Annotated in this window: 39 protein-coding genes and 1 pseudogene (2 of these 40 cut by a window edge); 21 read left to right on the top strand and 19 right to left on the bottom strand. The window is 77.1% G+C overall.

From position 1 onward, the window contains the following. Together IPO09_03200 and IPO09_03195 are read right to left on the bottom strand one after the other, a co-directional pair. On the bottom strand, positions 1-1,234 hold the 5' portion of the coding sequence (locus IPO09_03200; GenBank protein ID MBK9516359.1) for a glutamate--cysteine ligase. It extends 131 nt beyond the left edge of the window; the window shows 1,234 of its 1,365 coding nt (coding positions 1-1,234); its start codon is at positions 1,232-1,234; its stop codon lies beyond the left edge, outside the window. A 5-nt stretch (positions 1,235-1,239) separates the two neighbouring features. Further along, positions 1,240-1,809, bottom strand: coding sequence for a LuxR family transcriptional regulator (locus tag IPO09_03195; protein MBK9516358.1), 570 nt, complete (start codon positions 1,807-1,809; stop codon positions 1,240-1,242). A 328-nt stretch (positions 1,810-2,137) separates the two neighbouring features. Between IPO09_03195 and IPO09_03190 the strand changes: the two genes are divergently transcribed. The 6 genes from IPO09_03190 to IPO09_03165 all read left to right on the top strand — a co-directional run bounded on the left by IPO09_03190 (position 2,138) and on the right by IPO09_03165 (position 18,476). Next, a complete protein-coding gene (locus IPO09_03190; GenBank protein MBK9516357.1) occupies positions 2,138-5,425 on the top strand; it encodes a PDZ domain-containing protein in 3,288 nt (1,095 codons plus the stop codon). A gap of 130 nt (positions 5,426-5,555) precedes the next feature. Then, positions 5,556-15,995 carry a hypothetical protein gene (locus IPO09_03185; protein ID MBK9516356.1) on the top strand — a complete coding sequence of 3,480 codons (10,440 nt, stop codon included), beginning with the start codon at positions 5,556-5,558 and terminating at the stop codon, positions 15,993-15,995. Between the two features lie 6 nt (positions 15,996-16,001). Next, positions 16,002-16,601: a hypothetical protein gene (locus tag IPO09_03180; GenBank protein MBK9516355.1), complete on the top strand. Its 600-nt coding sequence runs from the start codon at positions 16,002-16,004 to the stop codon at positions 16,599-16,601. 98 nt (positions 16,602-16,699) lie between these two features. Continuing rightward, positions 16,700-17,389, top strand: coding sequence for a 7-cyano-7-deazaguanine synthase QueC (gene queC, locus IPO09_03175; GenBank protein ID MBK9516354.1), 690 nt, complete (start codon positions 16,700-16,702; stop codon positions 17,387-17,389). Then, a complete protein-coding gene (locus tag IPO09_03170) occupies positions 17,389-17,676 on the top strand; it encodes a polyhydroxyalkanoic acid system family protein (GenBank protein MBK9516353.1) in 288 nt (95 codons plus the stop codon). The genes queC and IPO09_03170 overlap by 1 nt, the downstream gene beginning before the upstream one ends. Positions 17,677-17,732: 56 nt before the next feature. Beyond that, positions 17,733-18,476 (top strand): FKBP-type peptidyl-prolyl cis-trans isomerase, encoded by a 744-nt coding sequence (locus IPO09_03165; protein MBK9516352.1) that lies wholly within the window; start codon positions 17,733-17,735, stop codon positions 18,474-18,476. An 80-nt stretch (positions 18,477-18,556) separates the two neighbouring features. Here IPO09_03165 and IPO09_03160 read toward each other — a convergent pair whose 3' ends face one another. Next, on the bottom strand, positions 18,557-18,856 hold the full coding sequence (locus IPO09_03160; GenBank protein ID MBK9516351.1) for a hypothetical protein: 300 nt from the start codon (positions 18,854-18,856) through the stop codon (positions 18,557-18,559). Between the two features lie 153 nt (positions 18,857-19,009). On the opposite strand from IPO09_03160, the gene IPO09_03155 reads away from it, so the two are divergent. Continuing rightward, positions 19,010-19,648 (top strand): D-alanyl-D-alanine dipeptidase, encoded by a 639-nt coding sequence (locus IPO09_03155; protein ID MBK9516350.1) that lies wholly within the window; start codon positions 19,010-19,012, stop codon positions 19,646-19,648. Between the two features lie 179 nt (positions 19,649-19,827). Next, positions 19,828-21,705 (top strand): annotated as a pseudogene (locus tag IPO09_03150) (type VI secretion system protein). Between the two features lie 87 nt (positions 21,706-21,792). On the opposite strand, the gene IPO09_03145 reads toward IPO09_03150, so the two are convergent. Then, on the bottom strand, positions 21,793-22,320 hold the full coding sequence (locus IPO09_03145; GenBank protein MBK9516349.1) for a transcriptional repressor: 528 nt from the start codon (positions 22,318-22,320) through the stop codon (positions 21,793-21,795). Positions 22,321-22,586: 266 nt separating this feature from the next. Here IPO09_03145 and dacB point away from each other — a divergent pair, with 266 nt between their 5' ends. From dacB to IPO09_03110, 7 genes are all read left to right on the top strand, one after another. Then, positions 22,587-24,815, top strand: a complete 2,229-nt coding sequence (dacB, locus tag IPO09_03140; GenBank protein MBK9516348.1) for a D-alanyl-D-alanine carboxypeptidase/D-alanyl-D-alanine-endopeptidase — start codon at positions 22,587-22,589, stop codon at positions 24,813-24,815. Between the two features lie 40 nt (positions 24,816-24,855). Next, positions 24,856-25,632: a class II glutamine amidotransferase gene (locus tag IPO09_03135; GenBank protein MBK9516347.1), complete on the top strand. Its 777-nt coding sequence runs from the start codon at positions 24,856-24,858 to the stop codon at positions 25,630-25,632. A gap of 82 nt (positions 25,633-25,714) precedes the next feature. Further along, positions 25,715-26,860 carry an exonuclease SbcCD subunit D gene (locus IPO09_03130; GenBank protein MBK9516346.1) on the top strand — a complete coding sequence of 382 codons (1,146 nt, stop codon included), beginning with the start codon at positions 25,715-25,717 and terminating at the stop codon, positions 26,858-26,860. Beyond that, positions 26,857-29,880 (top strand): SMC family ATPase, encoded by a 3,024-nt coding sequence (locus tag IPO09_03125; protein MBK9516345.1) that lies wholly within the window; start codon positions 26,857-26,859, stop codon positions 29,878-29,880. Before IPO09_03130 ends, IPO09_03125 begins: the two co-directional genes overlap by 4 nt. A gap of 144 nt (positions 29,881-30,024) precedes the next feature. Then, positions 30,025-30,540, top strand: a complete 516-nt coding sequence (gene ssb / locus IPO09_03120) for a single-stranded DNA-binding protein (GenBank protein MBK9516344.1) — start codon at positions 30,025-30,027, stop codon at positions 30,538-30,540. Between the two features lie 179 nt (positions 30,541-30,719). Beyond that, positions 30,720-31,187 carry a universal stress protein gene (locus IPO09_03115; GenBank protein ID MBK9516343.1) on the top strand — a complete coding sequence of 156 codons (468 nt, stop codon included), beginning with the start codon at positions 30,720-30,722 and terminating at the stop codon, positions 31,185-31,187. A 126-nt stretch (positions 31,188-31,313) separates the two neighbouring features. Then, the gene (locus IPO09_03110; GenBank protein ID MBK9516342.1) at positions 31,314-32,114 is read left to right on the top strand and encodes an SDR family oxidoreductase; all 801 of its coding nucleotides are present in this window, start codon (positions 31,314-31,316) and stop codon (positions 32,112-32,114) included. Positions 32,115-32,183: 69 nt separating this feature from the next. Here the strand turns inward: IPO09_03110 and IPO09_03105 are convergent, their stop codons facing one another. After that, positions 32,184-34,574 carry a hypothetical protein gene (locus IPO09_03105; protein ID MBK9516341.1) on the bottom strand — a complete coding sequence of 797 codons (2,391 nt, stop codon included), beginning with the start codon at positions 34,572-34,574 and terminating at the stop codon, positions 32,184-32,186. A 225-nt stretch (positions 34,575-34,799) separates the two neighbouring features. On the opposite strand from IPO09_03105, the gene IPO09_03100 reads away from it, so the two are divergent. Continuing rightward, positions 34,800-35,699, top strand: coding sequence for a LysR family transcriptional regulator (locus tag IPO09_03100; protein MBK9516340.1), 900 nt, complete (start codon positions 34,800-34,802; stop codon positions 35,697-35,699). A gap of 116 nt (positions 35,700-35,815) precedes the next feature. Here the strand turns inward: IPO09_03100 and otsB are convergent, their stop codons facing one another. After that, entirely contained in the window at positions 35,816-37,048 is a 1,233-nt protein-coding gene (otsB, locus tag IPO09_03095) for a trehalose-phosphatase (protein ID MBK9516339.1), read from the bottom strand. Beyond that, complete coding sequence (locus IPO09_03090) at positions 37,045-39,261, bottom strand: trehalose-6-phosphate synthase (protein ID MBK9516338.1); 2,217 nt, start codon at positions 39,259-39,261, stop codon at positions 37,045-37,047. Before IPO09_03090 ends, otsB begins: the two co-directional genes overlap by 4 nt. A gap of 67 nt (positions 39,262-39,328) precedes the next feature. Here IPO09_03090 and IPO09_03085 point away from each other — a divergent pair, with 67 nt between their 5' ends. Next, positions 39,329-41,098 (top strand): glycoside hydrolase family 15 protein, encoded by a 1,770-nt coding sequence (locus IPO09_03085; GenBank protein ID MBK9516337.1) that lies wholly within the window; start codon positions 39,329-39,331, stop codon positions 41,096-41,098. A gap of 11 nt (positions 41,099-41,109) precedes the next feature. Here the strand turns inward: IPO09_03085 and IPO09_03080 are convergent, their stop codons facing one another. Further along, on the bottom strand, positions 41,110-43,860 hold the full coding sequence (locus tag IPO09_03080) for an Ig-like domain-containing protein (GenBank protein MBK9516336.1): 2,751 nt from the start codon (positions 43,858-43,860) through the stop codon (positions 41,110-41,112). Between the two features lie 197 nt (positions 43,861-44,057). Here IPO09_03080 and IPO09_03075 point away from each other — a divergent pair, with 197 nt between their 5' ends. Continuing rightward, complete coding sequence (locus IPO09_03075; GenBank protein ID MBK9516335.1) at positions 44,058-44,621, top strand: nuclear transport factor 2 family protein; 564 nt, start codon at positions 44,058-44,060, stop codon at positions 44,619-44,621. 9 nt (positions 44,622-44,630) lie between these two features. On the opposite strand, the gene IPO09_03070 is transcribed toward IPO09_03075, so the two are convergent. Together IPO09_03070 and IPO09_03065 are read right to left on the bottom strand one after the other, a co-directional pair. After that, positions 44,631-46,286, bottom strand: coding sequence for a glycosyltransferase family 39 protein (locus IPO09_03070; GenBank protein ID MBK9516334.1), 1,656 nt, complete (start codon positions 46,284-46,286; stop codon positions 44,631-44,633). Further along, positions 46,283-47,011, bottom strand: coding sequence for a glycosyltransferase (locus IPO09_03065; protein MBK9516333.1), 729 nt, complete (start codon positions 47,009-47,011; stop codon positions 46,283-46,285). Before IPO09_03065 ends, IPO09_03070 begins: the two co-directional genes overlap by 4 nt. A 274-nt stretch (positions 47,012-47,285) precedes the next feature. Between IPO09_03065 and IPO09_03060 the strand changes: the two genes are divergently transcribed. After that, positions 47,286-47,960, top strand: coding sequence for a CPBP family intramembrane metalloprotease (locus tag IPO09_03060; protein MBK9516332.1), 675 nt, complete (start codon positions 47,286-47,288; stop codon positions 47,958-47,960). Between the two features lie 25 nt (positions 47,961-47,985). Here IPO09_03060 and dctP read toward each other — a convergent pair whose 3' ends face one another. Next, positions 47,986-48,414, bottom strand: coding sequence for a TRAP transporter substrate-binding protein DctP (gene dctP, locus IPO09_03055; protein ID MBK9516331.1), 429 nt, complete (start codon positions 48,412-48,414; stop codon positions 47,986-47,988). Positions 48,415-48,722: 308 nt separating this feature from the next. Here dctP and IPO09_03050 point away from each other — a divergent pair, with 308 nt between their 5' ends. Further along, on the top strand, positions 48,723-48,875 hold the full coding sequence (locus tag IPO09_03050) for a hypothetical protein (protein MBK9516330.1): 153 nt from the start codon (positions 48,723-48,725) through the stop codon (positions 48,873-48,875). Between the two features lie 96 nt (positions 48,876-48,971). Here IPO09_03050 and phoU read toward each other — a convergent pair whose 3' ends face one another. The 8 genes from phoU to IPO09_03010 form a co-directional block, all read right to left on the bottom strand. Next, entirely contained in the window at positions 48,972-49,655 is a 684-nt protein-coding gene (phoU, locus tag IPO09_03045; protein ID MBK9516329.1) for a phosphate signaling complex protein PhoU, read from the bottom strand. A gap of 25 nt (positions 49,656-49,680) precedes the next feature. Further along, on the bottom strand, positions 49,681-50,424 hold the full coding sequence (locus IPO09_03040; GenBank protein MBK9516328.1) for a phosphate ABC transporter ATP-binding protein: 744 nt from the start codon (positions 50,422-50,424) through the stop codon (positions 49,681-49,683). Positions 50,425-50,466: 42 nt separating this feature from the next. Beyond that, the gene (gene pstA, locus IPO09_03035; GenBank protein MBK9516327.1) at positions 50,467-51,381 is read right to left on the bottom strand and encodes a phosphate ABC transporter permease PstA; all 915 of its coding nucleotides are present in this window, start codon (positions 51,379-51,381) and stop codon (positions 50,467-50,469) included. Then, complete coding sequence (pstC, locus tag IPO09_03030; GenBank protein ID MBK9516326.1) at positions 51,378-52,361, bottom strand: phosphate ABC transporter permease subunit PstC; 984 nt, start codon at positions 52,359-52,361, stop codon at positions 51,378-51,380. Before pstC ends, pstA begins: the two co-directional genes overlap by 4 nt. 75 nt (positions 52,362-52,436) lie before the next feature. Then, positions 52,437-53,255 carry a phosphate ABC transporter substrate-binding protein gene (locus tag IPO09_03025; protein MBK9516325.1) on the bottom strand — a complete coding sequence of 273 codons (819 nt, stop codon included), beginning with the start codon at positions 53,253-53,255 and terminating at the stop codon, positions 52,437-52,439. 112 nt (positions 53,256-53,367) lie between these two features. Next, a complete protein-coding gene (locus tag IPO09_03020; protein ID MBK9516324.1) occupies positions 53,368-54,570 on the bottom strand; it encodes a porin in 1,203 nt (400 codons plus the stop codon). 222 nt (positions 54,571-54,792) lie between these two features. Continuing rightward, positions 54,793-55,932, bottom strand: coding sequence for a PAS domain-containing protein (locus IPO09_03015; GenBank protein MBK9516323.1), 1,140 nt, complete (start codon positions 55,930-55,932; stop codon positions 54,793-54,795). Positions 55,933-55,941: 9 nt separating this feature from the next. Continuing rightward, entirely contained in the window at positions 55,942-56,643 is a 702-nt protein-coding gene (locus IPO09_03010) for a winged helix-turn-helix domain-containing protein (GenBank protein ID MBK9516322.1), read from the bottom strand. 128 nt (positions 56,644-56,771) lie between these two features. Here IPO09_03010 and IPO09_03005 point away from each other — a divergent pair, with 128 nt between their 5' ends. Then, positions 56,772-57,671, top strand: the 5' portion of a protein-coding gene (locus tag IPO09_03005; protein ID MBK9516321.1) for an OmpA family protein. The gene runs 189 nt beyond the window's last position; the window shows 900 of its 1,089 coding nt (coding positions 1-900); it begins with the start codon at positions 56,772-56,774; the stop codon falls past the right edge of the window.

Raw genomic sequence — 57,671 nt, 5'->3', positions numbered from 1 at the left:
CGCCCCGGTCACCGCAGGCGTTCTGGCGGCACAGGCCGCCCTCGGCGGCGTCGAGCAGGGTGCCGGCCAGGGCGCCGAGCGTGCGGCCGTCCGGCAGGCGCCCGCGCAGCCCCTCGCGACCGGCCGTCACCATCAGGGCCCGCCGCTCCGGCACGCCCAGGCGCTTCACCGCGTCCCAGGCCCAGTCGCGCGCCTGCTGGTCGTAGAGCAGCCCCTTCCACAGGGCCAGCAGCGCGCGGGTCATGGGCGCGTCGCAGGCGTCGGTGGCGCGCACCTCCACCACCCCCTTGACCCGCACCTCCGGGAAGAGCGTGGAGAGGTGGTCCTCCCAGTCGAGCAGGGTGGGCCGCTGGCCGTGCAGCCCCTCGGCCAGGAAGCGCCGGAAGGTGGCGCCGCCGGTCTCGAGGTAGGCGCCGTCGCGCCTGAGGAACACCATGGGCACGTCGAGGGCCCACTCGGCGTAGGCCCGGTAGGCCCGCTCCTCGAAGCCGGGCTCGAAGGCGAAGGCCAGCAGCCCCGAGCGCGCCGGGTCGACCTCCTCCCAGACCGCCACCCGGTAGCACTGCCAGCCCGAGTCGCGCCCGTTCACCACCGGCGAGTTGGCGAAGAGCGCCGTCACCGCCGGCTGCGCCGCCAGCGACACCCGGAGCTTCTCGGCCATGTCGCGCTCGGAGGCGAAGTCGAAGGAGGCCTGGGTGGACCCCGTCATGGCCATCATGTCCTCGGCCAGCCGGCCGCGGGCGCGCAGGAAGGGGCGCATCACCTGGTACCGGTTCTTGGGCATCCACGGCACCGTGGACGGCGTGCCCCAGGGCCGGTACCCGGTGGCCAGCAGCTCCAGGCCGAGCGGCCCGGCCACCTCGCGGCACTTCTCCAGGTGGCGATCGAGCTCGGCCGCCACCGCGTGCACGTCGGCGAAGGGGCGGCCGGAGAGCTCCACCTGCCCGCCCGGCTCCAGCGACACCGTCAGGCCGCTGCGCTGCGAGGCGATGATCCGGCCGTCCTCCAGGAAGGGCTCGTAGCCGAAGCGCGAGAACCCCTCCAGCGCCGCGGCGATGCCGGCCGGGCCGAGGTAGGGCACCGGCTCGAGCGTGCCGGCCCTGAGCGGGATCTTCTCGTGCTCCAGCCCGACCTTCCAGTCCTGGCGCGGCCGCTCCCGCTCGCGGAACCAGGCGACCAGCTCGGCGTCCCCGGCCACCGGCGGGCTCTCGTGGACCTTGGCGTCGAGCGACATGTGGCCTAGCGCCTCCCGGCCGGCGCGGCGGGCGACGGCGACGGGGTGGCGGCGGGCCGCGCGGCCAGGGCGCCCGGGGCGGGCGCGGCCGGCAGCAGCAGGTCCTCGAGGAAGAAGGCGGCCAGCTCGGCGCGGCCGGCCAGGCCCGCCTTGCGGTAGACGGCCAGCGCCTGCTGGCGCACCGTCCGCTCGCTGGTGGAGCGCACCTCGGCCGCCTCCTTGAGCGAGAGCCCCTTGAGCAGCAGCAGCCCCACCTCGCGCTCGGCCGGCGAGAGCGCCCAGCGCTCGAACTGCCGGTCGATGTCCTCGCCCAGGCCGCGCAGGTGCTCCTGCGACTCGGCCCGGTAGCGCTCCACGTCGCCGCTGAGCCGCTCGGCGTCGGCGCGGGCCAGCACCAGGTGGGCGCTCAGCGCCCGGTTGGAGCGGCGCGCCGAGAGGAGCTGCCACCAGAGCGCCAGCGCCCCGCCGCCGGCGATGGCCACGGTGACCAGCTCCAGCCCCACGTGGAAGAGGGTGGCGCCGGTGTCCCGGTCGAGGTGGACGTCCAGGCCGACCAGCAGCGCCACCAGCCCCATGAACAGGGCGGGGGCCACGCCCGGCTCGGGCGCCAGGTCTCCGGACCCCAGGCCCGCCAGGCCTGGCTCGGCGTCGGCCACGACCTCGGGACCCTCGGCCTCCGGCCCCTTTTCCTGCGTGATCGTCACCGCGTCGCCTCCGGGAGGCGGGAACCTACATCCCCCCTTCCCCCGGCGTCCACCACCCCCTGGGGCCTCGCTGGAGATCCGGTCGGCGGGGCGCGGGGCATGAAGCGGCGCCTTCGCTTGTTTTCGATGGGACGCCCTCTTATCCTCGAACTTCACACCTGATTTCCCCCCCCGCAGGCCCGCTCGAGAAGGCTCCCGCATGATCCGCCCATTCCGGCTCGTCGCCACCCTCTCGGTCGCCCTGGCGCTGGTCCTCGGCGTGGCGGTCCGCTTCGTGCGGGCCGACTCCGCCGCCCACGGCGCGGCGCAGGCCGCGGCGCCCGCGCCGCGCCCCGCCCCTGCGGTGCTGGCCTCGGCCGGGCCGGCCGGGCTGCCCGACGGCGCCCTGGCCCTCAAGACCGCCCCGGGCGCCGCCAGGGGCCAGCCGGGCGACGAGGACTACCGCCTCGACCGGCTCCCCATCCTGGGCCGCGTCATCCACCACGTCTACCACTCGTACGTGGACCCCACCCGCATCGACCCCAAGGCCATGGTGGTCTCGGCGCTCGACTCGGTGGAGCGGACGGTGGCCGAGGTGATGGTGCAGGGCGACGACAAGAGCGCCGCCCTCTCGGTGACGGTGGGCGCCGCGCAGAAGGAGTTCCCCCTCAAGGACGTGGACACCATCTGGAAGGCGCGGGTGCTGCTGGGCGAGGTGATGGGCTTCGTGCAGGAGCACCTGGTGGCCCACCAGGACCTGCGCGAGATCGAGTACGCCGCCGCCAACGGCATGCTCAACACCCTGGATCCGCACTCGGTGCTGCTCGAGCCGAAGTACTTCAAGGAGATGAAGCTGCAGACCCGCGGGGAGTTCGGCGGGCTGGGGTTCGTCATCGCCATGCGCGACGGCAACCTCACGGTGGTGAAGATCCTGAAGGGCACCCCCGCCCAGCGGGCCGGCCTCAAGGCCAAGGACGTCATCGCCAAGATCGGCGAGCAGTCCACCGTCAACATGGACCTGCAGGACGCGGTGGACCGGCTGCGCGGCAAGCCGGGCACCAGCGTGGCCATCACGGTGCACCGCGGCGCCTGGCCCGAGCCCAAGCGCATGAGCCTGCAGCGCGAGACCATCAACGTGGAGACCGTGCCCCAGGCCAAGCTGCTCGACGGCGGGGTGGGCTACCTGCGCCTCTCGCAGTTCTCGCGCAACGGCACGCGCGACCTCACCCGGGTCATCAACCAGCAGCGGCTCCAGGCCGGCGGCAGCCTCAAGGGGCTGATCCTGGACCTGCGCGGCAACCCGGGCGGCCTGCTGGAGGAGGCCATCGACCTCTCCGACCTGTTCCTGGCCGAGGGCGTCATCGTCAAGACGGTGGGCGACGGGGCCCAGCGCATCCGCGAGCTCAAGGAGGCCACCACCGACCGCGACGACCTGACCGCCCTGCCGCTGGTGGTGCTGGTCAACAACGGCTCGGCCTCGGCCAGCGAGATCGTGGCCGGCGCCCTCAAGAACAACGGGCGGGCCCTCATCGTGGGCCGCCAGACCTTCGGCAAGGGGTCGGTCCAGTCGCTCTTCGACTTCACCGAGCCGGGCCGCCCCACCGAGGAGGCCGCCCTCAAGCTCACCATCGCCCAGTACCTCACCCCGGGTGACGTCTCCATCCAGGAGGTGGGCATCACGCCCGACGTGGCGCTGCTGCCGGGCCGGGCCCTGAAGGACCAGATCAACGTCTTCGCCCCGCCGCGCTCCATGGGCGAGGCCGACCTGGACCGCCACCTCACCAACCCCGGCGCCAAGGAGAAGGACGCCGCCGCCGCGGCCGCCGCCGCCAAGAAGCAGCGGGCCGAGAAGCCGGCGCTGGAGCTGCGCTACCTGCTCGAGGAGAGCGAGGACGGCGTGGCCAAGGCGCTCAAGCGCGAGGCCGCCCAGGGGCACGCCGACGAGGACGCCATCTCGGCCGAGCAGGCCGAGGACGAGGCCATCGACGCCGACCCGGACCAGGTGAAGGAGGACTACCAGATCCGCTTCTCCCGCGAGCTGCTGCTGCGGGCCCCCTTCAACGACCGGGCCCGGCTGCTCAAGGAGGCCGCGGCGCTCGTGGAGGAGAAGCAGGCCGAGCAGGAGAAGAAGCTGGAGGCCCGCCTGGCCCAGCTCGGGCTCGACTGGTCGGCTGGCCCGGCCAGGCCGACCGGCGCGCCGCGCGGCGTGGTGACCGTGACCCCGGCCGCCGGCCGCCCGGCCCGCGCCGGCGAGACCATGGCCTGGACCGTGACGGTGGAGAACCGCGGCGACGCCCCCTTCCGCCGCCTGCGCGCCTGGTCCACCTCCGACAAGAACGGCCTGCTGGACCGCCGCGAGTTCGTCTTCGGCCAGGTGCGCCCGGGCGAGAAGCGCGCCTGGACCGTGCCGGTCAAGCTGCCGCGCAGCATGGACAGCCGCCGCGACGAGGTGGTGCTGCACTTCGACGAGGCCAACGACAAGGCCCCGCCCGACGTGGCCGCCGCGGTGGACGTGGTGGAGGTGCCCCGGCCGCTCTTCGCCCTCTCGGTGCAGGTGGACGACCGCAAGGGCGGCAACGGCGACGGCCTGCCGGCGCGCGGCGAGAGCTTCACCCTGCGGGTGGACGTGCGCAACGCCGGGCCCGGCGCGGCCGGCGAGAAGACCTTCGTGTCGCTCAAGAACCTGGGCGACGAGAAGCTCTTCATCAAGAAGGGGCGCGAGGTGCTGGGCGCCCTCAAGCCGGGCGAGGCCCGCGCCGCCGCCATGGAGGTGGAGCTGAAGCACGGGTCCAAGCTGGAGACGCTGCCCATCCGGCTGCAGGTCTTCGACGAGAAGACCGGCGAGTTCACCTCGCAGAAGCTGGAGCTGCAGGTGGCCCCGGCGGCCGAGCGGGTGGCCGAGGAGCAGGGCGCGGTGCGGGTCGAGGCGGCCGAGGCCCGGGTGCGCGGCGGCGCCGCGGCCGGCGCCCCGGTGGTGGCCTCCGCCCGCAAGGGCGCGGTGCTGCCCACCACCGGCGCGCTGCCCGGCTGGCGGCGCGTCGAGTGGGCCAAGGGTCGCTTCGGCTTCGTGGCCGCGGCCGAGGTGGTGGCGGCCAGGGGGCCGCGCGGCGGCGCCGTGGCCGAGGCCTGGCAGCGCGAGCCCCCGCGCATCACCCTCAGCCCGGATCCGGGCAAGGGCGCCCCGGTGGTGGAGGCCGAGACCTTCCGGCTCACCGGCAGCGCCATGGTGCCGGCCTCGGCCGACCCCGACGCCCGGCTGCGCGACGTCTACGTCTTCGTCAACGAGGAGAAGGCCTTCTTCAAGGTGGTGCCCGAGGGCACCGCGCCCGACGCCCGGCTCGACTTCACCGCCGACCTGCCGCTCAAGCCGGGCCTCAACCTGGTGACGGTCTTCGCGCGCGAGGACGAGGAGTTCCAGGGCCGGCGCAGCTTCTCCATCTTCCGCAAGCCGCCGGCGGCGGTGGCCGAGACCACCCCCGCGGCGCGGCCCGCCACCCGCACCCCCTGACGATCCGGGCGGGCCCACCCCGCCCCCGGCCCCACCCCGGCCCGGCGGCCGCCCACGCGGCGGTCCCCGGGCCGGGTGCTTTTTCGCCCCCTGGCCCGTTCTCCGCTACCCTCTCCGGCGAATGGCCGAGGTGAGATCGACCGAGGCCGGCGCCACCGCCGGCGCCGGGACCAGGACCGGTGCGGGCTTCGAGCTTCGGCTCGAGCGCGGCGGCGTGCACGTGCGCCTGCCGCAGGCCGCGGCCGTCGGCGGGGTCATGGTGGTGGCGCTCGACCTCCAGATCCCCGACGTCACGCTGCCCATCGACGTGGGCGCCGGCCCCGGCCAGTTCCAGAGCCGGCTCTGCGAGCTCCACCGCCTCGAGGTGGCGCTCGGCCCCGAGGTGGTGGCCGAGGCCGCGGCTCGCCTGGACCTGGCCGCCCTGGGGCTGGGCTCGCTGACCGTGGCGCTGCGCGACGGCTTCGCCGAGGTGGGCGGGCGCCTGGCCGCCGGGCCGGCCTTCGCGCTCCGGCTCGGGCTGGTGGCCGGCTTCGAGCGCGGCGTGGTGGTGGTGCCCTACGCGCCGCGCCTCTTCGGCCCGGCCCCGCTGCCGGCCGCGCTGCTGCCACACCTGGCGCTGCGGGCGCTGGCCGCCATGGGGCTGCCGGCCGACCCCTTGCCGGCGCTGCTGCGCCGCCTGCTGGTGGCGCGCGGCTGGAAGGTGCCGGCCGAGGGATCCACCCGGCTGGCCCTGGCGGCGATCGGCCCGGCCGGCGTGCGGCTGGCCTGGGACCGCGACCCGCCCGACCCGGCCGCCCGGCCCGCCGACCCCGACCTGCTGGCGGCCGTGGAGGGCGCCCGCGCCTTCGAGGCCGCCGAGGCGCACCTGGCCGCGGGCGACCTCGGCGCCGCACGCGACGCCTACCTGGCCGCCCCCGCCACCGAGCACCCCTTCGCGGCCGACCGGCTCCTCTCGCTGCTCTGCCTGGAGGAGCGCTTCCACGACGAGGCGCTCGACCTGGCCGGCGGCTGGCTGGCGCGGCGCCCCGGCTTCGCCCCGGCGCTCTCGGCCGAGGCCTGGGTCCGCTCGGCCCGCGGCGAGGGCGACCGGGCGGCGCTGGCGCTGGCGCGCCTGGCCGAGGAGGCGGTGGCCGCCGGCGAGCGGCTGGCCGCGGTGGGCGCCGCCGAGGCCGCCCTGGCCCAGCCCGGCGCCGGGCGGGAGGCCCGCGCGCGCGCCGTGGACGCGGCGCTGGCGGTGCAGCGCGACCACCTGCCGGCCCTGCGGGCGCTGCGCCAGCTGGCCATGGAGGACGGCGACAAGGGCGCCCACGTGCGGGCGGTGAGGCGGCTGCTGGCCTACGCCCCCGCCGACGCCGAGAAGGCGCGGGCCCACGCCGAGCTCGGCGAGCTGCTGCTGGAGCGCGACCCGCCCGCGGCCCGCCTGCACCTCGACCGGGCGCTGCGCCTGGCGCCGGACGACGCCGAGTCGCTCGCCACGCTGGCCCACGCCTGCGCCGCCGCCGGCGACCACCTGCGGGCGGTGCGGGCCATCGACCGCCTGCGGGCGCTCCGGCTGGCGGCCGGCGACCCGGAGGGCTCGGCCCGGCTGGCCCTGCAGGCCGGCGCGCTCTGGGAGCACCGCCTCGGCCACCTGGAGAACGCCGCCCTCTGCTACCGCGACGCCGCCGGGCTGGGCGGGCCGGCCGCCGCCGAGGCCCTGGCCGGCGCGGCCCGCTGCGCCGGGCTGCTGGGGCGCTGGATCGACGCCGCCGACCACCACGCCGCGGCCCTCTCGCTGCTCGATCGCGCCGCGCCGGGGGCCGCCCAGGCGGCGCGGGCCCACCACCTGGCGCTGGCCGAGGTGGCCGAGCGCCACCTCGACGACCCGGCCGGCGCCGCCACCCACCTGGAGGCCGCGCTGGCCGGCGCGCCGGCCGACGCCGCCCAGCTGGAGCGCCTGGCCGCGCTCTACCTCCGCCTGGACCGGCCGGTGGAGCGCTCGGCCGCGCTCGACCGGCTGGCCCCGCTGGCCGCCACCGACGCCGGGCGCGCCGCCCTGCTGGCCGAGTCGGCCGCGCTGCTGCTGCGGGCGCCGGACCGGGCCGAGGCGGCGCAGGCCCGCTTCACCGCAGCGCTGGGCCACGACCCCGCCAACCGCGCCGCGCTGGCCGGGCTGGCGGCGGTGGCCTCCCTGCGTGGCGACGCGCCCTCCGAGCGCGAGGCCCTGACCCGCCTGCTGGGGTTCGCCGCGGCCGGCGAGGAGGAGGCGGCCCTGCGCGACCGGCTGGCCAGCGCCTGCGAGCGGGCCGGCGACCTGGCCGGCGCCGCCCGCGCCGTGGCCGCCGCCCGCCGCGCCGCGCCCACCCTGGGCCGCCTGGCCGCCGAGGTGGCGCTGGTGCGTCGGGCCGACGACCGCCCCGCCCTGGCGGGGCTGCTCGACGAGCAGGCCCGCGCCGCCGTGGCCGCCGGCGACGTGGCCGGCGCCGCCGCGGCCTGGCGCGAGCGCTCCGAGCTCCTCTCCGACGGCGACCCCGCCCTGGCCCTGGCCTCGCTGGCCGAGGCGCGCGCCCTCCTGCCCGGCGATCCCGGCCTGCTGCGCCGCGAGGTGGCGCTGGCCACCCGGGCCGGGGAGCCGGCCGTGGCCCTGGGCGCGCTGCGGGCGCTGCTGGCCGGCCGGCCCGACGACGCCCCGGAGCTGGACCTGGCGGCGGCGCGCGCCGCCGTGGCGGCCGGGCTGCCGGCCGAGGCCCGCCCCCACGCCGAGCGGGCCCTGGCCGCCGACGCCCCCGGCGCGCTGCCGCTCCTGCTCGACGTCCTGACCCGCTGCGGCGACGACGCCGGCCGGGCCGCCGCGCTCTCGCGCATGGGGCACCACCAGGAGGCCGCCGCCCTGTTCGAGCAGGTGGGCGACCTGGCCGGGGCCGAGGCGGCCTGGCGCCGGGCCTCCGGCCAGCCGGCCTGGGCAGCCCTCGCGCTGCGGGCCCTGGTGCGCCTGCGGGCCAAGGCCGGCGACGCCGCCGGCGCCGCGGCCGCCCTGCTCGACGCCGCGCGCCTCGCCGGCGGGAGGGAGGGGGCCGAGCTGGCCCTGCGCGCCTACACGCTGGCCGGGCACGACGAGGCCCTCGAGGCGGCCGTGTGGGCCGATCCAACCTTCGCCCCGGCCCGGGCCGAGCGGGCCCGCCGCGCCGCCGCGCGGCCCGGCGCCGACCCGGCCGCGGCGCTGGCCGACGCCGAGGCCGCGCTGGCCGGCGAGCCCCTGGAGCCCGCCGAGCGCCCGGCCCTGCTGGCGCTCTCGGCCCGGCTGGCGGCGGCCGCGGGTGACCGCGAGCTGGCCCGGCGGCGGCTGGCCGCCTTCTGCCAGCTGGGCCAGCCGGCCGACGAGGACCTGGCGGCGCTCTGCGACCTGCAGCGGGCGGCGGGCGACGCCGACGGCCTGATGAGCGCCCTGGAGAAGCGGCTGGCCACCGCTCCCCTGGCGGAGGCGGTGGCGCTGCGCCTGGAGCTGGCCCCGCTGCTGGCGGAGCACGGCCGCGACCTGGAGGCCGTGGGCCGCTGGCGCGAGGTGCTCAGCCTGGACCGCGCGCAGCTGCCGGCCCTGCGCGCCCTGCTGGCGCCGGACCGGGCCGCCGTGCTGCACGAGGGCGAGGAGACGGCCCTCACCACCCTGCTGGCGCGCCACCCCGACGCCGGCGACCTGGAGCGGGCCGCCGCCTGGGCCGGCCTGGCGGCCAGCCGCCTGGCCGGCGGCGACGCGGCCGGCGGAGCCGCCGCGACGGCCGAGGCCGAGCGGCTGCGCGGCGAGGACGACGACGGGCTGGAGCGGCGCGCCGCGGCCGCCGCCCGCGCCGGGGATGGCCCCGCCGCCGCCACCCTGCTGCTGCGCCGGGCCCGCCGCGGCCTGGGCCGCGGCGAGGCCGGCGACGCGACGCGCCTGGTGGACGCCGGGCTGGCCGCGCTGGAGGCGGGGCTGGTCGCCGAGGGTGAGGCCGCGCTGCGCCAGGCCCTGGCGCTCCACCCCGAGCCGGAGGCGGCCTGCGCCGCGCTGGGCGCGCTGGCCGGGCTGGCCCAGGCCGCCGGCGACGAGGCCGCCGAGGCCGCCGCGCTGGCCCCGCTGGTCCCGCTCCTGCCCACCGGCCAGCGGCCCGGCCGGCTGGTGCGGCTCTCCGCCCTGCGCGCCGCCGCCGGCGACGCCGCCGGGGCCCTGGCCGCCGCCGAGGAGGCCCGCACGCTGGCGCCGCGCGATCTGGCCGCCGTCCGCCAGGCCCGGGCCGCCGCCGACGGGGCCGGTGAGCGCCGCCGGGTGGCCGACCTGCTGGCCGAGGAGGCCGCGCTCGACGAGCCCCGGGCCGGGCCGCTGCTGCTCGACCGGGCCCGCCTGCTGGTCCGGCTGGGCGACGCGGCGGCGGCCGACCAGGCCTTCGACGAGGCCCTGCGGCTGCTGCGCCCGGACCTGGCGCTCTCGGTGGAGCAGGCCCGCCTGCGCCGCGCCGCCCTGCCCGACCGCAGCGCCGCCGCGCCGGTGGAGGCCTGCGCCCGCCGCTGCGAGGATCCGGCCCTGGCCGCGCGCGCCTCGCTCACGGCCGCGGCGCTGGCGCTGCAGGAGGCCGACCGCGCCGCCGCCCTGCGCTGCGCCCGGCGGGCCTTCGCCCGGCGCCGCGACTCGCCGGCCGAGGCCGGCCCGCTCCTGGCCCGCCTGCTCTACGAGGGCGGCGCCTTCGCCGAGGCGCTGGTGCTGCACCGCGCGCTCTTCGCCGGCGGCTTCGTGGGGTTCGACGACGCCGACGTGGTGGCGCTCTGCCGGCAGCTCGGCGAGCTGGCCGCCGAGGCCGGCGAGCTGGAGCTGGCCCTGGGCGCGCTCGACCGGCTGCTGGCGCTGCGCCCGCAGGAGGCCGAGGCGGCGCTGGCCCGGCTGGCCCTCGACCCCGACCGGCGACGGGCCGCCGAGGCGCTGGCCGAGGTGGCGGGCCACGTCCGCTCGGCGGCCACGCGGGTGGAGCTGCTGGCGCGCGCCGGCGAGGTGGCGCTGGCCGAGGCGCGCGACCGCCACCTGGGCGACCGCCTCTTCCGCGAGGCGCGCACCGAGGCCGCCCTGCTGCCGGCGCTCGGGGCCTCCCTGGCCCGCCGGCGCGCCGCCGCGGTGCGGGCCGGCGAGCTCGGCCCCGAGGCGCTGCTGGGCGCGCTGCACGAGGCGGCCGAGGCGGCGCGGCTGGCCGGCGACGGCGCCGCGCAGCGGGCGCTGCTGGAGGAGGCGGCCGAGGAGGCCGGCCGGCGCGGGATGTGGCGCTCGGCGGCCGCCGACCTGGCGGCGCTGGAGGGCCTGCTGGCGGCCGCGGGCGACCAGGCCGGGGCGGCGGAGCGGGCCCGCCAGGCCGGCGAGCGGCTGTCCGAGGCGGGCGACCTGGCCGGCGCCGCCGAGGCGCTGGGGCGGGCCGCCCGGCGGGCCCCGTCCGACGACGGCCTGCTGCGCCGCCTGGCCGAGGTGTCGCGGGCGCGGGGGCTCGACGGGGGCGAGGACTGCTGCCGCGCGCTGGCCGCGCTGGCCGGGCGGGCCGCGCACGGCCAGGCCCGCGCCGCGGCGCTGCGCCAGCTGGCGGAGGCCGAGGCCACGCTGCTGCCCGACGACGTGTGCGCCGAGGCCTCGCTGCGGGAGGCGCTGGCGGAGGTGCCCGGCGACCCCTTGGCCGAGGCGGCCCTGCTGGAGCTGCTGACGCGCAACGGGCGGGGCGGCGACCGGGCGCGGCTCCTGCTCGAGCAGGCCCGCCGCGAGGCCGCGCCGGCGGCGCGGCGGGCGCGGCGCGAGGAGGCGGCCGCGCTCCTGGCGGGGTCCTTCGACTCCGACGACCGCACCCTGGCCGCCGAGGCGCTGCGGGCGGTGGCGCAGGAGGCCCCCGACGACCTCCTGGCCGCGCGGGCCGCGTCCGACGCCCTGCTGGCGCTGGGGCGGCGCGAGGAGGCCACCCCGCTCCTGGCCGCGCTGGTGCGCGCCGATCCCGACGACGAGGCCGCCGCGGCGGCCCTGGCGCTGGCCTACGCCGACCGGCACCGCGACCGGGCCGAGCTGTTCCTGGCGCGGGCCGCGCGGGCCAGCGGCCTGCCGCGGGCGGCCCGCCTCCGCGAGGCGGCCCAGGCCCTGCTGGCGGCGCACGACCCGGTGCGGGCGCGCCAGGTGCTGGTCCAGGCCTTCGACGCCTGGCCGGGCGACGACGAGGCCTTCGGCGCGGCCGTCTCGCTGGCGGACGACGACGTGGAGCGGCTCGACGCGGTGCTCTCGGCCCGCGCCGGCGCCGTGCCCGCCGAGGCGGCCGGCTGCCACCGGGCCCGCGCCGACCTGCTCTTCGCGGTGGGGCGCCTGGAGCGCGCCGCCGCCGCCTACCAGGCGGCGCTGGCCCTCGACGGCGAGGACCCGGCGGCGCTGGCCACCCTGGCGTCCTGCCAGGCCAGCGTGCACGGGGTGGCCGCGGCGAGGGAGACCGACCGACGCCTCTGCCTGCTGGCGGCGGCCCGGCCCGGCCTGGTGCCCGCCAGCCTGGAGGGCGAGGCGCGCTACCGGCTGGCGCTGGGGGCCGACGCCGAGGGGCCGGTGGGCGCCGAGGTCGAGGACCTGGAGCGGGCGCTCTGGCTGGCGCCGGAGGATCCGCGCGCCGACCAGGCCTTCGCCGCCCTGGTCGAGGCGCAGCTCAGGCTGGGCGCGCCGCTGGCGGCGCTGGCGGCGGCCCGGGCGAGGGCCGAGCGGGCGCTGGCGCTGGGCGACGAGGTGGCCGAGCGGGCCGCGCTGGAGGCCGGCGTGGCGCTGGCGGCCACGGTGGGCGAACGCGGGCCCGACGCGGCCGCCTTGCTCGACGCGCTGGTGGGGCGGCGCGCCGACGCCGGCGAGCCGCTGGAGGCGCTGGTCCCGCTGGCGGTCCGCGCGGCCGCGGCCTGGCGGGCGCTGGGCGACCAGGGGCGCGCCCGGGCCGTGCTCGAGCTGGTGGGCATCGCCCCGCGGCCGCTGCTCGAGTCCGTGCCCACGCCGCCGCCCGGGACGCTGGAGGCCCTCGACCCGTCGCCCCTCGGGGCGGCCCTGGAGGCGGTCGCCGACCAGACCAGCGAGGTCGAGCTGTCCGCCGCCGAGCCGGTCGCCGAGCAGCCGGTCGAGGTCGAGCCGGTCGAGGTCGAGCCGGTCGGCGCTGAGCCGGTCGCCGACCAGACCAGCGAGGTCGAGCTGACCGCCGTCGAGCCGGTCGCCGAGCAGCCGGTCGAGGTCGAACCGGTCGGCGCTGAGCCGGTCGCCGACCAGACCAGCGAGGTCGAGCTGACCGCCATCGAGCCGGTCGCCGAGCAGCCGGCCGAGGTCGAGCCGGTCGGCGCGGAGCCGGTCGCCGACCAGACCAGCGAGGTCGAGCTGACCGCCGTCGAGCCGGTCGCCGAGCAGCCGGTCGAGGTCGAGCCGGTCGGCGCGGAGCCGGTCGCCGACCAGACCAGCGAGGTCGAGCTGTCCGCCGCCGAGCCGGTCGCCGAGCAGCCGGTCGAGGTCGAGCCGGTCGGCGCGGAGCCGGTCGCCGACCAGACCAGCGAGGTCGAGCTGAGCGCCCTGGAGGCTGACCTCGAGCAGCCGGACGCGCTCCAGCCCGTGGCCCTCGAGCCGGCCAGCGAGCAGGAGCCGCTGCCAGAGCCGGTCGCCGTGGGGCCGTCCGTGGCCGGGCCGGCCACCGAGGAGCAGCCCGCGCCCTGGGACTCCGGCGCCGAGGCGCCCGCCGAGTGGACGGCCGCGGCCGAGGCGGCCTGGTTCGAGCCGGCAGCGGAGCCGAGCCCCTCGGCGGAGCCCGTCCCGGAGGCGCCGGCCGGGGCGGCGCCTGCAGCCGGCGGGCCCTCCAGCCCCGAGCCGCTGGCCGCCCCGGAGCCCGCAGCGGACCCCGCGTCCCTCGAACAGCCATCCTTCGATCGGCCCGCCATCGACGAACCACCCGGCGATGGGCTGGTCGCCGCCGACCGTCCGGTCGACGAGCCCGCGGGCCAGGAGCCCGCGCCCCTGCTGCCGCCCGCGTCCGCACCTGCGGAGGAGGCGGCCGCCTGGCTCGCCACGGCGGAGGCGCTCCAGGCGTCCGGCGCTGCCGAGGGCGAGGTGCGGGAGGCGGTCGAGGCCGCCTGCGCCGCGGACCCGGACGGCCCTTCGCCCTGGCTGTCGCTGGCCGCCCTCGAGATGTCCGCCGGCCAGCCCCTGGCCGCCGCCCGCGCCTACCTGGCCGTCTCCATCCGCTCGGAGGGGCGCGGCGCCTCCGAGCCGGCCCTCGAGGCGGCCCGGCTCTTCGAGGAGGCGGGCCGGCACACCGAGGCCGCCCGTGCTTACCGCGCCGCCAACCTGGCCGCGCCCCGCTGCATCCCCGCCGCGCTGATCCTGGCCGAGGAGGCGCTGGCGCGCGGGGACCTGGCGGCCGCCGACGAGAACCTCCGCCTCATCGGCGAGGCCGAGCTCCCAGCCGGCGCCGTGGCGGGCTTCCGCTGCGCCAGCGCTCGTGCGGCCGCGAGCACCGGGGAGGACGGCCCGGGCGCCGAGGTGGCGTCCGCCGCCGAGCCGCCGGGCGGCGCGCGGCCTGAGGAGGAGCCGGCCGTCGAGGCGCCGGACATCGAGGTGCCGGACATCGAGGTGCCGGACATCGAGGTGCCGGCTCCGGACCTGGCGGTGGCCGCGGAGGCACCGGTCGAAGCGCACCCGGTCGAGGAGCCACGGGTCGAGGATCCACCTGCCGTGGCGCCGCTGGTCGAGGCGCTGCCCGCCGAGGCGGTGCGGACCGAGGAGCCGGCGGTCGGCCAGCAGCCGTGGCCCGCACGCCACACAACTGCGGAGTGGCCGCCAGCCCCGGAGCCATCCGAGGCGCAGCCGCCCGAGGCACAGCCATCCGAGGCGCAGCCGTCCGAGGCACAGCCGTCCGAGGCGCAGCCGTCCGAGGCACAGCCGCCCGAGGCACAGCCGTCCGAGGCGCAGCCGTCCGAGGCACAGCCGTCCGAGCCGGAGCCGTCCGAGCCGCAGCCAGCCGAGCCGGGGCCGGCCGCGGCGCGGACCACCACAGCACCCTGGGTTCCAGTCGTCGAGCCCGCCGCCCCACCGCCCGACCGCGCCGCCGAGCTGCTCGGGCAGCTCCGCGAGCACGCCGCGGCCGGCGACCGCCACTCGCTGGCCGCCCTGGTGGCGGAGGCGGAGGCCCTCCTCGAGCCCGCGGCGCTCCGGCCCTACGCCGCCTCGCTGGGGCGCGCCGAGCTCGACGCCGGCCGCCCCGAGTCGGCCTGGCGCTGGCTCTCGCGCGCCCTCCAGGACGACCCCGACGAGCTGACGGTGGCCCGCGACCTGGCCCGCGCCGCCGAGCGGACCGGCCGGCACGGCCAGGAGGTGGCGCTGGGCGCCCGCTGCGCCGACGCGCTGGCACCACACGACCCGCTGGCCGCTGCCGCCCGGCTGCGCCACCTGGCCCGCGTGGCCGACGCCAAGCTCGCCGATCCGGAGCGGGCCGCCGCGCTGCTGCTGCGGGCGCTCGAGCTGGTGCCGGACGAGGTCGCCTTCCGCCGCGAGCTCTGGTCGCTCTGGTCCCGCCACCCCGCCACGCAGCCGCAGGCGCTGGAGGCCTGGACCGAGGCCGCGCAGCGCGATCCCGCCGACGTCGCGGCGCTCGACGCCTTGACCGGCCTCTGCACCGCCCTGGCGGCCGGCGCGCCGCCGGACCTCGCGGCCCGGCTCCGGGAGCGGTCCCGGCTGGCCGCCTCGCTGGCCGCCTTCTGCGACCCGGGCCGCGCCGCCCTGCCCCTCCGCCCGGCGGCGCAGGTGCCGGACGAGGTGCGCGACCGGCTGGCCGCACCCGGCGCCGCCGGCCCGCTGGCCCGCCTGCTCCGGCTGCTGGCCCCCTACCTCGAGCCGCTGCTCCCGGCCGACCTGGCCCGGCGCGGCGCCGGTCCGGCCGTGCAGCTGGTGGCGCCGCGCGCCCCGGAGCTGCGCCAGTCGCTGGAGGCGGCCGGCCGGATCCTGGGGGCCCGCCCCTACGTCGGCTTCCTGCTCGACCGACCCGGGCTGGAGGTGGCCATCGAGAACACCCGGCCGCCGGCGCTGCTGCTGCCCGCCGGCGCCGAGTCGCTGGCCGCCCCGGAGCGGCTCTTCCTGGCCGCCCGCGCCCTGGACCTGCTCGACCGCGGCTGGGCCCTGGCCGGCAAGTTCGCCCCCAGGGACGTGGGCATCCTGCTTGAGCTGGCCTGCCGCTTCGCCGGCGGCGCGCCGCCGCCCCTCGGGCTGCCGGCGCAGCGGGCCGGCGACTTCCTCGCGGCCATGGGGCGCAGCGTGCCCCCCACGGTGGCGTCGCGCGCCAGGCTGCTCGGCCCCGCCGCGGCCGACGAGCTCGCCAACACCGACCTGGTGGCGCTCTCCACCGCCCTGCGCCGCTCCGCCGCCCGGGTGGCCCTGCTGGTGACCGGCGATCCGGGCGCCGCCCTGGGCGTGCTGCTGCACCGCGAGCCGTCGCCCGAGCCGGCCGAGCCGGCCGCCGCCCTGGACCTCCCGGACCTGCGCGACCTGGCGGTGCTGGCGCTCTCCGACCCCTTCCTCGACCTCCGGGTGTCGGTGGTAGGCTGACGCGCCGTGTCTCGCCGCCACACCCAGTCCAGCCTGCTGGTCCCGATCCTGCTCGGCCTCGCCGCCTGCACCAGCCGCCCCCCCGTGGCCGACTGCCCGGGCACCGTGGTGGCCACCTTCACCTTCGCCGCCACCCGCCTGGTCGACGACGCCGGCTGCGCCGGGGTGCTCGGCCCGCCCGCCTACACCGGCCCGGCCCCGGACCTCCTGGCGCTCTACCCGCTGGCCATCCCGGTGGCCCCCGCCACCGCCACCCTCACCGTGGCCTACGCCTCGCAGGGCCAGGCCGCCGCGCTCTGCACCGACCGGCCGGGCGCCACCCCCTTCACCGGCACCCGCGCGCCCGTCACCGCCGACGACGATCAGGTCACCGCCACCCTGGAGACCTCGGGCGCCGTGCTGGCCGCCTGCTCGGGCCTGTGCGCCGTGACGGTCCGCCAGGAGATCTCCGGCCTGCTGCGCCGCGACCCCGGCTCCGGCGCCGTCACCGGCTTCACCGGCACGCTCACCGAGACCGACACGGCCACCGCCGGCGCCGACTGCACCCCCTGCGTGGCGCCCTGCGGCGCCACCTACACCCTCGACCTCACGCCGGTGACCCCGTGAAGCCCAGCCACGCCCCCCCCGCCCGGCGGACCTCGCCGCGCCGCCCGGCCGCCAGCGCCGCCCCGGCCAGGGCGCCCCGGCCCCCGGCGCGCCGCGCCGTGGTGCTGCTCTCCGGCGGGCTCGACAGCACCACCTGCCTGGCGGTGGCGCGCGCCGAGGGCTTCGAGGCCCACGGCCTCTCGGTGGACTACGGGCAGCGCCACCGCCACGAGCTGGCCTGCGCCCGCCGCGTGGCCACGGCGCTCGGCGCCGCCAGCCACCGGGTGGTCGCGGTGGACCTGTCCTCCTTCGGCGGGTCGGCCCTCACCGACGCGGCCATCGCCGTGCCCAAGGGGCGCCTGGCCGCGGCCATGGGCGCCGACATCCCGGTCACCTACGTGCCGGCCCGCAACACCGTGATGCTGGCGCTGGCGCTGGCCCACGCCGAGGTGGCCGGCGCCGAGGCCATCTTCGTGGGCGTCAACGCGGTGGACTACTCGGGCTACCCGGACTGCCGCCCCGAGTTCCTGCGCGCCTTCGAGCGGCTGGCCAGGCTGGCCACCCGGGCCGGGGTGGACGGCCGGCCCCTGGCCATCCGGGCCCCCCTGCTGCGCCTCTCCAAGGCCGGCATCGTGCGACTTGGCACGCGGCTCGGCGTGCCCTATCACCTCACCTCCACCTGCTACGACCCCGAGCGGGGCCGGGCCTGCGGGCGCTGCGACGCCTGCCAGCTCCGCCGCATGGGGTTCGAGGAGGCTGGTGTCCCCGACCCGACGCGCTACGCGCGCCCGGTCAGAAAGAAGGCCTGATGGCGACCAAGACGATCTCTGCGGCGTTTCCCGGGAAGAAGGCGGACGTCCTGTACGTCGAAGTGGAGAAGGTGATCCGCCGGCTGGGCGAGAAGTTCGGCATCCAGTGCCAGTACGACGCCGCCCGGCGCTGCATCGTGGTGCCCGAGAAGATGGGGGTGAAGGGGCTGTGCACCGTCACCGATGGGCAGGTGAAGGTGGACCTGGAGCACGGGATGATGGGGACCCTGGTGGCCAACCAGGTGAAGTCCTACGTCGAGGAGAAGCTGGGGAAGCTGTTCACGTGAATCGGGCGGCCGCCGCGCCGTCTGTCATCCGAAGCACCACCGAGAGGGTACCGAACATGAAGAAGCTGATCATCGTCGCCGCGGTCCTGCTGGCCGGGGCGGCCTCCGCCGAAGACAAGAAGCCCGCCGCCCCCACGCCGTCGCCGGCCGCGCTCTCGCCGGAGGCGACCGAGAACGCGCTCTACGCCACCGGCCTCTCCATCTCCAAGAGCCTGGAGCCGTTCAACCTGACGGCCAAGGAGCTGGAGACGGTGGTCAAGGGCATCAAGGACGGCGTCACCGGCAAGCCCAGGTACGAGCTGGACGAGATGAAGAACAAGGCCGTGCAGCAACTGGTGCAGGGCCGCCTGGCCGTCACCGCCGAGAAGGAGAAGACCAAGGGGCTGGAGTACCTGAAGAAGGCCGCCACCGAGAAGGGCGCGGTCAAGACCGCCTCCGGCCTGGTGATCACCCACCTCAAGGAGGGCGCCGGCGCCTCGCCGTCCCCCACCGACAAGGTCAAGGTCCACTACGTGGGCACGCTCACCGGCGGCAAGGAGTTCGACAGCTCGGTGAGGCGCAACCAGCCGCTCGAGTTCAACCTGAACCAGGTGGTGCCCTGCTGGACCGAGGGCGTCGGCCTGATGAAGGTGGGCGGCAAGGCCAAGCTGGTCTGCCCCTCGGAGATCGCCTACGGCCCGCAGGGGCGCCCGCCCGCCATCCCGGGCAACGCCGTGCTGGTGTTCGAGGTGGAGCTGCTGGGGTTCGAGGCCGCCAAGCCCGCCACCCCGGCCCCGGCCCCGGCCGCGCCGGCCAAGTAGGAAGCTGGCCGCAGCGTCCTGGCGCGCCCGCGCGTCGCCCCCACGGGGCGGCCGCGGGCGCGGTCGCGTCCGGGCCTGGATCAGTCCAGCTCGACCACGATGGCGCCGGCCCGCTCGTTGAGCCGCTCCACCGCGGCGCAGATGGCCGCCAGCGGGGAGTCGCCGGTGCCGCTGGCCGACCTGGGCGCCGTGGCCCGCCGCTTGGCGGACGGCCCGGGCACGATGCGGGCGGAGGCGCGGTTGTTGATGGCGTCCGGGCTGAGGTGGACCTCCATCCCGGCGCGGTAGAGCGCCAGCAGCACCCGGCCCGTCTCGGCGGCCACCTTCTCCTCGGTGTAGGTCATCGAGCTTCCTGGGTGGCTGCGATCGCGGCGGGGCATCTCGTCCCTCGGTCGGCGCCCGGCGTGACGCCACCCGGGCCCGGGTCATCCTATCGGGGCCGGGCCACATCTCCAGTTTCCGGGCGGCGCGGCCGCGCGGTGTAGAGTCGGCGGGTGCACCCGCTCGCCGCCGCGGCCCTGGTCGCCGCCACGCTGGCCGCGCCGGGCCCGCCCTCCAGGCCCGCCACCCGCGCCGCCCCGCCCCAGGCGGCCGGGCCGGCCGCGGGCGCCCACCCGACCTGGCCCCTGGTGGACGCCGCCGCCCTCATCCCCGACGCGCTGCTCGACGTCCGCTACGCCACCACCCGCAACTTCACCGGGCGGCAGCTCTACCCGGCGGCCCGCTGCCTGCTGCTGGCGCCGGTGGCGGAGCGCCTGGCCCGGGCCGCGGCCCGCCTGCGGGAGGGCGGGCACCGCCTGGTGCTGCACGACTGCTACCGGCCCCTCTCGGTGCAGCGCCAGCTCTGGAAGGTGCTGCCCAGGCCGGGGCTGGTGGCCAACCCCGCCACCGGCTCGCACCACAACCGCGCCGCCGCCGTGGACGTGGCCCTGGCCGACCGCGACGGCCGCCGGCTGGCGCTGCCCACCGGCTACGACGAGTTCGGGCCGCGCGCCCGCGCCGGCGCCACCCAGGGCATCCCGGCGGCGGCGCTGCGGAACCGGCGCGCCCTGCGGGCCGCGCTGGAGGCCGAGGGCTTCCGCGTCAACCCGTCGGAGTGGTGGCACTTCGACGCCCCGGAGGCGCGCGGCGCGCCGCTGCTCGACGTGCCGCTCCTGGAGGCAGGCCGGTGAGCCGGGATCTGGACGATCCCCTGGAGGCCCTGGCCGGGCTGGCGCCGCGCGCCCGGCTGGCCGCCGCCGAGCGCCGCCTGCGCGGAGCGCCTGGCGGGCCGCTCGGCGCCTTCGCGCCGGTGAGCGAGCTCGACCCCGGCCCGGCGCCCCCCGCCCCGGCGGCGGGTCCGGCCGCCGGCCCGCGGCGCATCGACGGCCGGCTCCTCGAGGCCATCGCCGATCAGGCCCTGGGCGGCGCGCGCGGGGCGGTCTTCACCCCCGACGCCGAGGCCCGCATCCTGGCCGCCTTCGGGCTGGCCCACGCGGCGGCGCGGCGCGGCGGACCGCCGGCCGAGGTGGCGGTGGGGCTCCTGCTCTCCTCCCCGCCCACCCCCCAGGCCCTCCTCGCCCGCGCCCTGGACGGCCTCACCGTGCTCGATCCCGCCTGCGGCGGGGGCGCCCTGCTGGCGGCCGCCGAGCGGCTGGCCCGCGGCGCCGGCGCCCGGCTGCGGCTGCTCGGCCTGGACCTCGCGCCGCTGGCGGTGGCGGCGGCCCGCGCCCGGCTCGACCTCATGGGCGCGCGCGCCACCGTGAGCCGAGCCGACGCCCTCGGGCCGGCCTGGCCGCCCTGCGACCTGCTGCTCGCCAACCCGCCCTTCCTGCGCCACGAGGCCATCCCCCCGGCCCGCAAGGCGACGGCCACCCGGCTCACCGGCCTGTCGCGCCAGGCCGACCTGTCGGCCCACCTGGCGCTGCTGGCGCTGCGGCGCGCCCCGGTGGCGGCGCTGGTGCTGCCGCGCGCCCTCCTGACCTCGCGCTCGGCCGAGCCGCTCCTGGCCGAGGCGCGCGCCCGCGGCGGCTTCGCCCTGCGCCTCCGCTCTCGCGCCGCCGGCAGCTTCGCCGCCTCGGTGGACACCCACCTGGCGGTCTGGGTCGAGGGCGGCCCGGAGGCGCCCGCCGCCGAGGCCGGGGTGGCCCTCGCGGCGCTGGACGACCTGGAGCTCGCCGCCCTGGCGCGGGCGCTCGGGCCGTCGGGTGGGGGAGGCGGCCTCCTCCACGGCGAGGGCGGTGGGCGCGCCGCAGGTGAGGTCGCGCCCGGCGGCGGCTCCGGCGGCGGCCCCGGCGACGCCGCGCCCGCCGGCCGCGGCCGCACCCCCCGGCCCGGCGCCTCCGGCGGCCCGCCGCGCCTGAGGCTCGAGCTCCCGGCCGCCCGCCCTGGACCGCGGGCCCGCGGCGCCGCCGCCCCGGTGCGCCTCGGCGACCTCTGCCTGGTCCGCTTCGGCCTGAAGAGCGGCTGCAACGCCTACTTCCACCTGGCCCCCCTGGGCGGCGGCCGCTTCCGCTCGGCCCTGCTCGGCGAGGTGGCCCTCGAGCCCGGGGACGTGGCGCCGCTGCTGGCCGGGCTCAAGGAGGCCGACGCCCCGGAGCGGCTCCGCCCCGCCCTGGTGCTCTTCCGCCCGCGCGGCGAGCCCTCGGCGGCGGCGCGCGCCTACATCACCCTGGGTGAACGGGCGGGCCTGGCCGACCGGCCCACCTGCGCCGGGCGCTCGCCCTGGTGGCGGCTGGCGCCCGGGCGCGGCCCCGCCCCGCTGCTCTACCCGGCCAAGGTGGGCGCCCGCGCCTTCGCGGTGGTCAACCAGGCCGGCCTGCTGGAGGACAAGAAGTGGCACGCCCTCTTCCCGCACCAGGCGCCCGCCTGGCCGCTGGCGCTGGTCCTCTCGGCCACGCCGGTGCGGCTGGCCATCGACGAGGGGGCGCGCCAGCTGACCGGCGCGCAGGCCATCGCCGACGTGGACTGCCGGGTGCTGGCCGCCGCGCCGGTGCCGGCGCCGGCCGCGCTGGCGGCGCTCCAGCCGGCCCTGGCCCCGCTGCGCGCCGCGCTGGGGGGCGCGCTGGTCACCACCGACCTGGCCGCCATGCTGGCCCGGCCGGCGCAGCGCGCCCTCGACCTCGCGGTGGGGCGGGCGCTCGGGCTGTCGGCCCGCCAGGTGGAGGCGACGCGGGCCGCGCTGCTCGACCGGGTGGCGGCGCGGCTGGGGCACGCCGCCGAGGTGCGGCGGCTGGCGCGCCCGCGCTGAGCGGGCCGCGCCGGCCCGAAGGGACCGGGCACGCTTCGCGATCAGCCCGCTCGCCCCGAGCGCTGTCTCCGGATCACCCTCACCCGTTCAGCCGGCGCTCTCGCCGTCGGCCGGCGCGGCCCCGTCGTCCTCCGGCAGGTCCTCGAAGGCCCCCGGCGGCGCCTTGCGCAGGCACTCCGGGCAGGTGCCCACCAGCTCGTGGTAGTGCGACTGCAGCCGGAAGCCGTGCTTGGAGGCCACGTCGCGCTGCAGGATCTCGAAGGCCTCGAACTCGAACTCCACCACCGCGCCGCAGCCGCTGCAGAGCAGGTGGTCGTGGTGCTCGCGCCCGAAGGTGGTCTCGTAGCTCTTGGTGTCGGCCACCACGATGGCCGGCTGCAGGATGCCGGCCTCGGCCAGCAGCGGCAGCGTGCGGTAGACGGTGGCCTTGGAGCCGCGGATGCCGCGCGCCTTCAGGTCGGCGATCAGGTCCTCGATGGGGTAGTGGCCCTGCCGCGCCAGGGCCGCCTCGACGATGGCCGCGCGCGCCTCGGTGAGCCTGAGGTCCTTCTTGTGCAGGAACCGCTCGAAGCGGTCCAGCGCGGCCTTGGTCTTGGTCTCGTCGATCTGATCCATGCGACCCTGTCTCACGGGGCGGACCCTAGCGGGCGCGCCCTCGCCAAGTCAACGGCCGGACGATCTGGTCCGGATGGACGGTGGGTCCGTGGGCGGCGGCCTCGGCCGGCCTCGACCGGCCAGTCGGCGCGCCCCCCGGCCGGCCCGGTCGGCCGGTGGCCGCGCCGGGGTCTCACCGCTCGGAGCCGATCCGCCGGCGGGAGGGCATTCCGTCGCGGCCTCCCGGCCCCCTTGAGTCCCGCCCCGTCCACCGCTACACCACCCCCTTGCCCCGCCACCTGCCGCCCCGCCCCGCCGTGTCACTGGCCGCCGCCGCCCTGCTGGCCGCCCTGCTGCTCGTCGCGCCCGCCCCGGCCCGCGCCGCCCAGGCTGGCCCCTCGCCGCTCTCCGCGGTGCTCGACGACCTCCTGCTCAACGGCCCGCTCGCCGAGGCGCGCACCGGCGCCTGCGTGGTCTCGCTCGACACCGGCGCCACCCTCTACGCGCGCGACGCCGACGCCCTGCTCAACCCGGCCTCCAACGTGAAGCTCTTCACCGCCGCCGCGGTGCTGGCGCGCCTCGGGCCGGAGTTCCGCTTCGAGACCGAGCTGTCGGTGGACGCCGCCAGCGCCGGCCTGCCCGGCGGCGCCGCCCGCACCCTCTACGTGAGGGGCAAGGGCGACCCCACCCTGGTGACCGAGCGGCTCACCGCGCTGGCCGCCGACCTCTTCCACCTGGGGCTGCGCCGGGTGGGCGACCTCACGCTCGACGAGGGCTGGTTCGACGGCGTGCGGGTCGGGCCGGGCTTCGACCAGGAGACCGGCGACCGGGCCTACCTGGCGCCGGCCGGCGCGCTCTCGCTCAACTTCAACACGGTGGCCATCCACGTGGGCCCGGGCGAGCGGCCCGGCGCCGCGGCCCGCGTCGAGCTGGAGCCGGACTCCCCCTACCTGGAGCTGGTCAACCGCACCCGCACCGTCGGCCCGCGCGCGGCGCGGCGGCTCATCATCTCCTCCGACGCGCAGCCCAGCGGGCGGCAGCGCATCGTGGTGGAGGGGCGCCTGCCGGTGGGCGGCCGCACCAGCGCCACCTGGAAGCGCATCGAGGATCCGCCGCGCTACCTCGGCGAGACCCTGCGGCGGCTGCTGGAGCAGCGCGGCATCAAGGTGACCGGCCGGGTGCGGCTGGGCAGCGTGCCGGCCGACGCGCGCCTGCTGCACGTGGCCGAGTCGGAGGCCCTGGGCGAGGTGGTGCGCCGGCTGCAGAAGACCTCCAACAACTTCATGGCCGAGCAGCTGGTGAAGGCGCTCGGCGCCGCCACCGCCGGGCCGCCCGGCAGCTGGCGCAGCGGCGTGGCCGCCATCGAGGACTTCCTGGCCGAGGTGGGGCTGCCGCGGGGCGCCTACGTCATGAAGAACGGCTCCGGGCTGAACGACGCCAACCGCTTCAGCGCGCGCCAGACGGTGCAGCTCCTGGTGGCCATGGCGCGCCGCTTCCCGCTGGCCGCCGAGTACCTGGCGGCGCTGCCGGTGGCCGGGCGCGACGGCACCATCCGCGGCCGCATGGAGGGGTCGGCGGCGGCCGGGCAGCTCCGGGCCAAGACCGGCACGCTCGACGGGGTGGTGGCGCTCTCCGGCTACGTGGAGACGGCCACGCACGAGCGGCTGGCCTTCGCCCTGCTGGTGAACGACCACGGCCGGCGCAACGGCGCGGTGACCCGGGCCGTCGACCAGGTGGCCATGTCGCTGGCGGCGGGCGGGCGCGTCCCCGAGCCGCCGGCGGCCGGCGGCCACGCGGCCGGGCGGCAGCCGCCCCGCGGCGGCGCGGCGCCCCCGGCCCAGGAGCCGGCGCCCGCCGCGCTCAGCCCCTCGGCCCTCGACGCCACGCTGCGCACCTACCTCGCCATGGGGCGCAGCGGCGACCGGCGCAACGCCGCCTTCCTGCGCACCGCGGTGCAGACCGAGACCGAGCCCTCGGTGCGGCTGGCGGTGGCCGAGGCGCTCTACCGCTCCGACCCCGACTCCGGCGCTTCGCAGCGCGCCTTCATGGAGGCGGTGGGCGCGTCGCTCGGCCCGGCCTCCGGCGCCGCCCCGCTGGCCCCGGTGCTGGCCGCCGCCGAGGCCGGCGACCAGGTGCCGGTGCTGGCGGCGCTCGGCGATCTGGCCGCCGAGCCGGGCGGCGACCGGGCCGCCGAGGCGCTCTCCCGGCTGCTCGAGCTGGCCCCGCCGGCGGCCGCCCTCCCGATGGTGCAGGCGGCCCTCGGCGCCGTGCTGCAGGACCTGGCCGAGGCCATCCCCGACGAGCTGCGCGCCGCGGCCGGGGGCGCCTCCGCCCCGGTGCGGGACGCCGCCGCCGCGCTGGTGGGCCACCACCTGACCGGCCTGGCCAGCCCGGCCACCGAGGCGGCCGGGATCGGGCCGACGCCCGCGGCCGCCGCAGGGCCGGCCGCGGGGCCGGCCGCGGCGCCAGGCCCGCCGCCCGCCGCCGCGCCGCCGGCGGCGAAGCCGGGGCCCTGAGCCACCCACCGCCGCCCTGCCGCCAGCGGAGACACCAGCCATGTGCCAGCTCCTCGGCATGAACTGCAACGTGCCCACCGACGTGTGCTTCTCCTTCGAGGGCTTCTCGGCCCGCGGCGGCGCCACCGACGTGCACGTCGACGGCTGGGGCATCGCCTTCTTCGAGGGGCGCGGCTGCCGCGTCTTCCTCGATCCGGCGCCGGCCCGCGACTCGAAGGTGGCCGAGCTGGTGCGGCGCCTGCCCATCCACTCGCTCAACGTCATCGCCCACATCCGCAAGGCCACGCGGGGCGCCGTGGCCCTGGAGAACTGCCACCCCTTCCAGCGCGAGCTCTGGGGGCGCTACTGGGCCTTCGCCCACAACGGCACCCTGCAGGACTTCCACCCTGCGCTGGGCGGGCCCTACCGGCCGGTGGGCGACACCGACAGCGAGGCGGCGCTGTGCCTGCTGCTGGAGACGCTGCGGGCCCGCTTCCCGGGCGGCAGGCCCGCGCTCCCGGCGCTGCACGCGGCGCTCTCGGAGATCACGGCCGGGCTGGCGCGCCACGGGCCCTTCAACTACCTGCTCTCCGACGGGCAGCACCTCTTCGCCCACTGCTCCACCAGCCTGCACTACGTGGTGCGCCAGGCCCCCTTCGGCACGGCCCACCTGGTGGACCGCGACGTCAGCGTGGACTTCGCGGCGCTGACCGGCCCCAAGGACCGGGTGGCCGTCATCGCCACCGTGCCGCTCACCGACGACGAGCCCTGGACGTCCATCCCGCCGGGCACGCTGCTGGCCTTCGAGGACGGGGCGCCGGCGGCCCGCTCGCCCTGAGGACCGCCCTGCCCCGGGCCCGGCGCCCGGCCAGCCCCCTCGCGCCCGCCGATGTCCGGGTCCCGCGTAAGCTGCACCCCACATGACGCTCCGCCTCCTCCACACCTCCGACTGGCACCTGGGCCGCTCCTTCCACGAGGCCTCGCTGCTCGACGACCAGGCCTGGGTCCTCGAGCGGCTCCTCGAGGCGCTCCGGGAGACCCGCCCGGACGCCCTGGTCCTGGCCGGCGACGTCTACGATCGGGCCGTGCCCTCCGCCGAGGCGGTGGCGCTGCTCGACGACACCCTCACCCGCATCGCCGCCCTGGGGGTGCCGGTGATCGCCATCGCCGGCAACCACGACTCGGCCGAGCGGCTCTCCTTCGGCTCGCGCCTGCTGGAGCCGAGCGGCGTCCACCTGCGCGGCGCCCTCGACCGGGTGGCCGCCCCGGTGGCCCTCCCGGGCAAGGGGTTCGTCTACGCGCTGCCCTTCGTGGACCCCGACGTGGTGCGCGGCCTCACCGGCGACGAGGGCCTGCGCGGCCACGCCGCCGCCACGGCGCGGGTGCTGGCCGCGGTCCGCGCCGACGCGGCCTCGCGCGAGCTCCCCTGCGTCCTCACGGCGCACGCCTTCGTCTCCGGCGCCACCGAGACCCCGGACAGCGAGCGGCCCATCTCGGTGGGCACCGCCGGCGCGGTGCCGGCCGAGGCGCTGGCCGGCTTCGACTACGTGGCCCTGGGCCACCTGCACGCGCCGCAGGAGGTGGCGCCCGGGATCCGCTACTCCGGCTCGCTGCTCAAGTACTCCTTCGCCGAGGCGGACCACACCAAGGCCGCCTGGCTGGTGGAGGTGGAGCGCGGCGCCGCCCGCGCCACGGCCGTGCCGCTCGGCCAGAAGCGCGACCTGCTGCGGGTGCGGGGGCGCATCGACGAGCTGCTGCGCCGCCCCGACCTCGAGCCCCGCCGCGGCGACCTCCTCGAGGTGACGCTCGACGACCCCGGCTACGTCTTCGACGCCCTCCACCGGCTGCGGGCCCGCTTCCCCAACGTGCTGAGCGTGATCCGCTCCGAGCTCTCGGCCGGCGGCGAGGGCAGCTTCGCCGAGCGGGTGGGCGGGGCCGGCCACGACGACCTGGCCCTCTTCCGGAGCTTCGTGGAGACCGTGGCCGGCGGCCCGCCCGACGCGGCGCAGGAGGCCTGCTTCGCCGCCGCGCTCGACGCCGTCACCGGCAGGGAGCGTGCGTCGTGAGGCCACTCCACCTCGAGCTGACCGCCTTCGGCCCCTACCAGCGGACCCAGCCCATCGACTTCGCCGCGCTCGGCGGCAGCGACCTCTTCCTCATCCACGGCCAGACCGGCGCCGGCAAGACCTCCATCTTCGACGGCATCACCTACGCCCTGTTCGGCGAGCTGGCCGGCACCCGCGGGGTGGACCGGCTCCGCGCCGACCGGGCGGCCAGGGACCAGGCCACGGTGGTCACCTTCCGCTTCGCCATGGGGGCCGACGAGTACCGGGTGGAGCGGTCGCCGGAGTGGGAGCGGCCCAAGAAGGTGGGCAGCGGCACCACCACCGCCATCGCCACCGCCAGCCTGTGGCGCGCCGGGGTGGCGGCACCGCTCGCCACCGGCCCCGGCAAGGTGACCGAGGCGGTCGAGGGGCTGCTCGGCATGGACGTGGACCAGTTCACGCAGGTGGCGCTGCTGCCGCAGGGCGAGTTCAAGCGGCTCCTCTGCGCCGACTCGGCCGAGCGGGAGACGCTGCTCCGGAAGCTCTTCGCCACCGACAAGTACACCCGGGTCGAGGACCTGCTCGTCGAGCGGAAGAAGGCGCTCGACGCCCGGGGAGCCCGGCTCAAGGAGCGGCAGGCCGAGGTCTCGGGCGGCGAGCCCGCCGAGGCGCTCGAGGCCAGGCTGGCCGCCGCGGCCGAGCAGGCCGTCGCCGCCGCCGCCGCCGAGGCGACGCAGCGCCAGCAGGACCAGGCCGCGCTCGAGGTGCTCGGCGAGGCCGAGCGGCTCCAGGCCCGCTTCCAGGAGCGGGAAGTGGCGCGCGCCGAGCAGGGTCGCGCCCTGGCCGAGGCCCCGGCGCTGGAGGCCGATCGGGCCCGGCTCATGCGGGCCGAGGCCGCCGAGCGGGCCCGCGCCGGGCTGGAGCAGGCGGCCCGCGCCGAGGTGGAGCAGGCCGCACGCGGCCGCGACCAGGCCGCCGCCGCCGGCGCGCTCGCCGCCGCCACCCTCCAGCTCACCGGCGCGGCCACGGCCCACGCCGCCGCGGAGGCCGAGGCCCCCGAGCGGGCCCGGCTGACCGCCCGCGCCCAGGTGCTCGAGCAGGCGCTGCCGGCCCTGACGCGGCTCACCGCCCTCGACCGGGCCCTGGCGGGGGAGCGGGCCGCCGCCGCGAGGGCCGGCGCCGAGCTCACCCGGGCCGCCGCCGCCTTGGCCGAGGCCGAGCGCCGCCCTGTCTCCCTGGAGGCCGAGGCCGTGGGGCTCAGGCCCCTGGCCGCCCAGGAGGGCCCACGCGCCGAGGAGGCCGCCGGGGCGCAGGGCGCGCTGGCCGCCGCCGGGGCCCGCGACACCACCACCGCCGCCGCCGTCGCCAAGGCCAGGGAGGTGGCCGTCGCCAGCCAGGCGCTCGCGGCGGTCCGCGAGCGGGCCGCCGGCGCCGCGCGCAGCGCCGCCGCGCTCGACGCCGCGCGCGAGGGCGGCCTGGCCGCCGAGCTGGCCAAGAAGGCGCTCCGGCCCGGGGCCCCCTGCCCGGTCTGCGGCGCCACCGATCACCCCGCCCCCGCCGCCGCCCACGGCGCCCTCCCCGAGAAGGCCGACGTGGAGGATGCCCGCGCCAAGGAGCGGGCCCTGGCCGAGCTGGTGGCCGCCACCGAGGCCGCCCTGGCCCGTCAGGCCGGGCTGCTCGCCGATCTCGAGGCCCGCGCCGGCGCCGCCACCGCGAGCGAGGCGCGCCCCGCCTCCCAGCTCGGGCCCCTGGCCGCCGCGGCCGCCCAGGCCCTGGCGGAGGCCCGCGCCGCCACCGCGCGGCTCGGCGCCCTGGAGGGCGAGCTCGGGCTGGCCCGGGCCGCGGTCGAGGCCGCCCGGGCCCACCGCGACGCCGCCACCGCCGCCGAGGGGGCCGCCCGGGAGGCGGCCGGCCGGACCGAGGCCACCCGCGCCGAGCTGGTCCGGCAGCTCGAGCAGGCCGGCGCCGGACCGGACGCTGGAGCGGAGCTGGCCCGCGTGCGCGCCGACCTGGCCGCGCGCGAGGCGAGGGCCCAGGCGAGCCGCGCCGGGCACGAGGCCGCCACCTCGCGGCGGGTCGCCGCCGCCGCCAGCCTCGCCGCCGCCGAGGCCGCGCTCACCCGCGCCCGCGCCGCGGCGGCCCAGGCCGGCGCCGCGGCCGCCGCCGCCTGCCAGGCCGAGGGGTTCGCCGACCTGGCCGCCTGCCAGGCCGCGCTCCTCTCCCAGCCGGACCGGACGGTGCTCACGGCCTCGATCGACCAGCGCGCCCAGCGGGCCTTCGCGGCCTCCAGGCGGCTCGGCGAGCTCGAGGCAGCGCTGGCCGGCCTGGCCGCGCCGGACGTGGCCCGGGCCCGGGCCGTCCGCGCCGCCACCGAGCAGGCGGCCCACGCGGCCAGCGCCGGGCGCGCCAGCCTCGAGGCCGAGGAGGGGCGGCTGCGCGCCCTCACCGGGCGGCTGGCCGCGCTGGCGGCCGAGCTCGCCGAGGTGGCGGCGGCGCTGGCGGTCGAGGGGCAGGTGGCCGAGCTGGTGCGCGGCAAGAACGCCAAAGCCATGAGCCTGCAGCGCTTCGTGCTGGCGGCGCGGCTGGAGGACGTGGCCTTCGCCGCCAGCCAGCAGCTGCAGGTCATGTCGCGCGGCCGCTTCCGGCTGCGCCACGACACCGCGGTGGCCCGCAAGAACTCGGCGGCCGGGCTCTCGCTGGTGGTGGAGGACTCGCACACCGGCGTGACCGACCGGCCGGTGGGCGCCCTCTCCGGTGGGGAGTCCTTCCTGGCCAGCCTGGCGCTGGCGCTGGGGCTGTCCGAGGTGGTGCTGCGCCGCTCCGGCGGGCGCCGGCTCGACTCGCTCTTCGTGGACGAGGGGTTCGGCTCGCTCGACGAGGCCACCCTGGACGTGGCCCTGCGGGCGCTCGAGGCGCTGCAGCAGCGCGGCCGGCTGGTGGGCGTGATCTCGCACGTCGCCGAGCTCAAGCGGCGCATCCCGGCCCGCATCGAGGTAACCGCCACCGATCAGGGGTCGGTGGCCACGGTCTGGCCGGCCTGACCGCTCCCTCCAAAGGACGGTTCGGACGTCCGAACCGATATCGCCTCGTTCGCCTGAACTCCCTGTCAGAGCCCGCTGCTAGCTTCCGCTCCCTCACCCAAGACGCCGGTGGCAAGCGCCGGCCACGCGAAAGGCAGCTCACCCATGGTCAACAAGGTCCTCCTCATCGGCAACCTCGGCAAGGATCCCGAGGTCCGCTACACGTCCGGCGGCCAGGCCGTCGCCAACCTGCGCATCGCCACCTCCCGCTCCTGGACCGACAAGCAGTCCGGCCAGCGCAAGGAGGAGACCGAGTGGCACGACGTCGAGGTCTGGGGGAAGCAGGCCGAGCAGTGCGGTGAGTTCCTCTCCAAGGGCCGGCAGGTCTACGTCGAGGGCCGGCTCAAGACCGACACCTGGGACGACAAGGCCAGCGGCCAGAAGCGCAGCCGGGTGAAGGTGGTGGCCGACACCGTCCGCTTCATCGGCGGCGGCGGCGGCGCCCGCGGCGGCGCCGGTGGTCCCGGCGGTCCCGGTGGTCCCGGCGGCGCCCAGCGTGGCGGCGGACAGGGCGGCGGCCAGGGTGGCCCGCCCGACGACATGGGCGGCCCGCCCCCCGGCTTCGACGACGGCGGCCACGGCGGCGGCGGCGGCGGCGGCGGGGACGACATTCCGTTCTAGGCCGCGCCAGGCCGAGTCCAGCGAGGTCAGGGGTGGGGGACGCCGAGTCCTCCGCCCCTTCTCACTTTGCTCCCGCCCCAGGCAGGACGCCCACCCTGCCGCACCCGCGCGGGACCACCCCCGTGCGCCGCCCGCGCGCCAGGGGCGTAGGATCTCCTCCAGGTGAGGGGAGGTCCTCCATGGCCACGCTCGAGTTCCGCCGCATCCTCTGCCCGGTCGACTTCTCGGAGGCCTCGGCCGGCGCGCTGCGGGCCGCCGCCGCGCTGGCTCGCCGCCACGGCGCCACGCTGACGCTGCTGCACGTCGACCTGATCCCCGGCTCGGCGATCCCGGAGGCGCTGTTCCCCACGCCGCCGGAGGTGGCCGGCCAGCTCGCCGCGCCGGCGGACCGGCCGCTGCTGGCCTGGAAGGCCGAGGCCGAGCGGCTGGGCGCCCCCCACGTGGCGGCGCTGCGCTCGGTGGGCCAGGCGGCGGAGGAGATCCTCGCGCTCGCCGGGCGGGAGCCCTACGACCTCGTGGTCATCGGCACGCACGGCCGCGCCGGCCTGGATCGCCTGCTCCTCGGCTCGGTGGCGGAGGAGGTGGTGCGGCGGGCCACCTGCCCGGTGCTCACGCTGGGGAGCGCGGCGGCCGCGGCGCTGGCCTGAGCCTCCCGCGGCCAGGCCGTCGCGTCAGGGGACGGCGGGCCGGCCGGCGACACCGCACCCACATCCCCTCCCCCGTGGCCAGGACGCGTCCTTGACCCGCGGTCGCCCCTCGGCCATCTATGGCCGATGCCAACCAGAAGGAAGTGGGCCCTCGTGCTCGGCGCCTCGTCCGGCTTCGGCGAGGCCATCGGCCTCGCGCTGGCCCGCGGCGGCCGCAACGTCTTCGGCGTGCACCTCGACCGCAAGGCGACCCTGCCCAACGTGGAGCGGATCCAGGCCGAGATCGAGGCGGCCGGCGGCCGCTCGGTCTTCTTCAACGTCAACGCGGCCGATCCCGAGCGGCGGGCCGAGGTGCTGGCCGAGGTGCGCCGGGTGCTGGCCGAGGCCGGCGACCCGGCCGGCGTGGACGTGCTGCTGCACTCCCTGGCCTTCGGCGCGCTCAAGCCCTTCGTCACCGAGGCCGAGGCCGACGCCATCACCCGCCCGCAGGTGGACATGACGCTCGACGTCATGGCCCACAGCCTCGTCTACTGGGTGCAGGACGTCCTCCGGGCCGGGCTGATGGCCCGCGGCAGCCACGTCTTCGCCATGACCAGCGCCGGCAGCCACCGGGTCTGGAAGTCCTACGGCGCGGTCTCGGCCGCCAAGGCGGCGCTGGAGGCCCACTGCCGGCAGCTGGCGGTGGAGCTGGTGAACCACGGCATCGCGGTCAACGCGCTGCGCGCCGGCGTCACCGACACGCCGGCCCTGCGCAAGATCCCGGGCAACGACAAGATGATCGACAACTGCCTGGCGATGCACCCCGCCCACCGGCTCACCACGCCGGCCGACGTGGCCGCGGTGGTGGTGGCGCTGGCCCGGCCGGACACCACCTGGCTCACCGGCAACGTGCTCGGCATCGACGGCACCGAGGACGTGGTCGGGTAGCGACCGCGGAGGCGGCGCTGCGGCACGGCCGCCGGGCGGTCCAGCCGGCCGGGCCACGGCCGGGCCAGCTCACCTCCCGCTGGCGCCCGGCGCGCCGGGCAGCGGCAGGTCGCCCGGCAGGTCCTTTCGGCCCCGGTCCTCGTCGGTCCGGTACCGGTCGTTCACCACCAGCTTCCCCTGGCAGTTGCCGCTGACCGCGTCGCCGTAGCGCGGCTCGGGCAGGTGGTCTGGCGCGTTGACGCCGGTGCCGGCGGCCCCGCTGCACAGCCGGGTGCGCGCCCGCCACCCGGAGGGGTCCGGCACGTAGTCGGTGTCGGGGAGCCGGCTGGAGACGAAGAGCCCGCGGTCGGCGTAGCGCATCAGGCAGGTGTCGACCCCGCTCGCCTGGCCCTGCTTGCCCAGCTCCCAGATGATGAGGCGCCCCTTGGCCAGCGCCTTCGAGCCCTCCGGCGGCGGATCGTCCGGCCCGAGCCGCCGGCCGGTGGCCTCGTCGAGCAGGGTGATGAAGCGCCCCTGCTCGATGGGCTGCCGCGTCTCCTCGTCAACCTCGACCCGGTACAGCGCCTTCCCGCCGTCCGGACCGTCCACCCAGCGCAGCACCACCGCCCGCCGGTTCCCCTCGCCGTGGTGGGTCAGGCCGGTGCCGTGGCCCAGCTCGTGCGCCACGTCGGACGCCCAGTCCTGGGCCGCGGTGGCGCTGGGGCTGGCCCCCGCGCCGCCCTTCGGCAGCTGGATGTGGTGGGAGGTGCGGGGCGGCCCGATGGCCACGTCTCCCACGTTGATGGGGTCGCTGCCCTTCGGCCCGGGCACGATGCGCAGGCCGTGCTGGTCCACCACGTGCGGCCCCTCGCTGAAGTGCCGGTTGACGACCCGGTCCTGGCCCAGCTCGGGGCAGGTCACCTGGTGCACCGCGAGCCCTGTGGCCACCTCGAAGAGGCCGATGCCGGGCCCGGCGAACTCGGTCTCGTCGCAGACGAAGAGGTCCTTCTTCCTGGGGTCGGTCTCGCGCCAGGCACCCTTCACCTGGAAGCCCCGGTACTCCTCGTAGAGGGTCAGGCCGTCGCCGGCGAAGCCGTTGCCCTGGGGCCTGTCGTCCTCGTCGTCGGCGCCGGGCCGGCCCATCAGGCCGTGCCGCTCCTGCCAGGCGTCGGCCACCCGGTTCTCGTCGTCGTCCTTCGGGATGGGCAGGGCCGCGCCCACCTTGCCCTCGCGCCCCTTCACCGTGACCGGCACCGGGCGCCCCTTCGAGTCCACCGCCGTCACCACCAGGCGCCCCCAGGCGCCGTAGTCGAAGCTGGAGACGGTGGCCCGGGCCTCGGCCACCAGCTCCCGGGTGCGGGCGGTGGTCTCGTCCAGCACCTCCAGCCCGGGGTTGCGGGCCGGGAGCAGGCGCAGGTCGGCGCTGGTGTCCGCCCGCTCGGCCGGACCGTTGTTGCAGACCCCCTTCTGCGACGAGACCCCCTTCAGCGTGAAGGTGAGCCGCACCTTCCGATCGCTCCGCGCCTCCCCGTCGCCGGAGGCCTGCACCCGGGCAGACACCGTGAGGTGGGCGGCCGGCTGGGCCGGGGTGGCCAGGTCGCCGCGCGGCCGCCAGTCCGCGTACCCTTCGGCCTCCACCAGCACCTCGCCCAGGTCCGGCAGCCTGGCCTTCAGGAGCAGGGTCAGGGTGAAGCGCGCCTCGGGCTCACCGGAGATGGAGATGGCCCGGCTGCGATCGAGCTCGCCGAAGGCGGCCAGGTCCTGGTCGGTCAGCTCGAAGGTGGACCAGGCGGCGTGCTGCGCCGGCGTCTTGTCGAGCGCGGCGTAGTGGGTGGCGCCGAAGAGGCCGTAGCCGCCGGTCTCGAGCACCGCGTCCGGCCGCACCACCAGCCGGGCGCCCGAGGCGGTGCGCTCCAGCTCGGCCAGCGGCGTGGACCGGCCGGGAGCGCCGTCGGTGGGGTCGTCCTCGACGGCGAACGGGGTGCGGACGGGAGGCGAGCCCGCCTCCACCGCCACGCCCCGGGCGGCGGCCCGCCCGTCGGGCAGGATCGCCAGGCTGGCGTCGGAGCCGGCGCTGTCCTGGCCGTGCCCGGAGCCGCCCACCCGGCAGAAGTGGAGCCGGGCGCCGCGGGAGAGCCCGCGCAGGCCGCGGGCGCGGGTGAAGAGGTCGCGGGAGCGGGAGGCCTTCTGCCCCGGCGCGGCGCCCGGCCGGGCCGCCGGCTGGGGCCAGTCGTCGCACAGCTCGTAGCGCTCCTGCACCTCGGAGCGGTACCAGTCCCCGCCCACCACGCCGCGCGCCTGGTGGATGAGCCAGAAGGTGGGCTCCTCCTCGGCGGCCAGGGCGGCGGGCGGGGCCAGGGCGCAGAGCCCGAGCAGGAGGGCCGCCGGGAGCACCCGGGTGGCGAGCGCCCTCCCGGGTGCGGCTGGCCCTGCGGGCGCCCGCCGCAGGGACGAGGCGTGGGCCGGCTGGTGCTGGGGCATGCGGGTGCTCCTCCAGTCGAGGATGCTACCGGCCCGGGCCATCCTGGGGCCAGTGCGAGCGGAACCGCGCCGCTGCGCGAGGGACCGCCACCCCCGCGCCGCTGCGGCCGCGCCACCCCGCGCCACCCCGCCGCCGCCGCGCCGTGGCCCCGGAGCAACCCACCGGACAGTGCGAAACAATGCCGCCACTTGACACCACACTGTTCCTGGAACTGAAATGACCTGGTGGACCGCCTGGACGCCATGGCCACCTTCGTCGCGGTGGCCGACCTGCGGGCCTTCGCCGCGGCGGCGCGCCGGCGCGGCCTCTCCCGCCCGGCCGTGACCCGGCAGGTGGCGGCCCTGGAGGCCCACCTGGGCGTCCGGCTCCTCACCCGCACCACCCGCCGCGTGGCGCTCACCGAGGCCGGGACCCGCTACCTGGCGCGGGCCCGCCGCGTGCTGGCCGACGTGACCGAGGCCGAGGGCGTCGCCCTCGGCGACCAGGGCGCGCCGGCCGGGCGCCTGGTGGTGGCCGCGCCCAACCTCTTCGGGCGGCAGCACGTGGCCCCGCTCGTGTGCGCCTTCCTGGCGCGCCACCCGGCGCTGGCCGGCGAGCTCCTGCTGGCCGACCGCGCCGTCAGCCTGGTGGAGGAGGGCGTGGACGTGGCGGTCCGCATCGGCCACGTCGGCGACCCGGGCCTGGTGGCCCGCCCGGTGGGCCGCACCCGGCGGGTGGTGGTGGGCGCGCCCGCCTACCTGCGGCGGCGCGGCACCCCGCGGCGCCCCGAGGAGCTGGCCCGCCACGAGCTGATCTCCTTCACCGGGGTGAGCGCCGGGCCGGAGTGGCGCTTCCGGCGGGACGGCGCCGAGGTGCGGGTGGCGCTGGCCCCGCGCTTCGTCACCAACAGCGCCGACGCCGCCCTCGGGTACGCCGAGCAGGGCGGCGGGCTCACCCAGGTGCTGGCCTACCAGGCGGCCGAGGCGCTGCGGGCCGGGCGGCTCCAGGTGGTGCTGGCCGGCTTCGAGCGGCCGCCGCTGGCCATCCAGCTCGTCACCCCGGCGGGCCGGCTTCCCTCCGCCGCGGTCAGGGCCTTCGAGCTGCAGCTGGCCCAGACCTGCGACTGGGAGTTCACGGCGCCCTGAGGGACCGGCAGGGGCCGGCGGGCCCGCTCAGGGCGTCGCGGTGATCGGCGCGAGCACCCAGGGCTCGAGGACCAGGCGGGCGTTGGCGCCTCGCGCCGCCCCGGGCGGCCCCCGCGTCACCGCCGGGGCGCCAGCCGCCTGGTCACCAGCGCCACCACCCGCCGGGTGGCCTCCACGTCCTGCGGGCTGGCCGCCCGGAGCGCCGACCGGATGGCGCCCTCCACGGTGTCCGCCGTGAGCCCCGCCACCCGCTCGCCGCCGGGGCCCAGCTCCAGCAGGAAGCGCCCGGCGTGGCCGGGCTGCGGCCTGCGGCGGATGGCTCCGCGCGCCTCCAGGCGGCGGGTCAGGCGGGTGACGGACGAGGGGTGGACGTGCAGCACGCGCGCCAGCCGGGCCGGGCTGATGGGCCCGAGCCGCTCGACCACCCGCACCAGCAGCCGCTGCGGACCGGTCACACCGTGGCGGGCCAGCAGCGCCCGGGAGCGCTGGTCGAGGGCCTGCTCCAGCGCCCAGAGCTCCTTCAGGAAGCCCAGCACCGCGCCGAGCGCCTCCACGTCCCCGTCCAGCGTGGGCGCCGCCCGGTCCGGGGTGGCGCCGGCCGCCTCGCGCAGCAGGCACAGCCGCTCCAGCAGCCGGTCCACGTCGGCGCGGCGCCGCAGCCAGTACCTGGCCCGGCTGGCCGGATCCCGCCCCACCCGCGCCATCACCGCCGAGATCTCCAGGCTGGCCCCGAACGCCGCCTCGTCGGTCACGTCGTCGCCGACGAACAGGACGCGCCTGGCGCCGGCCTCCTTCACCAGGCGCTGCAGGGCCGTCCCCTTGTCGCCGGCCTCGGCGGGCACCAGGTTCACGACCAGCTTCCCCAGCCCCACCGCCGCGCCCGGGAGGTCCGCGGTGGCGTCGTCGATGCGCGCCTCCGCCAGGCGGCGCGCCGGGCTGCGCCGGTAGTGCACCGCCAGGGCCAGCGGCTTGACCTCCAGGTCCACCCCCTCGAGCCCCTGGAGCCGCCGCGCCAGCACGGCCCGCCACCGCAGGATGGCGCGGCGCCAGGCGCGGTGCCGCTGCCCCTCGCCGGGCCACTCGGCGCCGTGGGAGCCCACCACCCAGCGCACCGGCGCGCCCTCCAGGCGCGCCCGCACGTCCTCCAGGGCCCGCCCGCTCAGGACCGCCACCGGGTAGAGGCGCGCCAGCCGCAGCAGCGCCGTGCGGGAGCGCACCGTCAGCCGGGCCGCGTCCCGGTCGGCCACGATGGGCGCCAAGGTCCCGTCGAAGTCGAGCACCACCAGGGTCCCGGGCCGCGCCAGCGAGCGCACCACCTGCTCCAGCCCCGGCGCCAGGAGCTCGCTCATCGCGCGCCGCCGCCCGACGAGAGCTTGGTCACCAGCCGCTCGCGCCGCCGGGTGCGGGTGGCGTCGAGCAGCATCTTGCCGGCCCAGCGGTAGACGTTGAGCTCGGAGACCAGCGCCCGCATGGAGCGCATCCGCTCCTCCTGCTCCAGGGCCGGCATGGCCAGCGCCGCGGCCAGCGCGGTGGCGGAGGAGTCGATGTCGTAGGGGTTGACCACCAGGGCCTCGGTGAGCTCGCGCGAGGCGCCGGTGAAGCGGGACAGCACCAGCACGCCGCGCTGGTCGTCGCGGGCCGCCACGAACTCCTTGGCCACCAGGTTCATGCCGTCGTGCAGCGAGGACACGTAGCAGAGGTCCGCCGCCCGGTACATGCGGAAGACGTCGGGCGGCTCGTGGTGGCGGCGCGCCAGCAGGATGGGTGACCAGCCCGGCCGGGCGAAGCGCTGGTTGATGCGCTGGGCCAGCGCCTCGACCCGCTCCCCGAGCGCCCGGTAGGCCGGGATGATGGCCCGGCTGGGGGCGGCCGCCTGCGCGAACCAGAAGCGCCCGTGGTACTCGGGCGAGCGCTCCAGCAGCCGCTCCACCGCCAGGAGCCGCTCCTCGATCCCCTTGGTGTAGTCGAGGCGGTCCACCCCCAGGCCCAGCAGGGCGTCGTCCGGGATGCCGAGCTCGCGGCGCACGGCCACCCGGCACTCGGCCACCGAGGGGGCGCCGTCGGCCCAGCGGCTCGGCCACTCGATGGAGATGGGGTACGGGCGCACCAGCGTCTCGCGGCCGCCCTGCACCACCGAGTGGCGCTCGCGGTCGAGCCGGGTCTCCAGGTAGCGGTCCACCGACTCCATGAAGTTGTTGCAGTGGGCCTGGGTGTGGAACCCCACGATGGAGCTGCCCAGCAGGCCCTCGAGCACCGCCCGCTCCCAGGGGCAGATGCCGAAGCGCTCGGCGTTGGGCCAGGGGATGTGCCAGAAGGTGAGGATGGTGGCGCGCGGCAGCCGCTCGCGCAGGTACCGGGGCAGGAGGGCGAAGTGGTAGTCCTGCACCAGCACGATGGGGTCGGGCGAGGTGGCCTCCTCGGCCACCGCCTCGGCGAACCGGCGGTTGACCCGCTGGTACTGCTCCCAGTCCGCCGAGCGGAACTCCGGGCGGGTGTGGGCCACGTGGCAGAGCGGCCAGAGCCCCTCGTTGGAGAAGCCGTAGTAGTAGCCCTGCTCCTCCGCCTCGGAGAGGCGCAGCCGGCGCAGGTCGTAGACCGGCCGGCCGGGCGGGACGCCGACGTGGTCCCTGGCGTCCACCACCTCGAAGTCGGCGTCGCCGCTGCCGTGGGCGATCCAGGTGCCGGAGCAGGCGCGCATGACCGGCTCCAGGGCCGTCACCAGGCCAGAGGCCGGGTGCGCCACGCGGATCCCGCCCTGGCCGTCGTGCTCGTGGATGTAGGGCTCGCGGTTGGCCACCACCAGGATGCCCTCGCCGCCCAGCTGCCGGCGCAGCACCAGCCGGAGCCGCTCCGGCGTCCAGCCGGCCTCGGTGCGCGACTCCTCCGCCGCCAGGCTGGCCACCAGGTCCCGCACGTCGGAGAGGAGCGGCTGGAAGTGGCGCGGCGTGGGGACCTCGGCGGCGCGGAAGGGCGCCAGCAGCACCTTTCGCAGCTGCGCCGTCCACGAGAGCCAGGAGAGCCGCGCCACCGCCGCCGCCGCCGCCGCGCCGAGCAGCCCGACCAGGGCGAAGGCCAGGAAGGTGTAGCGGCGCGTGGTGCCGGCCCGGCGATCCACGAAGGAGAGGTCGTGCACCAGCAGGAGCAGGCGCCCCTGCGGCTGGTCGTCGACGGGCATCACGGTGAGGTGGGTGCTGCCGGCGGGCCCGGCCACGGTGTGGTCCCAGCCCGCCTCGCCGGCCTCGCGCGCCTCCACCGGGAGGGCGGCGCAGCCCAGGCGGGCCGGGAGCCGATCGGTGGCGGCCTCCGAGCGGCCGTCGCGCCAGCACAGGGCGGAGCCCATGAGCCGCTCGTCGCGGACCAAGACGTCGAGCACCGCGCGCGCCTCCTGCTGGGAGGCCGCCCGCAGCGAGGGCCCGGCCGCCGAGACCGCCAGGCGGGCCCGCAGCGCCATGTCCCGCTCGGCCCAGACCCGGGCCTGGCGGTTGAAGAGCGCGGAGGCGCCCCAGGCCACCAGCGCCAGGCTGGCGACGAGGAGCAGCAGGAAGCGGAGGGCGGCGCGCATGGGCTGGGTTGCAGGTGCAACGTAGGTCGGATCGGGTGTAAGACGCCAGGCCTGGGAGGTCAACGCCATGCCGCGCCTCGAGGAGATCGGGCTCATCGGGAATGGACAGTTCGCGGCGCACGTGGCGGCCGACGGCGACGTCGTCTGGTGCTGCCTGCCCCGCTTCGACGCCGAGCCGGTCCTGGCGGGCCTGCTGGACCGGGAGCGGGGCGGTCGCTTCCGGGTCGGCCCGGCCGGGGGGGGGCTGGGTCGGCAGCACTACCTGCCCAACACCAACGTGCTGGTCACCGAGTTCGACGACGGCCAGGGCGCCTTCCGGGTCATCGACTTCGCGCCCCGCTTCGAGCAGCACCAGCGGGCCTTCCACCCCACCCAGCTCTTCCGCATCCTCGAGCCCATCCGCGGCACCCCCCGGGTCCAGGTCCAGTGCGAGCCGGTGCTGGGCTGGTCCGGCCGGCGCGCCGACCGCGTCACGGGCTCGAACCACGTCCGCTTCGAGGGGTTCCCGGCGCAGCTCCGGCTCACCACCGACGTGCCGCTCTCCTACCTGGCCGGCCAGCCCTTCACGCTGACCGGGCGGCGCCACCTGGCGCTCACCTGGGGCGCGCCCATCGAGGAGCCGCTGCAGCCGCTGGCGGACCGCTTCCTCGCCGAGACGTCGCGGTACTGGCAGCGGTGGGTCAAGGCCTGCGACATCCCGGCGGCCTACCAGGCCCAGGTGATCCGGTCGGCCCTGACGCTCAAGCTGCACTGCTTCGAGGACACCGGCGCCATCGTGGCGTCCACCACCACCTCCCTGCCGGAGGCCCCCGGCTCCGGCCGCACCTGGGACTACCGCTACTGCTGGCTGCGCGACGCCTTCTTCGTGCTCGGGGCGCTGCGCCGGCTCGGCTGCTTCGAGGAGCGCGAGCGCTTCACCCAGTGGCTCCTCGACGTGGCCGGCGGCTCGCCGGACCTCGACCTGCAGCCGCTCTACCGCATCGACGGCCGCTCGGACCTCGACGAGGCGCAGCTGGAGGGGTGGGCCGGCTACCAGGGGCACGGGCCGGTCCGCACCGGCAACGGCGCCGCCACCCACCGGCAGCACGACGTCTACGGCGAGACGGCGCTGTCGCTGGTGCCGGTCTTCCTCGACGAGCGGTTCCGCGACGAGCGCTCCGACGCCGCCCTCGAGCTGGTGGTGCGGCTGGCCCGCAAGGCCGTCCTGGTGGCGGGGACGCCCGACGCCGGCATCTGGGAGTACCGCAGCGAGTGGACGCCCCAGACCTTCTCCACGCTGATGAGCTGGGCGGCGGCCGACCGGGTGGCCGCCGTGCTGGAGCGCCGGGCCACCGGCAGCGGGGCCGAGCTGGCGGCCCAGGCCAGCCGCCTCCACGCCGAGATCCTGGCGCGCTGCTGGCGGCCGCAGCTCCCCGCCTTCGCCGCCTCCTACGCCACCGACGACCTCGACGCCTCGCTGCTCCTGATGGTGCCGCTGCGCTTCCTGCCGCGCGACGACCCGCGCCTCATCGCCACGGTGGACGCCATCTCGCGCACCCTGGGGCGCGGCGACTGGCTGGATCGCTACGGCCACGACGACGGCTTCGGCCGGCCCCAGGTGGCCTTCGTGCTCTGCACCTTCTGGCTGGTGCAGGCGCTGGCCGGCCTGGGGCGGGTGGAGGAGGCGCGGCGCCGGCTGGAGCTGGCCTTCGAGGCCCTCTCGCCGCTCGGGCTGCTCTCCGAGGACTTCGACCCGACGTCACGCCGGCTCTGGGGCAACTACCCGCAGGCCTACTCCCACGTCGGGCTCATCCACGCGGCCTTCGACGCCTCGCCGCGCTGGCCGGAGGTGCTGTAGCGGGCCTGACTTCAGGGCGTCACGGTGAGCGGCGGGAGCATCCAGGGCTCGAAGAACAGGCCGCCGTTGGCGCCCGCGCCGTCCGCGTCGCAGTAGGTCCAGCGCTGGCCGTCCGGGCTGAAGCGGTAGGCGTAGGCGTAGCTGCCAGGGGCCGGGGCGGAGAACGACGCCTGGTACTCGTCGTCGTTGCCGACCTGGACGTTGAAGCTGGCGGCCACCCAGGTCCAGCCGACCGCGTAGCGCGGGTCGCTGCCGGCCGGCCCGTGGCCGAGCTGGCCGACGAGGACCGACGGGCCCGGCGCCTCGGTGACCCCGGCCTCGAAGACCCGGCCGGAGACCGGCGGGCTGGTGGTGCCGGCCTGCAACGTGAGCGAGACCGGGACCTGGACGATGCAGAAGTCCATCTCCACGGTGGCGCCGCTCTCGTTCACCGCGCTCCCGGCGCAGCCGCAGGCCAGCGGCGGGCTGGACGACGTGCGGGGCACGGCCAGCTGCGAGGCCAGGTCGAAGGCGTTGTCGTCGGTGTCGCCGCAGCCGGCGCCGGCGCGCACCAGCGCCGCCCCCGCATCGGCCGGGGCCGTCGCCGGAGCCACCCCTTCCTTGCAGGAGACCGGCGCGCCCTGCGAGGTCCCGTAGCCGACGGCGTCGAGGAGCCCGACGGGGGGGCAGCCCCCGCTGGAGTTCGCCGTGGTCGTGGAGAGGAGCGTCACGATGCCGCCGGTGGCGGCCAGGCTCACGGGCGGGGCCAGGGCCAGGTCGGGCGCCGGCAGCGCCGCCCCGGTGGCGCCGGCGGCGCCGACCTGGATCAGCAGGTAGCCGCCGGACGGGATGCTGCCGGAGAGCGGCAGCACGGCCCAGGGGTTTCCCCAGGGGACCTGCAGCGACAGGCCGGCGAGCGAGATGGTGGACGGCGCGCGGTTGTGGAGCTCGACGTAGTCGGCCGCCCAGCTGGCGCCGGCGGCGCCGCCGCCCGGGTAGACCTGGCTCACCACCAGCGCGCTGCCGCAGCCGCCGCCGGCGGCCACCGTGAAGCCGGGGTGGACGAAGGGCTGGAAGGCCCCCACGGTGGACGACAGGAGCCCCTCGAGGGTGCGCACCTGGTAGGTGGCCGGACCGCCGAGCGGCAGGGCCGGCTTCAGGAGCAGGTCCCGGCTGCCGAAGAACGCGCTCCGGGCGGCGATGCCGAGGCAGGTGGAGAAGCCGTCGGCGGAGAGCTGCACCGAGCCGGTGCAGGGGCCGGCGGCCGCCTGGAAGGTGATGGAGGCGAGGTCGAGCGGGGCGCCGAAGGTCAGCGTGATGGCGGTGCCCGGGACCACGTCGGCCGCGCCCGACGCCGGCGTGACGGAGGTGACCCGCGGCGCGCCGCAGACGCCGGCCACGCAGGCGCCGCTCCGGCAGTCGACGTCGAGGCGGCAGGCCAGGCCGGGGGCGCAGGCGGGGCAGGCGCCGCCGCAGTCCACGTCGGTCTCGGCGCCGTTCCTGACGAAGTCGCCGCAGGCCGGCGCGGCGCAGCGGGCCTGGGCGCAGACCAGGCTCAGGCAGTCGGCCGGGATGGCGCAGCTCCGGCCGTCGAGGCAGGCCGGGCACGGGCCGCCGCAGTCGAGGTCGGTCTCGAGGCCGTTCCTGACGGTGTCGCCGCAGCTGGGCGCCTGGCAGGCGTTGCCGGCGCACACCAGCGAGGCGCACTGGGCGCCGCTGGTGCACTCGACGCAGGCGCCGGCGCCGTCGCAGACCGTGCCCCCGCCCACCGCGCAGCTGGTGGCCGCCGGCGCGGGCGGGTTGGAGGGGGTCAGGCCGGTGCAGACGTCCAGCGTGCAGGGGTTTCCGTCCACCGGCACGTCGGCGGGGTAGGCCTGGCCGGCGGCGTTGCCGGCGCCGTCGCACAGCACGGCGCTGCAGTCCCCGGCCCCGAAGTCGCCGGCGAAGGTGCCGGCCGGCGCCAGGACCGTGCTGCAGCGCCCCGCCGTGCAGGTCGGGTGGGCGCACGGGCCGTCGACGCCGGCGCAGTTGGCGTCCACCAGGCACTGCACGCAGGCCCCCGCGCCGTCGCACAGGCCGGCGCCGGGGGCGGTGGTGCAGCCCGTGCCGGAGGCCACCGGCTGGTGGGAGGCCACCCCGCCGGCGCACAGATCCTGGGTGCAGGCCTGGCCGTCGTCCGGCAGGTCCGCGTCGAGCGGCAGCGTCACCTGGTTGCCCACCCCGTCGCAGGCGCTCACCCGGCAGTCACCCGCCACCTGGTCCTGGAGGGGCGTGCCCTGCGGGGCGAAGACCACGCCGCAGGCGCCGGCCAGGCAGGTGCGGGTGGCGCACTCGCCGTCGACCCCAGGGCAGTCGGAGGGGGCCAGGCACTGGACGCAGCGCCCGGCGCCGTCGCACCAGGCGCCGAGGTCCTGGACGCAGGGCTGGCCGGCGTCGAGCGGCGCGTTCGACGGCGCGCCGGCGTTGCAGGTGTCCTGCGTGCAGGCGTTGCCGTCCTCCGGCAGGTCGGCGTCGTCGCGGGCCGCGACCACGGCCCCCGCGCCGTCGCAGACCTGGGCCTGGCAGTCACCGGCCACCCCGGTGCCGAGCACCGTGCCGGCCGGACGCGGGGCGACGCCGCAGCCCCCCGCCAGGCAGGTGGCCACCCGGCAGCCGCCCGGCTGCGGACACTGGTCCACCGAGCTGCACTCCCCCGGGGTCGAGCTGCCGCAGCCCGCCAGGCCGAGCGCCAGGACCAGGAGGAGGGGCGCGGCGGTGCGGGCGAGGTGGCGGGCGCTGGCCATGGAGGCCTCCGGGGCGGTGGTCGCGGGGTGAGGCTCCGGGTCTTACCATACGCGAGGTGAAGTCGCGCCGGCGCTGGTGGCCGGCCGCCGCCAGCAGCGGCCGCCCTCCCGGGGGACGCCCCACCAGGGCGGGGCGCCCGGCCCCGGCGCCGGGCAGCCAAGGAGGGTTCCGCTCCCTCCCCACCACAGGACACGCCATGAACACCCTCACACGCCTCACGCTGGCCCTCGCGGTCTCGCTCTCGCTCGCCTCGGCCGGGTTCGCCGAGGACCAGCCCGCCGCCGCCGCGGATCCAATGGCCGGCTGGGCACCGCCGGTCCTGAAGCAGGAGAAGAAGGACCGCAAGGAGATCGAGGCGCTCCTGAAGAAGATGGAGACGTGCTCGACCAAGGGCGCCCTCGACGACGCCGCGGCGCTCATCGACTTCCCGGTCCTGATGGTGACGGACGACGCCAAGGGCGAGGGCACCGGGGAGCCCTGGAGCCGCGAGCAGTGGGTGCAGATGATGAAGCCGTTCTACGAGAAGCCCATGCCGCCCGGGTCCATGGTGCCGGGGAAGCGGACCATCGTGCTCCTCACCGACTCGCTGGCCCTGGTGGGCGCCGGGTGGACCATGGCCGCCGGGCCGAAGAAGGTGAGCGGGACGAGCGGCATGGTCCTGCTCCGCAAGGGCGGCGAGTGGAGGGTGAAGGCCATGGTCGAGGGTGGCTGGGGCGGGACGCCGATGCCCGGCGAGCCCGCCACGGCCCCGGCGAAGTAGGCGCGGGCGTCAGCCCCGCGGCGGCGCCGGTGGCACCAGCCGGACCAGCCCGGGAGCGGCCTTGACCACGGCGAAGCGCACCCCGGCGCGCCCCACGGCGGCGATCTCCGGCCAGTCCGGCCACCACAGGTCGGAGCGCCACCGGGTGGTCGCCACCAGGTAGTCGGCGCGGGACTCCTGGTCGGCCGGGACCACCGTGAAGTTCTCCGGCAGCTCCCCGGCCAGGACCTCCTGCGGGCCGACCACCGCCACGTGGAAGCGCAGGGAGGCGAGCGGCGTGCCCGACGCCGCCGCCACCGCCGCGGCGTGGTCCAGCACCGCCCGGGACGCCTCCCGGTAGGAGGTGATCCAGTACTCGGTGTCGAAGCGGCGCGCGCCCGCCGGCATCCCGCCGGCGAAGGCGTTCAGGTAGGCGTACTCGTAGGGGTGGAGCGAGGCCATCCTGGCCGTGGAGGGCGCCAGGGCGCCGAGCAGGGCGAGCGGCAGCGCCAGGCCGAGCGCCGCGTGCCTCCCGGCGGCCGCCGCCACCAGCCGCGACCAGAGGAGCCCGGCCAGGCAGGCCAGCGGCGGCAGCACGAAGAGGAAGTGGCGGCCGTTGTCGTAGAGCGTCGAGCCCATGGCCACCGCCCAGCCCACCGGGAACAGGGTCGCCAGGACGAGCAGGGCGAGCCCCGGCCGCAGGGCAGCGGCGGGGGCGCCCGGGTGAGGACCGCCGCGGCGCCAGGGCCAGCAGGTGAGGGCGCCCCAGCCGAGCGACGCGGCGAAGAGCACCACCAGCACCTCCGGCAACTGCACCGCGAAGAGCACCGGGAGGTAGCTCCAGGGGAGGTCGTTCGACCAGACCTCGCGCCCGTTCCAGAGCAGGGGACCGACCCACTGGAACTGGCTCGCCGCGCGGAGCGCCTCCAGCGGGATGGCCACCGGGCGCAGCAGCGCGGCCGGCCAGCAGACCAGCATGGCCGCCCAGGCGACGCCCCCGACCGCCAGCAGCGAGGCGGCCAGGCGCGGCGCGTGCGCCGTCAGGTCGCCCATCCGTCCCCCTCGGTGCTGGAGGGCGCCGCGAACGGCGAGGAGCAGCGCCAGGAGCAGCAGGTAGAGGAGGATCAGGGCCCCGCCGATCCGGACGCCCAGCGCCAGGCCGGTGACCAGCCCCAGCGCGAGGGTGGTCCCCGGGCGCGGCCTGGGGAACTCGCCGGCCCACCGCAGGCACAGGACCAGCGCCCAGGTGGTGGCCGCGGCGAAGGGGATGTCCTTGGCGTTGATGAACATGTGCCCGTACCAGGGCGCGCAGGCCGCCAGGAACAGCGCCGCCCAGGCGCCGGCCGCCCGCCCGCCGAGCCGGCCCGCCAGCGCCCAGCAGCCGGCGATCCCGGCCAGGCCGGCCAGCGCGTTGGCCAGGTGCCGGGTGTCGCGCGGCACCAGCGGGGAGAGGCCGACCAGCAGCTCGGCCGCGGCGTCGAAGGTGCCGCCGTAGAGGTAGAAGTTGTTGGTGGTCACCGCGGAGCGGTCCGCGCCCAGCGAGGCCAGGAAGCGCAGCACCGCCTGCCCGTACCAGCGGTTCTGCCAGCTCTCGTCCCAGGAGTAGCCGTAGTCGCGGAAGGTGGCGAGCACCAGCAGCCCGAGCAGGGCCGGGAGCAGCCAGCGGAGCCAGGCCGGCCGGGTCACGGCGGCGGCCCCGGCCGCTCGGCTCGGCGCAGCCGCCACCAGATCCGCACCATCTCCGCCAAGGTCGCGGCCACGTCGCGGCGCAGGCGCACCGCCGTGCCGTCGCCGGCCCGCCAGGTCACCGGCACCTCGACCACCCGGTACCCCCGGCGCACGGCCAGGGCCAGGCTCTCCATGTCGATGGCCCACCCGTCGGTGGTCGTCGCGGCCATGACCTCCCGGGCGACGACGCCGCGGAAGAGCTTGAAGCCGCAGTTGTAGTCGGCCAGCTCCACCCCGGTCATCGAGCGGCAGAGCCACAGGTACCCCGACCCCAGCGTCCGGCGCAGCCAGGGCTGCGGGCGCTCGATGCGCGCCGCCGGGCCGCGCCGGTCGCCGATCACCACGTCGGCCCCGCCGCGCAGGGCCGCCAGGAACGGGAGCAGGGTCTCCGGCGGCGTCGCCATGTCGGCGTCGCAGGTCAGGACCAGCTCGCCGGTGGTGGCGGCCACGCCGAGGCGGAGCGCCGCCCCCTTGCCGCGGTTGGCGGGCGACCGGACCACCCTGACCTTCGGGGAGCGGCCGAGCCTCTCGACCACCTCGGCGGTCCGATCGGTGCTGCCGTCGTCGACGACCAGCACCTCCCAGCCGCCGGCGTCGACCCGCTCCAGCACCGGCACCAGGCGGGCGAGGTGCACGGGGAGGGTCGCCTCCTCGTCGTAGGCCGGGATCACCACGCTGAGCATCCGGCGCATCATATGCCCCGTCGCACCCGCCCGGGGGCACCGCGAGCGGCCTGCGGCCGGGGCCGGCGCCGACACCTGTGATCCGGCTACTCGACGGTGAGCTCGGCCTGCTGCTGCGGCCGCTGGCGCCGGAGCAGGCCTCGCGGCGCCCCTGAGCCCCCGGCCGTGTGACATCTGCCCCGGGCCGCCACGATTCCGTTGCATCACCCCCGGCGGTGCGTGACACCCCGGCGACGAGGCGCGCTCCGGGACCAGCCGGCGCGCCACCCCGCCCATGCCCACGCCGCCCGCCAGCCCCCGCACCGCCGCCGCCCTGGAGGGCAGCGAGCTCCTCTGGCGGGCCGCCGAGTTCCTGGCGCTGTTCGCCGCGCTCCCCCTGGCGGTCCGCGCCGGCCTGATCCCGCTGCCCCGCCTGGTGATCCTGGGGCTGGTGGCGGCCGCGGCCGGCGCCGCGCTGCTGCGCGATCCCAGCTTCGAGGCCGGCGGGAGGTGGCTGGCCGGGCTGCGCTCCGAGGCCGGCGGCGTGGCGCTCCGCGCGGCCGCCGCGGCGCTGGTCATCGCGGGGCTGGTCCTCTGGCTCGCCCCCTCCAGCCTGCTGGTCCTGCCGCGCCGGGCCCCGCTCACCTGGGCGCTCGGGCTGGCGCTCTACCCGCTCCTGTCGGCCTGGCCGCAGGAGCTGCTCTACCGGGCCTTCTTCTTCCGCCGCTACGCGCCGCTCTTCCCCGGGCCGCGCGCCATGGTGGCCGCCAGCGGCGTGGCCTTCGCCCTGCTGCACCTGGTCTACCCCAACCTGGTGGCGCCGCTCCTCTCGCTGCCGGCCGGCCTGATCCTGGCCTGGCGGTACCAGCGCCACGGGCGGCTCGGGCCGGTCTGGCTGGAGCACTCCCTCTACGGCCTCCTGCTCTTCACCCTGGGGCTGGGCGACTTCTTCTACGACGGGCGCGGCTGAGCCGTTCGCCAGGGCGCCGCGCTGCTCAGCGCGCCGCCTGAGCCTTCCCGGTCCGGCAGGCGTCCCGCGCCGCGTCGAGGGCCAGCACCACCCTCCCCATGGCGCAGCGCAGCTCGGCCTCGTCCTGGAACAGGAACGGGGTGGAGAGCGCCTGCGGCTCCCGCACCACGTCGTGCAGCCCCACGCTAAAGAGCGCCGCCGCCTGGAGCTGGCCGATGCCGAGCTTGCGCACCATCTCGCCCTCGCTGCCCTGGGCGCCGCCCGGGTAGACGCGCACCTTCACCTCGCCACCCGATTCGGCCTCCCAGGCCTGGCCCAGCGCCTTGAGCAGGTCGTGCCAGGCCGAGCCGCTCGGGGCCAGGGTGGCCAGCTTCAGGGTCACCGCGGCCGGGGTGGGTCGCGGCGTTCCCGCGAGTGCCGCGAGCACCAGGGTGATCAGGAGGGAGCGGGGCATGCGCTCGGTGTCTCACGTGGTGCGCGCGCCCGCGTGGCGTCGCGGTGACGAATGTCGCCGTGATCCCGGGGGGCTGACCGGGCGCCCGGAGCCTGCGCAGCCCTTGCGCGCAAGGGCTGGCGCGCAGCCCTCCCAGGGCTTCGCAGCCCCCGGGGAGGGCACCGTGTCCACCGCACCCGAGAGGCCGCCTTCGTCACGCCGCCGTCACACGAGGTTGCTATAGGGTGCCCCTCGAGGTCCACCCCATGTCGACTCCCCGTGAAAAACTCTTCGCCTGCACCTTCACCACTCGTACGCGGACCATCCGCATGACCATCCGTGCCTGGGACGAGCGCCAGGCCGCCCTGATCTTCCGCGAGCTGCTCGACGACGACGGCGTGAGCCGGCGCGGGAGCATGGAGGTGGTCGATCCCCTCCACCGGCCGGTCCGCCGGCTCGAGCTGCACGCCGACCTCGGCTGACGCGCCACCGCTCCCGGACGAGGACGGCCGTCGGTCCGCGGGACCGACGGCCGCGCGCTTCGGTGCGTCGGGCCCAGCCTGGAGCCCCCGCGCCGCCTACTCCTCGGCGCGGCTCTTGGGGTGCCGCACGTCGGTGCCGCGCACCATGAAGATGACCATCTCGGCCAGGTTGGTGGCGTGGTCGCCGAAGCGCTCCAGGTGCTTGGCGACGAACATCAGCGAGGTGGCGCGCCGGATGGAGCGCGGGTCCTCCATCATCAGGCCCAGCAGCTCGTTGAAGATCTTGAGGTAGAGGGCGTCGAGGTGGTCGTCGCCCTTCAGCACCGCCTCGGCCTGGTCCACGTCGCCGGTCACGAAGGCGTCCAGCGCCAGCTTGAGCTGCGCCTCGGAGAGCTCGGCCAGCTTGACCAGGTCGTGCAGCGGCCGGAGCACCGGCGCCTGGGCCAGGTCGGCGGCCCGCTCCGAGATGTTGACCGCCAGGTCGCCCATGCGCTCCAGGTCGGTGACGATCTTGAGCGCGGTGGTGATGAAGCGCAGGTCGGAGGCGGCCGGCTGGCGCAGCGCCAGGATGCGGCGGCAGCTCTGGTCGATGGCCACCTCCATCCGGTTGACCACCCGGTCCTTCACCTTGACCTGCTCGGCCAGGGCGGCGTCGCGCTCCACCACCGCGCGCACGCTGCCGGCGATGGCGGCCTCCACCAGGCCCCCCATCTCGAGCAGCTGCTCACGCAGGGACTTCAGCTCGGCCTCGTAGGCCTTGTCGGTGTGCGTCTTGGCCATGTGGTGTGCGCTCACGCCCGGGAGCCTACCCGAACTTCCCGGTGACGTAGTCCTCGGTCCGCGTCTCGCGCGGGTTGGTGAAGATCTGCTCGGTGGGGCCCACCTCGACCAGCTCGCCCATGTAGAAGAAGGCGGTCTGGTCGGAGACCCGGGCCGCCTGCTGCATGTTGTGGGTGACGATGGCGATGGTGTAGCGGTCCTTCAGCTCGTGGATCAGGTCCTCGATCTTGGCGGTGGCGATGGGGTCGAGGGCGCTGGCCGGCTCGTCCATCAGCAGCACCTCAGGCTCGATGGCCAGGGCGCGGGCGATGCACAGGCGCTGCTGCTGGCCGCCCGACAGCCCCATGGCGCTCTCGGCCAGCCGGTCCTTCACCTCGTCCCACAGGGCGGCGCCCCGCAGCGACCGCTCGACCCGCTCGTCGAGGAGCTTCCGGTCCTTCTGGCCGGCCACCCGCAGCCCGTAGGCCACGTTCTCGAAGATCGACTTGGGGAAGGGGTTGGACTTCTGGAAGACCATGCCGACCCGGCGGCGCAGCTCCACCACGTCGAGGCTCCCCTGCAGCACGCTCTCCCCGTCCAGCAGCACCTGGCCCTGCATGCTGGCGCCGGGGATGAGGTCGTTCATCCGGTTGAGGGCCCGCAGGAAGGTGGACTTGCCGCAGCCCGACGGCCCGATCAGCGCCGTGACCCGGTGCTCCGTCATGGCCAGGGTGACCCCCTTCACGGCCACCTTGGGGCCGTAGGAGATCTGGAGGTCGCGCGCCTCCATCTTGGCGCGGGGCGGGGGGACGGTCTCGGGGCTCATGGGATCTCAGTGACCGCTGGCGGCGGCGCGGCGGCTGCGGATGCGCAGCACGATGGCGACCAGGTTGAGGGTGAAGGTGAGCGTGAGCAGCACCAGCACCGTGGCGTAGAGCAGCGGCTTGGTGGCCTCCACGTCGGTGGACTGGGTGGCCAGCACGTAGACGTGGTAGCCGAGGTGCATGAACTGGGAGAAGAAGCTGGTGGGCAGGTCGGGCAGGAAGTAGGCCACCCCGGTGAAGAGGATGGGGGCCACCTCGCCCGCGCCCCGCGCCACCGCCAGGATGGCGCCGGTGAGGATGCCCGGCACCGCCGAGGGCAGGATGACCCGCGCCAGGGTCTGCGACTTGGTGGCGCCCAGCGCCAGCGAGGCGTCGCGCCACTCGCGCGGCACGGCCCGCAGCGCCTCCTCGGTGGAGACGATGACCACCGGCAGGGTCAGGATGGCCAGGGTCAGCGCCGCCCAGATGAGGGCCGGCTGGCCGTAGGTGAGGGCCCCCTCGGCGGAGAGCGCCCGGTCCATGCCTCGCCCGACGAACTGGATGAAGAAGCCCAGGCCGAAGAGGCCGAAGACGATGGAGGGCACCCCGGCCAGGTTCTGCACCGCGATGCGCACCAGCCCGGCCAGGCGGCCGCCCTTGGGGGCGTACTCGTGCAGGTAGATGGCGGTGAGCACGCCCACCGGCATGACCGCCACGGTCATGAGCAGGGTGAGGATGGCGGTGCCGTAGATGGCCGGGAAGATGCCGCCCTCGGTCATGCCCTGGCTGGGCGCCTGGGTGAGGAACTCGAGCGAGATGCGGGTCCAGCCGCCGGCCACCACGTCCCACAGGATGAAGCCCAGCATGACGACGATCAGGGCGGCGGCCGCCCCGGTCAGGCCGGTCAGGCCGGCCCCGACGGCCTTGCGCGCGGAGAGGCTCACGTGGCCGCCCCCGACATGCGGCGCACCAGCCGGCCCACGACGAGAGCGGCCAGGCTGTTGAGGACGAAGGTGAAGAGGAAGAGCTCGATGCCGATGAAGAACAGCACCGCGTAGTGCCCACCGCCGAAGACCACCTCGCCCATCTCGGCGGCGATGGTGGCCGGCAGGGTGCGGATGGAGTCGCCGAAGGACCAGGTGGTCTGGGCCGCGTTGCCCGAGGCCATCAGCACGATCATGGTCTCGCCGATGGCCCGGCCGAAGCCGAGCACCACCGCGGCCAGCACGCCCGGGGCGGCCGCCGGCAGCACCACGCGGAAGGCGGTCTCCCAGCGGGTGGCCCCCAGCGCCAGCGAGGCCTCGCGGTAGCTGCCCGGCACCGCCGTGAGGGCGTCCTCGCTCACGGTGTAGATGACCGGGATGATGGTGAGGGCCAGCGCCAGGCCGGCGGTGACGGCGTTGAGGCGGGAGGTGAAGCCGAAGGCGGACTGCAGCCAGGTGGCCAGGACCACCAGGGCGAAGAAGCCCAGGACCACCGAGGGGATGCCGGCCAGCAGCTCGATGACCGGCTTGAGGACCTCGCGCAGCTTCGGCGGGGCGAACTCGGAGGAGAAGACGGCCGCCGCGATCCCCACCGGCACCGCCACGCTCATGGCCACCAGGGTGACCTTGAGGGTGCCGACGAAGAGCGGGATCATCGAGTACTTGGGGATGGCGCCGACCGGCTGCCAGGTGTAGGTGGCGGCCCGCCCGGCCCGCCAGACCTGCGGCAGGAACATGCGGCCGAGGTCGGTCTCCTTGGCCAGCTCCGGGTTCGAGAAGAGCGGCAGCGCCTCGCGCGCCACGAAGACGAAGATCAGGACGACGGCGGCGATCCCGGTGAGGGCCACGAGCGTGACGCCGAGCTCGATGGCCCCCTCCCGGAACTGCCGCCGCCGGATGGTGCCGAGCGGGCTGGCCGCTCCATGCAGGGTCTTGGTCATGGCCGTCACGGGCGCGTGATCTCTCAGGTGGGGATGACGAGCCCGTGGCGGCCGTGTGACGGGACCGTGACGGCGTCACTTCACGGGGAAGTAGCCCACCGTGGTGACGACCGCCTGGCCCTCGGCGGAGAGGCAGTAGTCGATGAACTCCTTGGCCTCGCCGGACGGCTTGCCGCGGGTGTAGACGAAGAGCGCCCGGGAGAGCGGGTACTTGCCGCTCTTCACGTTCTCGGCGGTCGGCAGGTAGCCCTGGCCGTCCTTGCCGACGATCTTCACCTCCTTGACCCCCTTGGCGTAGGCGGCGCCGCCGTAGCCGATGCCGTTCTTCTCCTTGGAGACGGCGTTGACCACCGCCGCGGTGCCCGGGAGGGTCTGGGCGCTGGCGGCGAAGTCCTCGCCCTTGAGGACGTTGTCCTTGAAGAAGACGTAGGTGCCGGACGAGTTCTCACGGGAGTAGAGGACCACGGGGGCGTCGGCGCCGCCGACCTGCTTCCAGTTGGTGACGTCGCCCAGGTAGATCGACTCGAGCTGGGCCATGGTGAGCTGGGTCACGCCGTTCGACTCGTGCACGTAGACCGCCAGGCCGTCCTTGGCCACCGCGGTCTCGGTCGGCAGCACGTTGTAGCGGTCGCGCACCTTGGCAGACTCGTCGGCCTTGATGGGGCGGGAGGAGTTGGCCACGTCGGTGGTGCCGTTGACGAGCGCCGCGATGCCGGTGCCCGAGCCGCCGCCGGTCACCTGGACCTTCTTGCCGGCGTTCTTGTTCATGTAGGTCTCGGCCCAGCGCTGGGCCAGGATGACCATGGTGTCCGAGCCCTTGACGGTGACGGCCGCCTGGGCGAGCGCCGGCGCGAGGCTGAGGGCCGCGGCGAGGGCGAGAGCGATACGCTTCATGGGGGGTGTCTCCTGGTGCTTCGAGGTCGTGGGGTGGCTGGATCGTAGTGGTGGAGGAGGTGGCCGGGGCGCGCCATGCGGGGCGCGGCAGCACGCCCCGGTCACTCCCTGGCTAGAACTTGGCCTGGGCCTGCAGGATGAACTGGTCGGCCTTCGGGTCGGACGCGGCCGCCGCGCCCTTCTCGCCGTTCATGGGGTGGTAGTAGGCCGCCGAGAGCTTGTAGTTGCCGCCCAGGTAGGCGTGCAGGGCCACCTGCAGCTCCTTCTGCACCTTGACGGTCGCGCTGGTGGCGGCCGAGATGTCCACGGTGTGGTTCGGCATGTACTGCTCGTACTTGACCGCCAGCTGGTAGGGCTTGGCGATGTTCTGCACCACCATGGCGTAGAAGCCGGAGCCGGTGGCCACCGGGGCCGCCGAGGTCAGGTTGGGCAGGTTGCCGCCGGCGCCCAGGTTGCCGCTGTTGTTGCCGATGGTGGTGTGGCCCCACATGTACTCGCCCTTGAGGGCGGTGCCGCCGAAGGGCAGCAGGTCGAGGTAGAGCTGGGCGTCCACCGCCACGCGGTTGCGGTCGTACGCCTTGTCGTCGGCGCGGGCGTAGTTGATGGTCTTGCCGTACCAGCCGGAGAGGCCGGCGGTGACCACGCCCATGTCGACCCAGGCGCGGCCGATGACGTCCTTGAGCTGGTCGTTGTCGCGGCCCAGCTGGCCGGAGTTGACGCCGTTGCCGTTGAAGAGGCCGACCTTGAAGTTGACCAGCGAGAGCTTGCCCTTCAGCGCCACGCCCAGGTCGTACTCGCCGCCCAGGAAGGCGCTGGTGACGCGCGAGCGCTCCAGGGTGTCGAGGTCGGAGGAGGAGCGGGCGAAGACCTCGTAGCCGAACGGGAAGAGCTGCAGGCCGGCGTCGATGGCCATGCCCATGGGCAGCTTCACCGTGGCGTAGCCCTCCTTCATGGAGAGGCCGGAGGGGATGACGTCGATCTGGATGGTGTACTGCGACCAGTCGGCGTCGTAGACCGTCTTGAAGCGGCCGCGGCGGATGAAGAGGCCGTTGTTGGTCGGGGTGGTGGGGGCGGTGGCGCCGGCCGAGCCGTTGTAGCTGGCGGCCTCCAGCCAGGCGTAGCGGGCCTGGATGTAGCCCGAGAGCTTGAGCCGCTTCATGCTGAGGACGTCGTTCTTGGTCTCGGCGTACTGCTCGGCCAGCGAGTCGACCTTGCCCTCGAGGGCGGTGGGGTCGAACACGACGGCCTCGTCGGCGGCGAAGGCGGCTGGCGCGAGCGCCAGCGCGGCGGTGAGAGCGATGAAGCGGGTGGTCATGACGGGACGGCCCCTTGTCTGGTGGTGGGAGCGAGCGCTTGCTCGGATGGCGGGGGTTTTAGGAGGGGGCCGTGGCGCCGCGGGGGCGGCCGCGTGACGACTCGGTGAAGGCGTCACCGACGAGGCGGCGGAGGCCGGCCCGTGTGGCGGGACGGTGACGGGCGGGGCCGCTGCGGTCCCCTGCGCACGGGGGGTCGCCGCCGCGCCGGGCGGCCACCCGGATCAGCGCCCGGCCGGCACGCCCGGCAGGCGGACCTCGAAGCGGGTGCCCGCCGCGCCGCTGCTCACCGTGATCTCGCCCGCCATGCCCTGCACCAGGTGCTTGGCGATGGCCAGCCCCAGGCCGGTGCCGCCCGCCTCGCGGGCCCGACCTGGATCGACGCGGTAGAACCGCTCGAAGAGGCGGGCCAGGTGGTGCGGCTCGATGCCCGGGCCGGTGTCGCTGACCGTGAGGAGCACGTCCTCGCCCCGCGTCGCCGCGGCCAGGGTGACGCCGCCGGTCAGCGTGTACTTGACCGCGTTGTCCACCAGGTTGACCACCACCTGCTCCAGCGCCCTGGGGTCGCCCAGCGCGCACAGCCCCTCGGGCACCTCGGCGCCCAGCGCCAGCCCCTTCTTCTGGGCCGCCGGCGCGTGCAGCTCCACGGCGGTGCGGGCCAGCGTGGCCAGGTCCACCGGCGCCACGTCGAAGCGCCACTGCCGCGACTCCAGGCGCGACAGGTCCAGCAGGTCCTGGGTGAGGCGCGACAGCCGCTCGGCCTGGCGGTGCACCATCTCCACGAAGTGCCGGGCCGCCTCCGGCTGCTCCAGCGCGCCGCCCAGCAGGGTCTCGGCGGCGCCGCGGATGGCCGCCACCGGGGTGCGCAGCTCGTGCGAGGCGTTGGCCACGAAGTCGCGCCGGGTGGCGGCGGCGCGCCGCTCCTCGGTGGTGTCGCGCAGCAGCACCAGCACCTCGCCGCGCAGCAGCGGGGTGAGCTGCGCCGAGAAGGAGCGGCGCGGCAGGTCGAGATCGAGGCGCCGGGCCGTCCCCTCCAGCGCCCGCTTCACCGCCTCGGCCAGCTCGGCGCTGCGCGTCACCTCGAGCGGGGTCATGCCGGCGGCCCGCCCGCCGGCCGCCAGCGCGTCGAAGGCGGCGTTGCAGGCCTTGACCCGGCCGTCCTTGGACACCACCGCGGCGGCGTCCGGCAGGGAGGAGAGCAGCTCCTGCTCGGCCGGGTCGCGCACCGTGGCGAAGCGGCGCAGCTCGCGCTCCAGCAGCAGCGCCGCCAGCTCGGTCACGTCGTTGCCGAGGTCGGCGCGCGGCCCGCCGTGCAGCTCGGTGCGCAGCGCCTTCAGGGCCGCCGACAGCGGCGTGTGGCCGATGGAGGCCACCTACCCCTGCCCCTGCTCGCCCGGATCCACCAGCCGGTAGCCCACGCCGCGCACCGTCTCGAGCAGGTCGCGGCCGCTGCCCAGCTTCTCGCGCAGCCGCTTCACGTGGGTGTCCACGGTGCGCGTCTCCACCTCCGGCGACATCTCCCAGACGTCCTCCAGCAGCTGCTCGCGCGACTGCACCCGGCCCAGCCGCGCCATGAAGGTGCCGAGCAGCTTGAACTCCAGCGGGGTGAGCGTCACCTCGGCGCCGTCCACGAAGACCCGGTGGGCGTCCACGTCCACCTTGATGGGCCCGACCTGCTCGCGCGGCCGCTCCGCCACCCGCCCGCCGGCGGCGCGGCGCAGGATGGCCTTGAGCCGCAGCGTCAGCTCCCGCACCGAGAAGGGCTTGGTGACGTAGTCGTCGGCCCCCAGCTCGAAGCCCACCACCCGGTCGACCTCCTCGCCCTTGGCGGTGAGCATGACCACCGGCACGTGGCGGGTGCGCGGGTCGGCCTTGATGCGGCGGCAGACCTCGGTGCCCGGGATGTCCGGCAGCATGAGGTCGAGCAGCACCAGGTCGGGCAGGCGGCGGCGCAGCGCCAGCAGCGCCTCCTCGCCGCGCGTGGCCAGGATGGTCTCGAACCCCGCGGCGCGCAGGTTGAAGTCCAGGACGGAGAGGAGATCGCGCTCGTCGTCGACGAGGAGGACGGTGGTCACGGGGTGCCTTTAGGCCACGTCACCGTGACAGGCGGGGGGAGCGCGTGCAACGGAAGGGTGACGGCGTCACCGGGACAGGCCCCGAAGGGGTCACCCGGCGGCCGGAACCCGGGGTACGATGGAGGGCCATGCTCCGACTCCCCGCCGTCCTGCTCCTCCTCGCCGCGGCCTGCGCCGCCGCGCCACCGGTCCGGGACCCCGCCCCCCGCCCGGACGGCCTGGTGCTGCGCGAGGCCGAGCTGGCGCGGGTCCGCTGCCTCGTCCTGGCGCCGCTGGAGAGCGGCTCGGACGCGCCGCGCGCCGCCGCCGCCGCCACCGCCGCCCTGGCCGGCGCGGTGGACCAGGGCCGCACCCGCCTCCTGCCGCCCGACGACCTGCGCGCCCTCTTCGACGGCACGCCGCTCGAGCTGCCGGAGGGGCTCTCGGCCTCGAGCGCCCTCGAGCTGGCCGAGCTGCTCGGCGCCGACGCGGCGCTCTACGGGGCGCTGGAGGGGCGGAGCCGCGAGACCGACCCCGACCTGGTGCTGACGCTCCGGCTCACGCTGGCCGGCCAGCGCGACCTGCTCTTCGCCGCCTCGGCGCACCTGCGGCCGGCGCCGGGCGAGCGGGTGGAGGCCGCGGCGCGGCGCACCGCCCTGGAGCTGGCCAGGCCGGTGCTGGCGCGGCTGGGCGCGCCCGGCCGCCACGCCTGCTTCGGGGTGGAGCGGCGCGAGGCCCTGCGCGCGGCGGCGGTGGCCCTGGGCCAGGGCGCCACGGCCGCGCCCCCCGCGCCGGCGCCGGCGCCGGTCGTCCGGCCGCCCGCACCGCCGGCCGGCGCCGCACCCTCCGCCCGCGCCCTGCGCACCCAGCGGCAGCGCGACTGGGCCCGCGCCCTGGGCGCCGGCGGGCGCCTCCTCCTGGAGGAGGTCACCTTCGAGGGCCGCTCGGCCGCCCTGGCCCGCGACGCCGGCCTGGCCGACCTGGCGGTGGTGCTGGCCGCCTCGCCCGGGCTGACGCTCCGGCTGGAGGGCTTCGTGGACGCCTCGGGC

This window comes from Anaeromyxobacter sp., assembly GCA_016718565.1.
Taxonomy (GTDB): domain Bacteria; phylum Myxococcota; class Myxococcia; order Myxococcales; family Anaeromyxobacteraceae; genus JADKCZ01.
This window is presented reverse-complemented; position numbering and strand designations above follow the sequence as displayed.

Bases quoted from the DNA above. Each gene is read 5' to 3' on its own strand.
- IPO09_03075 (MBK9516335.1), top strand. From the start codon at position 44,058: ATGAACACCCTCACACGCCTCACGCTGGCCCTCGCGGTCTCGCTCTCG.
- phoU (MBK9516329.1), bottom strand. From the start codon at position 49,655: ATGGCCAAGACGCACACCGACAAGGCCTACGAGGCCGAGCTGAAGTCC.
- ssb (MBK9516344.1), top strand. From the start codon at position 30,025: ATGGTCAACAAGGTCCTCCTCATCGGCAACCTCGGCAAGGATCCCGAG.
- IPO09_03110 (MBK9516342.1), top strand. From the start codon at position 31,314: ATGCCAACCAGAAGGAAGTGGGCCCTCGTGCTCGGCGCCTCGTCCGGC.
- pstC (MBK9516326.1), bottom strand. From the start codon at position 52,361: ATGACCAAGACCCTGCATGGAGCGGCCAGCCCGCTCGGCACCATCCGG.
- IPO09_03195 (MBK9516358.1), bottom strand. From the start codon at position 1,809: ATGGGGCTGGTGGCGCTGCTGGTCGGCCTGGACGTCCACCTCGACCGG.
- IPO09_03160 (MBK9516351.1), bottom strand. From the start codon at position 18,856: ATGCCCCGCCGCGATCGCAGCCACCCAGGAAGCTCGATGACCTACACC.
- IPO09_03020 (MBK9516324.1), bottom strand. From the start codon at position 54,570: ATGACCACCCGCTTCATCGCTCTCACCGCCGCGCTGGCGCTCGCGCCA.
- IPO09_03135 (MBK9516347.1), top strand. From the start codon at position 24,856: ATGTGCCAGCTCCTCGGCATGAACTGCAACGTGCCCACCGACGTGTGC.
- IPO09_03165 (MBK9516352.1), top strand. From the start codon at position 17,733: ATGAAGAAGCTGATCATCGTCGCCGCGGTCCTGCTGGCCGGGGCGGCC.
- IPO09_03190 (MBK9516357.1), top strand. From the start codon at position 2,138: ATGATCCGCCCATTCCGGCTCGTCGCCACCCTCTCGGTCGCCCTGGCG.
- IPO09_03050 (MBK9516330.1), top strand. From the start codon at position 48,723: ATGACCATCCGTGCCTGGGACGAGCGCCAGGCCGCCCTGATCTTCCGC.
- IPO09_03170 (MBK9516353.1), top strand. From the start codon at position 17,389: ATGGCGACCAAGACGATCTCTGCGGCGTTTCCCGGGAAGAAGGCGGAC.
- IPO09_03130 (MBK9516346.1), top strand. From the start codon at position 25,715: ATGACGCTCCGCCTCCTCCACACCTCCGACTGGCACCTGGGCCGCTCC.
- IPO09_03025 (MBK9516325.1), bottom strand. From the start codon at position 53,255: ATGAAGCGTATCGCTCTCGCCCTCGCCGCGGCCCTCAGCCTCGCGCCG.
- IPO09_03040 (MBK9516328.1), bottom strand. From the start codon at position 50,424: ATGGAGGCGCGCGACCTCCAGATCTCCTACGGCCCCAAGGTGGCCGTG.
- IPO09_03065 (MBK9516333.1), bottom strand. From the start codon at position 47,011: ATGCTCAGCGTGGTGATCCCGGCCTACGACGAGGAGGCGACCCTCCCC.
- IPO09_03060 (MBK9516332.1), top strand. From the start codon at position 47,286: ATGCCCACGCCGCCCGCCAGCCCCCGCACCGCCGCCGCCCTGGAGGGC.
- IPO09_03115 (MBK9516343.1), top strand. From the start codon at position 30,720: ATGGCCACGCTCGAGTTCCGCCGCATCCTCTGCCCGGTCGACTTCTCG.
- dctP (MBK9516331.1), bottom strand. From the start codon at position 48,414: ATGCCCCGCTCCCTCCTGATCACCCTGGTGCTCGCGGCACTCGCGGGA.
- IPO09_03080 (MBK9516336.1), bottom strand. From the start codon at position 43,860: ATGGCCAGCGCCCGCCACCTCGCCCGCACCGCCGCGCCCCTCCTCCTG.
- IPO09_03145 (MBK9516349.1), bottom strand. From the start codon at position 22,320: ATGGATCAGATCGACGAGACCAAGACCAAGGCCGCGCTGGACCGCTTC.
- otsB (MBK9516339.1), bottom strand. From the start codon at position 37,048: ATGAGCGAGCTCCTGGCGCCGGGGCTGGAGCAGGTGGTGCGCTCGCTG.
- IPO09_03105 (MBK9516341.1), bottom strand. From the start codon at position 34,574: ATGCCCCAGCACCAGCCGGCCCACGCCTCGTCCCTGCGGCGGGCGCCC.
- IPO09_03090 (MBK9516338.1), bottom strand. From the start codon at position 39,261: ATGCGCGCCGCCCTCCGCTTCCTGCTGCTCCTCGTCGCCAGCCTGGCG.
- IPO09_03085 (MBK9516337.1), top strand. From the start codon at position 39,329: ATGCCGCGCCTCGAGGAGATCGGGCTCATCGGGAATGGACAGTTCGCG.